This is a genomic window from Zhongshania sp., from assembly GCF_029212375.1.
Lineage (GTDB): Bacteria > Pseudomonadota > Gammaproteobacteria > Pseudomonadales > Spongiibacteraceae > Spongiibacter.
Map to the genome: position 1 here is coordinate 1 of NZ_JARGNU010000013.1, position 51,444 is coordinate 51,444.

The window sequence follows — 51,444 nt, forward strand, 5'->3', positions numbered from 1 at the left end:
GGTTCAGTATGAGAAATTAGCAAATTAATGTGTCCGGTTTTGTTGACCAGAACACCGGTATCTGGTGGGGTAACCGTGAACGGCTTAGGTGGTGTACTGAATTCTGAATCAAGTTCAGAGTGACTAAATAGGGGGTGCGGTAGAATGACGTAATTTTGCATTCACACCCCCGTAAAAACACAGTCATGCCAGACTTACAAAAGCCGCCATTCTACCCCAGCCCCAATTTAGGGAGTTATGCAAATTGAGTTACTCCCATTCTATTGTAAATAAGCAATTTTTTCTCTTTAATTTCATATAGTTATTTTTATACATTTATCCAATACCATGAAAAATACCATGCTCAGAAATTTCCTAATATTTTTCAATTCTTATTGCTGAGTGGCTCGATCAACGACTATCGACGCGCAATGAAGGCTCCCAAAATCATATCCAATTACTAAGTTTTATGCAGCAGTGGTGTCGGGTGATTAAACTCTGTCTACCAACTGATGTTACATACCAAGCACAAATAAATGGTTTATCTCTCGATCATTTTCTGTGGCCACCCTGAACTATTATTTTCTTGTCAGCATCGATTCAATATGAAGCTCCATCGCAATACGCCCACGCAGCCCTCTGTGTTTTTCGTCGTCAAGCTTTCTAGCGAGCTCCACCGTTAATTGACTTCTATCAATCCGACAAAATCCAAGCCGTTCATAGAACGGAGCATTCCAGGGAACATCGCTAAATGTTGTCAACGTCACTCGCGGCAAGCCTTCTTTCCGCGCCCAGCACACGACTCTTTGAATCAGTGCTCGTCCCAGGCCCCGAACTTGATGCTCAGGCAGCACGTCAACTTCCACAATAAACGCGGTGTCGGCCTCCCGCACAACAATGATAAAGCCGACCGGTTGCTGCTCCTGTGTCAGTGCGACCCAAAGACGCCCCTGTTGCATGGCTTCAACCAGTTGCCCCAGCGGCACCACACTCACCCTTTCTTCAGGTGTAATAACATGGTCGGGAAACAGCCTGGCGGCAGAACGCTCGATAGACGCCAACTTTACAAGGTCTTCTTCCCGCGCTTTTTCAATCGTGTATTGATTCATAAAACACTATTTCAGTATTTCTGGCTGCTCATTCAAAATCTGCCACACACCACCGGCACTACTGATTCAGACATTTTTTTGTTAAGCGCTTCAGTTCTGGCAGAACATCCCTCGCAAACCAGAGGTTACGCGCCAGCCAGGTATAATTGCGTGGCGAAGGATGCGGCAAGGCAAAATATTCAGGCAAATGCTTACGCCAATTCTTCACCGTATCGGTCAAGGTTCTGCTTCTGCTAGCCAAATAATATTGCTGTGCGTATTGACCGATCAGGAGCGTCAACTGGATCTCTGGCAGACAGGCCAGTAATTCGGCATGCCACCGGGGTGCGCATTCCGGGCGCGGCGGCAGGTCGCCCGAACGTCCCTTGCCCGGATAACAAAACCCCATGGGCACAATCGCCACTTGGCTTTCGTCGTAAAAAATCTCCTGGCTTACACCCAACCAATCTCTCAGCCGCTCACCACTGGGGTCATCCCAGGGGATTCCACTCGCATGCACCCGTGCTCCCGGGGCTTGACCGATAATCAACAGGCGCGCTCCCTCAGCTGCCCGGACAACAGGTCGAGGGGAATGCGGCAAATGCCTAGCACACAACTCGCAGTTTCGCGCGTCATTGAGGACGTCGACCAGCTGAAAGTCAGTCACCTGGGATTCCTGAGAGTCATTTCTTTAGTTCGGGAAGCATTGATCACAACCACATCGATCTCGTTATTAACTTGCTATTTTCAAACTCAGCGCGGTATTTTTATTCCGTAGAAAATTATACAGCCGAGCTGGATAGTCCGGCATGACGGCCATTCGCACTGACTCCCGTGCTGCCAAATGTCGCCTCCATTCAAGCACCTTTGGACAGTGCTCGAAAAAACCGAACTCATCGATCTGCTCGAATACATCGAAATAACGAAAAACCGGCGCGAAGAATGCGTCCACCATGGAAAACCTGTCACAGGAGAAATAAGGCGCGGAAGATAGTTCGCTTTCCAGGCGTTGAAACTGAAGGGCCAGCGCATCACGCTTTTGGCTCAACACCGCGTTATCGGGCGCCGAATAAAATCCCGCTATGTTGTTTAAAATACTGGAACTGAATTCCATCCAGGATCGATGCTGCGCCCTCGCCAATGGATCTTCCGGGTGCAGGGCGCGAGGGAAGGCTTCTTCCAGATACTCACAAATCACTGCGGATTCAAACAACGCCCGTCCTCCCACATCCAGGACCGGTGTTTTTCCCAGCGGGGAAATCTCCAAGAACCATAGCGGCTTATTGGCGAGATCGACATCCCTCCGCCGATGATCTATATGCTTCTCCTCCATGACTATCGCCACGCGCTGGACATAGGGACACAGCGCATGACTGACCAAGGTCAACGAATGGTTCATAGGATATACCTCTGCCATTGTGTGAATAGTTTTTGACTTGGCCCCATGAAAAACCTCTCACCCAATGCAAATATTGCCGTGAATCACGGGGCTTACGCTACGAAAACCACTTATTTTCAAGCGACTCGATCCGTTTCCGGACGAAAAAGGTATCCGGCAAAAAGTATCGCCACCGCCAATCCGAGATGCAGCCAGCGATCCGCCTGGTTGATATGGATTATCCCAAGCAACATATCGCCCCTGGTGAAAAATCCGATGATCGCGACCAGGAAATACAACCCACCGATGACTTTGATCACCCGGTCTTCACGGCCAGCAAATACCAGGGCACTGACGATAAAGCCCAACCCGGTTATCAGGTGAACCAGATTGTGCGCCAGGTTCACCGCAAACAGGCCATGGGGGGATACCAGGGGATTAGGTATAAAACCCAACACGGTAACTGCAATGAATGTGAAGCCCAATGCCAGGGCAACATTGCGACTATTGAACATACCAAAACTCCTTATTGAATGATTGGTGAATATGACGGGACATCGTCCCGCCATATTTATCGCCCGAGTAACGTGCTGACCGCTCGATTAAAGCGACGCTGGCGATTTGTCCTTGATTTTTTTCCAGGTTGTATTGGCCGTCTTGATACGCCCAGGCACGTCTTTCAACCACTCGTCCTGAATCCCTGCATCCAGATTGAGGTACAGCGTGCCATCGACTACACGCCAGACCTCCGGGTCACCAATAAACTTTTTACCCACCGATACGCCGAATGCGCAGTAGCCACCGAATGCCGGTACATATTTTTCCGGGTTCGCCATAAACTGCTGCTGATTGGCTTTGCTGGAGAACAGATAGGTTGCACCTGCATGCTCGGCAACAAAATTACCGTTGCCTCGCAGGGGCCGCTTGCCGGTATGGTAGGACACCACGTCGTAACCCTGTACGGCAGGCGCGCTGTGGAGATAATCGCCGGCCATCGCCCCAAAGGAGATACCCAGCAGAGCAATCACGGCGAGTAATGTGTGTTTGATTTTCATTGTCTTAAACCTCGTCTTAAATCTCAAAAATTAAACTAAACCGCCCGACTCAGGGAAGATGTCGAAACCAGTGGGAAATCGACCTCCGTATCGGCGATATGATTGAAGTAGTTGGTGAAAATATTCATGCAGGTAACGGCGATAATCTCGACGATCTGGCCATCGGAAAAACCGGCCTGCCTGACAGCCGCCAATTCACTATCGGCGACACGACCCCGCTGATCCACGATGGCAGCAGCAAAGGACAATGCCGCCTGGGTAGTGGTATCAGTCGATTGCGCCTTCAGGTTGTTGGCCAGCTCGGACTCCGCAACCCCCGCCCCCTTACCCAGAAGCGTATGGGCAGAAGCGCAGTAGTCGCACTGGTTTTTACCTGCTGCGACCAGGGCAATCTGCTCACGTAACTTCGGGTCAAGGTCACCGGAAGCCAGGGCCGACATCTGTTTCAGATAGGCATCAAGCACCGCCGGCGACTGGGCGAGCGTCTTGAAGATATTCGGGACAAGTCCCAGCTGGCGCTTAACTGCGTCCAGCAACTTTCGCGCAGCGTCACTGGCCTGTTCTGGTTGGACTGGTTGTATTCGTGCCATTTCAAAATTCCTCTCGTCATCTGATAAGGAGACCGATATTGATCTCCGGAAATATAATCACCTAACAGAGAGAGTTTATTAATATCGAAAAAACCTTATTAAATACTTATTCGTATTTTTTTATACACGATTAAATTTATTGCTGAGCAGCGGCGCCACATAGCGCTTCCATAACCGGGTGCACACACGCAGGCGGTTGGCCCGCGACAACAACTGCAATTCTTCGGCGCTCGGCGGATCTTGCGCGACCGCAAACTGCATGCGCAAACGAAGCACCTTTGCCCTGTCAGTCAATACCAGTTTGGAAAAAAGGAACTTGCCGAGAAGAGACAAAGGCCCTCTCCCCTTCGGCCTGAAATGGACCGATGCGTAGTCGATTAGATACAACTTGCCCCGGGTGTCTATTATTATATTGCGCAAGCGCAAGTCATTGTGGGTCACGCCGCGTTGATGTAACAGGGACACACTTCGTGCCAGCTGACTGTCGATGCCTGCCCACCCCCCAAGATCGCGCCGATCAGGGTGGCGGCCGTTTATGACCGCCATCGCCAAACCATACCTACCGTGGCGACCATAGAATTCAGGCACACCGGGCACGCCCTGCAACCGCTCCAGGGCCTTGATCTCCCTGCTCAGCAAAATACGGCACACCGTCGCGCGCAAAAGCGGATGAGCGTGGTCGTAGCTTTTGACGACCAGCACCACGTCCCCACAAACAAACCGTCCCACATGGGCCTTAAATGATGAGGGGGCCGACTGAAGCCGTCGGTCTTCGTAGCAACCCACCTAATAGGCTAGCTTGCTGGAGACCTGAAAATCCGACAGATGCATAAAATGTGGCACTCCTTTTTAACAACATCACCCGTACAAAATGGCAGACCACATTGCACACGGCATAAAAGAGTGTATGATTTCAGCAGTATCTCGCACGAACCATACTTAATAGCCCTTCAATCACACTAAATCGTATTTTATTTTAATGGACGCATTAACCGATATTCTCAATACCCTGCGCCTGAAAAGCAGCCTCTACTTCCGCACCGAACTGACGGCGCCCTGGGGAATTCAGGTTCCCCCCAAGGGTCGCGTGGCGCGATTCCATATCGCTATTCGTGGTCAATGCTGGCTGCGAATCGACGGGCAGGACGAGGACGTGTTTATGGCCAACGGCGACCTGGTGATTATTGCCCATGGTGCCAGCCATATCCTCGCGGATTCCCAGGAGACGCCCCCAACCGATCTGGCAGACGTGTTTGAGGCAATCGCCTATCCCGGCAGCGGGCCGTTGGTCTATGGCGGTGGCGGCGCCGGCTGCTGCCTGGTCTGCGGCGAATTTGCTTTCGATGACCGAGAAAATCATCCCCTGCTGGATAACCTGCCACTGCTACTCAAGGTTACCGGAGACCAAAGCTACAACTCCAAATGGCTGGACTGCGTCATCGGTTTTATCGCCCATGAAGCGGCCAACCTGGACCCCGGCGCCAATGCCATTATTGACCGCCTGTCGGAAATTATTTTTATCCAGGTCATTCGGGCCACTCTGGCCTCAGCCAGTAAGCCAATTCCTTTCCTTTCAGCCTTTACCGACCCGAGAGTCAGCCGGGTCCTTTCCGAGATCCACAGTGATCCGGCCGCGGACTGGAGTGTCGAATCCCTGGGCCGCATTGCCAACATGTCGCGCTCGGCCTTTTCCAATCGATTCACAGAGCTCGCGAATATGACACCCCTGCAATACGTTATTTTTGTCCGCATGCAGATAGCGGCTCGCCTCTTGGTCGACACCAATGACTCATTGCCGGCCATTGCGGAAAATGTTGGCTATAAATCCGAAGCTGCTTTCAGCCTCGCCTTCAAGCGGCAATTCGATGTCAGGCCCGGCGAGTATCGTCGCAAGCATAAGGCCGCTGCAGCCGCCTGACCCGGTGCCTGGTGGCACATGCGCCCAAACCAGATTCTGCCGACGTCGCTCACCTTGCTCAGGGTCTGATGAGAATGGCGGCGCTTACTTAAGTGATTGGGTGCTCGGAAAACCGGTCAGCACTACCGGTAAGACGGCTTACCGTGAACTCAACAACTGCTTCGCCATTTTCTTGGCGAGCAGCGCGGCATCGCGATCACCACGGGTATGCGCGCGCACAATGGCACCATCGACCAGCAGTGCCAGCTGCTCGGCCATTAACTGTCTTTGCCGCCGGCCAGAAATCTCCATCAGGCTGTTTTCGATCAAGTCCTGAATCGCGGCTTTATGTTCAGCGGCCAGCATGTAAATCGCATGTGTTTGTTCAGCATATTCAGCGCTGGCATTGATAAAATTGCAGCCAGAAAAGTGATCGCTGTGAAACCACGGGTCCAATACATCAAAGATCGCCAATGTCGATGACTTTCCAACGGTTCTGGCTTGTTCAATGGCCTCGCCAACTGCCTGTATCAATTGCTCATGCCGTTGTTGTAAGACCGCAACGACCAGCTCGTCCTTGGTACGAAAGTGTTTATACAGGGTCGCCTTTGAAACCCCGGATTCAGCCAGTATCCGGTCAATACCGGTAGCGTGGTAACCATATTCATTGAAAAGCCGATAGGCGGTATCCATCAAATGTTGTTTGCGCGGCTGCATGGTCGGTGTTTTCCTGGAGGATAAAAGCAACGACAGGATACAGAAAAAAGCTTGACATGAACAGATCTGTTCACCTAACCTGCGCCCAGAGTGAACAGAATTGTTCACCCTCTTGAACTTTATCATCGGAGGGATACCCATGCACCAAAGTACTCAAGGCATTCACCACCTGGGACTAACGGTAAAAGACATCCACGACACATGCGGATTCTTTTGCGATCGAGTAGGTTTTAAAGTCGTCGGCGAAAAGCCGGATTATCCGGCGATATTTGTCAGCGACGGCACAATCATGTTGACGCTCTGGCAGGCCAAGAGCGATAACCCGACGGTTTCTTTTGACCGTCACCACAATATTGGGCTGCATCATTTTGCACTCAGGGTCGCAGATCACAAGGCTCTGGAGGTACTGCACAACAGGCTTGAAGGTCTGGCTGGCGTTGATATTGAATTCAAACCTGAACCCCTGGGACAAACCGATATCATGCATATGATGTGCACCATACCGGGAGGCATCAGGGTCGAGTTTATTACCACCGGCTGAGACTGCACTTTGAATAGTCATACACAAGATACCTGGCACCCCGGTGAACTGAGCGTACAAACCCGTGCCGGTGTACAGGAAAAAATGTCCCGCCTCGGGCCGAGACTGATACGGAACTACATGCCGGAACAGCACCGGGAATTCTTCGCCAGCCTCCCCATGGTAATTCTCGGCAGTGAAGATAAAGACTGTCACGTCTGGGCCAGCCCGCTATTCGGCGATCCTGGTTTTATCCGGTCACCCTCCTCCCAACAACTCATTATTGATGCATCAAGCTATTATTCGGAGACGATTCTTCCGCACCTGCAAGTTAGCTGTCAGCTGGGATTGCTCGGTATTGACCTTGAAACGCGTCGCCGCAACCGACTGAACGGCATTGTTGTCAAAAAGGACCAGAATCAGGTCACTATCGATGTTCAACAGAGTTTCGGTAATTGCCCCCAGTATATTCAGCCACGTCGGCTACAAGCCCAACCGCGCGAGGGCAAAATCACTACCGAATGCTTCAACAACTGGAGTAGCGAGTTGCAAGACGTCATTACCAGGGCCGATACCTGCTTTATTGCCAGCGTCTATTCAAGCGAGCGCGCTGACAAAAGCTCCGGCATGGATGTTTCCCATCGCGGAGGCCAGCCCGGATTCCTTGGCTTTGACGATCATCATCGACTAATCATCCCCGATTATCCTGGCAATTCGTTTTTCAACACGATTGGCAACCTGACGGTTGACCCCCGGGCCGGTTTGCTCTTTCTAGATTTTCAAGGAGGAAACATCATCACCCTGACCATGACCGCCGAGGTAATCTGGGAAACGGAGGATCCAATCCTTTGCGGAGACCACGACAGAATGATTCGATTGTCACTAAAGGAGGGCTATGTTATCCACAATGCCCTTCCCTATCGCTGGGAATCAATGGGTAATGCGATATGAGCTCGATTGAATATAGAGTATTAAATCAGGTCAATCCCGACCCGTTATTATCCCTGTTAAACAAGAAAAGAATCCGGTCTCATTTGGTGAGTCACCAACGCTTTGACAGGGAATCGTTACAATTATGGATCAAGACAAAAATCGAAATGGATGCGACTCCCGGCTGTCGAGTGCGAGCCATTATGGTTGATGGTCACTGTATCGGCTGGTGCGGTATACAGCACGACAGTGGCGAATATGAAATCGCCGTTGTGTTGGATGACAGTCACTGGGGACTGGGACGAAGAATATTCCGTGACCTCATGACCTGGGCAAAAGAGCTGGGGCATAAAACGGTATCCATTCATTTCCTCCATACCCGACCGGAATATAAATTCCTCAAGAAAATTGCACAAAGCATGCACGAAAGCCAAATACTCGGGAACAGGTTTACGACATATACGCTGGCGGTGGAATAACTTTTTGCTCCAGGAATAAGCGGTATATTTATCGGGGGTTGAGCGACATTCTTTTTGCAATCGTCTTTTTACAATAGCCCCTGCTCGATGTGATCACCAATCAGCACAGCCCATTACGCAACTCTCCCAAAGCACTCTTCAATCGCCCCGCCAGTTGCCTGGTTAACTCTCCTGCCGAAACCTCTTTACACCCTGTCGTGTTTTGCCCTGCCCATAACGGTGAGAAATCGCCACTCGCGTGGCTCTCTGCTATGACGCGAAACGGCGCAATAGCAGATGGGCTATACCATGCAATTTTCATGGGATTCGACCAGCGTGGAAAAGGTAAAGCAAATTGAAGCTGTACTGGTATACCAGGTTTCCCGATTGTTCCAGACCGTGCGCAGTTCAGATTCCTTGATACCATGCCAGCATTAATATGCCTCTCATGGTGCAAACTCTTTCTGCCTTGCTACCCTCACTCATACCATGAGAAATGCAGTTGATGATACAGATTATATTATCAATTGGAGTTATTTTATTTCTATATTTCAATGGGTTACAAATTTCCGTCACTCCCACTCAATGGTCGCTGGTGGCTTGCTGCTTACATCATAGGCTACGCGTGAAACTTGTTTTATCTCGTTGATAATGCGGTTTGAAACTGTCTCTAGCAGCTCGTAAGGTAGGTGCGCCCAGCGCGCGGTCATGAAGTCGATGGTCTCTACAGCGCGCAGTGCAATCACGTATTCATAGCGGCGGGCGTCCCCTACTACACCAACCGATTTCACCGGCAGGAACACGGCAAAGGCTTGGCTGGTTTTGTGGTACCAGTCGGCGCGGTGCAGCTCTTCTAAGAAGATGGCGTCGGCTTCGCGAAGAATATCGGCATATTCTTTTTTCACTTCGCCTAAAATCCGCACACCCAAACCTGGACCAGGGAAAGGATGGCGATAGACCATATCGTAAGGCAGGCCTAGCTCTAAACCAATGCGGCGCACTTCGTCTTTAAAGAGTTCACGCAGTGGTTCTACCAAGTCCATCGCCATATCGTCTGGCAGGCCGCCGACATTGTGGTGAGATTTTATGACGTGGGCTTTGCCGGTTTTTGAGGCGGCAGATTCAATCACGTCGGGGTAAATTGTGCCCTGTGCAAGGAAGTTAACATCCTTGAGGGTGGTGGCTTCTTGATCGAAAATTTCGATAAAAGTATTGCCGATGGATTTACGTTTTTTCTCTGGGTCGGCTTCGCCGGCCAGCTTGCTTAGAAACGCTTCTTCGGCATCGACGCGAATCACTTTCACGCCCATGTTTTTGGCGAACATTTCCATCACCTGATCGCCTTCGTTTTTACGAAGCAGGCCGTTATCAACAAACACGCAAGTAAGCTGGGTGCCAATGGCCTTGTGCAATAAGGCTGCCACTACTGAACTGTCTACGCCGCCGGAAAGACCCAGCAATACTTTTTGATCGCCGACTTGGGCGCGCACTTTGGCAATGGCGTCTTCAACAATATTGGCGGGTGTCCACAGTGCTTCGCAGCCGCAGAGTTTCAGCACAAAATGTTCGAATATACGCTGGCCTTGCAGAGTGTGAGTCACTTCGGGGTGAAACTGCACACCATAGAATTTCTTGGCTTCGCACTGCATTGCCGCAATTGGGCACGATGGTGTAGAGGCCAAAACTTCAAAGCCTTCGGGCAGGCGAATAACCTTGTCACCGTGGCTCATCCACACATCAAGTAACGCCTTGCCGTCTTTACTGTCGATATGGTCAGCAATATCGGCGGTTAGCGCGCCAGCGGTTTCCAGTTTGATTTGGGCATAGCCAAATTCGTGAACTGGCGAGCCTTCGACTTTGCCGCCCATTTGCTCGGCCATGGTCTGCATGCCGTAGCAAATGCCCAATACCGGCACACCCAGTTCGAATACCAATTGTGGCGCTCGTGGCGAACCAGCTACCGTTACCGACTCAGGCCCACCCGCCAAAATAAAGCCTGAGGGTTTGAATTCTTGGATATCTGCATCGTCAATATCAAAGGCGCGGATTTCGCAATACACGCCAATTTCACGAATACGCCGTGCAATCAGCTGGGTGTACTGAGAGCCAAAATCTAGAATCAATATACGGTGGGCGTGGATATCTGGGATTGACACGGCAATTCTCTCAACAAGGTTCACGGCAAATGTGAACATAAATAAAACAGCAAACCCGCTGCGGTAGCGGGTTTGTTAATTCAAAAAAATAACGGCCATTAGCCCCTAGGTAGGGTAGTTAGGCGCTTCTTTGGTAATGCTCACGTCGTGTACATGGCTTTCATTCATACCCGCCGAGGTCACCCGTACAAACTCTGGGTTGTTACGCATAGCTTCAATATCGAGACTACCGGTATAACCCATTGCTGAACGCAAGCCGCCCATTAACTGGTGAACAATCGCGGCCAGCGGGCCTTTGTAGGCAACGCGGCCTTCAATGCCCTCGGGCACGAGTTTCTCTGCGCCGTCGTCGGCACTTTGGAAATAGCGATCGCTGGAACCTTGGGTTTTGGTCATTGCGCCCAATGAACCCATACCGCGATAGGATTTGTAGGTACGGCCTTGGAATAGCTCGACCTCACCTGGCGCCTCTTCGGTGCCAGCGAACATCGAGCCCATCATAATGCAGTTTGCACCGGCAACCACGGCCTTAGACAAATCACCAGAAAAGCGAATACCGCCATCGGCGATGAGCGGTACGCCGGTGCCTTTAAGGGCGGCTGCAACGTTAGCAATAGCGCTAATTTGCGGAACACCCACGCCAGTCACAATCCGAGTAGTACAAATTGAGCCAGGGCCGATGCCGACTTTTACCGCATCGGCGCCAGCTTCGAGTAACGCCAATGCCGCCGCGCCAGTCGCAATATTACCGCCGATCACGTCAACCTGAGGGTAGTTCTCTTTAATCCAGCGCACCCGATTTAATACATTCATGGAATGGCCGTGCGCAGTGTCAACCACCAATACATCTACACCAGCGGCAACCAGTGCGGCAACGCGGTCGTCGGTGTCGGCGCTAGTGCCAACTGAGGCGCCAACCCGCAATTGACCTGAGCTGTCTTTGCAGGCGTGGGGGTAAGTCTGGGCATTGTTCATGTCTTTAACGGTGATCATGCCGGTCAATTTAAATTCGTCATTGACCACCAAGACTTTTTCAATGCGGTGACGGTGCAGCAGCTCTCTTGCCACCGCCATATCTACGCCCTCTTTAACGGTGACCAGTTTTTCTTTGGGGGTCATCATGCTAGAGACAGGAACGTTTAGTTCTTCTTGAAAGCGCACGTCGCGGCTGGTGACAATACCAACTAGCTCGCCTTTATCGAGTACCGGAACGCCGGAGATTTTGTGACGGCGGCGCAGCTCAAACAATTCGCTGAGTGGCGCGCTGGCCTCTATGGTAATTGGGTCTTTAACAATGCCGCTTTCGTGCTTTTTAACCGCGCGCACTTCTTGGGCTTGCTGAGCAATGGTCATGCTCTTGTGAATAATGCCAATACCACCTTCCTGAGCGAGGGCAATGGCCAGCGCGCTTTCAGTGACGGTATCCATTGCGGCGGACACAAGGGGAATATTCAGCGAGATATTACGAGTCAGCTGAGTTTTTAGGCTAACGTCTTTAGCGGTAACCTCGGAGTAACCTGGGAGCAGAAGAACATCATCAAAGGTGAGTGCTTCTTGGGCAATACGTAGCATAAATAGATTCCAATGCCGGTGGCTAGAATCCTCGCAATTTTAAGCGATGGGCGGCGCTTAGTAAACCGATTCTTGGCGAACAAACCCCTATATCTTGCTACAATAGCGCCATGACTACACAAGAACCGCCACAACCCCTTACTGTCAGCCAATTAAACGGTTTGGCAAAACAATTACTCGAAGACTGCTTTGCACAGGTTAATGTAACCGGCGAACTGTCGACTTTGTCGCGCCCCAGCTCCGGCCACTGGTATTTCACCCTAAAAGACGACCGTGCCCAAATCCGCTGCGCCTTTTTTAAGGGTAAGAATATACGGGTCAATTTCACCCCCGAGCCAGGCCAGCAAGTGAGCGTGCGCGGCAAGGTTAGCCTTTATGAAGGCCGCGGCGACTACCAGCTTATTGTCGACAGCATGCAGCCCGCCGGCGCTGGTGCGCTAGCCTTGGCCTTTGAAAAGCTCAAGCAAGAACTGCTGGCCGCAGGCTGGTTCGACCCCGACCACAAAAAGCCGCTACCAACAATTATCAAACACGTTGCAGTGGTCACCTCCCCCACTGGCGCGGCTATTCACGATATTTTATCGGTGTTTAAACGCCGCTGGCCCGCTATGCAGATCAGTGTGTTGCCGGTGCTGGTACAGGGGAATAATGCTGCGGGACAAATCGCCAATGCCATTGCCCAAGCCAACCACTGGGCGCGCACCAAACAGCAAGACTTTGACGTGATTCTGGTTTCTCGCGGCGGTGGCTCATTAGAAGATTTATGGCCGTTTAATGAACACATTGTCGCCGCCGCCATTCACGACTCTGAACTCCCAGTAATTAGCGCCGTGGGCCACGAAGTCGATTTCAGCATTAGCGACTTTGTTGCCGATATTCGCGCCGCCACCCCGTCTGCGGCGGCCGAGCTGCTCAGCCCAGACCAAGCTGAGCTAGTATCTAAGCTCCATTTACTCAAAGGCCGGCTCACCAAAGCCCAGCAATTGCGGCTGCGACGCTGGCAGGAGCAGTTACTGTCTTTAAGCCGCCGCGTTCGCGACCCGCGCAGCCAGCTCCGCGAGCAAAGCCAGCGCCTAGACGATTTAGAGCTGCGCCTGCAACGCCAGTGGCAGCAAAGCCAGCGCCGCCGCCAGCAGCGCCTCACCGCTGCCAACCAACAGCTAGCACTGCTCAATCCTGAGCGTCAGCTAAAAAGTAAACACAGAGAACTCAATGCGCTGCGCAGCAGGATGCAACACGCCATAAAACTGCGACTGCAACAGCCGCGAATTGCCTTAAAAAACATGGAGCAGCAGCTCAGAGCCTTGGGCCCCGAGCAAACTTTAAATCGGGGCTATGCCATTATTAGCGATCAAAGTGGTGGTATCGTCCGCGACGCCGACACCCTGAACAATGGCGAGCAGCTAAACGCAAAATTCGCCAACGGCACCGCGGCGCTTATCGTTAGTAAATAACGCCTAAGCCAGTGTTTTACGAAAATGGCTTAACAAGGTATGGGTGCTAGTTTGCGCTGTTTTATTTGGGCTTAGCACGCCCATAATACTTGTTAGGTCTTCCCGTAATATTGCATTGCAGTAAAAGGAATAAACGCATTCTTGGGCGTCAACCTCTGGGCGGTAGGTCGATAATAAATCAACCGTATAATGAAACGGCTCAGCAAGCGCTTTGCGCGCAATTTCTTGAACCGTGCTACTCGTCGATTCCGTCACCAAGCGCAGCATTAAGCGCCGCAAGACTAAATCGCTGTGGATTAAATCGAGGAATTTCCCCAGATAGGAAAACAAGGCCTCTTCAGCACTAACCGTCTCCTCGCCATGCACCGGCTTTATTTTTTTCAGCGCGGTCTCCAAATACGTAGACGTGCTTTGCACGTAAACATCATCTTTACCCTTAAAATGATCATACAAAGCGCCCTTCGTAAGCTTTGCTGCTTTTGCCAACAAATCCATACTCACGCCGTTATAACCATGCTTTGCAAACTGCTGCGCACTGCACAGCAATATCATTGCCCGCGTTCGTTCGCGCTTGCCACCCACCTCACCTACTGCCATCTCACTATCTCTAATTCATTATTTGCACAGACTTTATACCCAAGCTAATTACGCAGGTAAATCATTGCAACAACATACCATCCGGTATATTATCGCAAAACATACCGATTGGTACATTATAAAAATAAGGAATTCCCTTGCGCACACCACTGAAAAGCCACATTACACACAATTTACGCTGTCGCGTTGTGGTCTTACTTGCCGCCACCTTACCCAGTCAAAGCTGGGCCGGCATAGGCGTTCTTCCGCTCGGCTTTGGCGCCGACTCCAATGCCATGGCCGGCACCGACATGGCTTTTTCCAACGACCCACTGAGCATAAACAACAATACTGCCGGCATCGCAAAATCAAAATCCGCGCAATTTAGCACGGCTATTGAAGGCTTTGGCATGAATGGCATCCGTCACGCAGACTCACTGGGCAACGACGATCGCTCCGGTATCGATCGCGGCTTACTCGTCAGTGGCGCGTGGTCTACCCCACTTGCAAGCCGCTCCGATATTACTGTTGGGCTAGGGCTTTTTGCCCAAGGTGGGGTTGGCTACGAATACAAAAACCTTAACACCGCCTTTGGAAATAGCGACGACCTTACTGCGCTATTTGGGGTATTTCGACTTGCACCAGCCATTGCGTGGAATATTAGCGACAAGTTGCGCGTGGGATTTAGTGGCTCAATAAACTACTCAGAAGCAGAGCAAGAGGTGTTTCCAAACACCTCTGATGCGAGCAGTGGTTTCCCCGGTCTCGATATTAAAAACATGAGCGGCGTCAGCTATGCTTGGCGCGCCGGCATACAGTACGACCTCAACGACCAATTGTGGCCTACGGCTCCGACACCGAGTTAGTGCTAGAGGACGGCAATGCGGTAGTAAACTTCGACGCTATGGGCCTAGGGCGGGTTAAATACACCTCTGCCAAAATTGACGGCTTATCACTACCTAGTGAATTAGGAATTGGTCTTGCATGGAAAATCACCCCGAAGCTTAGTTTGGGCGCCGACCTTAATTGGTATCGCTGGAGCAAAGCCCTTGGCACGGTCACAACCCAATTATCAGGAGCACAGACCAATGGCGCGCCAGACAAAATAAAAATTAATACTGATTTTGGCGGGCAAGATCAATACTCAAGTTCGGTCGGCAGCAAATACCAATTAAATGATAAAACTCAATTCTTAGCCGGTGTGAACCACGTCGGCAATGTTATAAAACATGGCCATGAATCACCGCTAAACAATCTAATTGCCAAATGGCACTTTAGTGCTGGCTTAAACCACGAGCTAGACCAACATTGGAAAACGTCATTGACCGGTACCTATATGGCAAAACTTAAACGCCAATATACCAATACTCAATTACCCTTAGGCAGAGAGGCGCAAGAGGCCTTTAGCGCTTATTCTGTAGCGGTAGGCGTGACGTATAACTGGTAGAATTTTTTAAAAGTACGGCGCTGTTGCCACGCGCCGCACTTAAAATACAACATAGCGAATACTAGCTATGTTGATGGAAGATTAATAACTTTCGGGGAGTTTGCGTTTAATAACAATGTGGCGACCATCAACATCGATGTACTCGCCAATAGTGAGGTCTTTAAGAATACGCGCTACCATTTCCCGCGATGACCCAACCCGATCCGCAATCTCTTGCTGAGTGAGTTTTTCTTCAATGCGCATACTGCCGTCGTCACCGGCAGGCTGAGCCAGATTTGTTAGCACTTTAACTACGCGGCCATACACGTCTTGCAGGGCCAAACTTTTCACATCGTTGGTGAGCTTACGAATACGGCGGGTTAAGTTTTTATTGAGAATACGGGTGATATTTGGATGCATATCCAGAATAGCTTTAAAATCTTCTTTATAAACAATACGTACCTTGGTGGCTTCCATCGCGCGTACCGAGGCCGAGCGCTTGTCGTCATCCAACAGGGCTAATTCGCCAAAATAGTCGCCATCTTCAAGGATATTCAGCACAAAGTCTTTGCCGCTTTTATCGCTGCAATACACTTTAACGCGGCCGGATTCCACTACGTACAGGGAGTCTGCGACATCGCCCTCGTGAATCAAAACCGTGTTTTTGGCGAAGTCCCGCAACACACTGGTGTCGCGCAAAATTTGAATTTCTTCCGGCATCAGGCCGTCAAATAAATCGACGTTTTCGATACTCATTACCACATTCCCCAAGGACGATAAAACGTGGAGGCCACTATAGCATAGTTGCGTAAGTGGCTGTCTAGGCGGGGTTTACGCTAGATGTCGGAAGTCGGATGTCTGACGCCTAAATACGCACTCTGCACACGTCCGACACCAGACTTCCGACATCAGACCTATTCAGGCCGCATATGCGGAAACAACAACACATCGCGAATCGAGGGCGAGTCGGTGAACAGCATCACCAGGCGGTCGATACCGATACCTTCACCCGCTGTTGGTGGTAGGCCGTATTCCAGCGCAGCGATGTAGTCGGCGTCGTAGTGCATGGCTTCGTCGTCGCCGCCGTCTTTCTCGGCAACTTGCGCCATAAAGCGCTCAGCCTGATCTTCTGGGTCATTAAGCTCGGAGAAGCCGTTAGCCAGTTCGCGGCCGCCGACAAAGAATTCAAAGCGGTCGGTCACAAAGGGATTGCCGTCGCTGCGGCGCGCCAGTGGCGAGACTTCGGTGGGGTATTCGGTGATAAAGGTCGGCTGATCAAGCTTGTGCTCAACAGTCTCTTCAAAAATTTCGATCTGGATTTTACCCAGGCCCCAAGTATCTTTAACTTTAACACCAAGTTTTACGGCAATCGCAGTGGCCTGGGCCATATCACTGAGCTGTTCAGCAGTGATTTCGGGGTTGTATTGCAGCACAGAATCAAACACTGACAAGCGGGTAAATGGCTTACCGAAATCGTATTCGCTGCCTTGGTAGTTAATAACCGTGGTGCCCAAAACTTCCTGCGCGGTATTGCGCAGCATGGCTTCGGTCAAGTCCATCATGTCTTTGTAATCGGCATAGGCTTGGTAGAATTCGATCATGGTGAATTCTGGATTGTGCCGAGTAGAAAGGCCCTCGTTGCGGAAGTTACGGTTAATTTCAAACACCCGCTCAATACCGCCAACAACCAAACGCTTCAGGTATAACTCAGGCGCGATACGCAAATACATATCCATACTCAAAGCATTGTGGTGAGTCACAAAGGGACGTGCGCTGGCTCCACCCGGAATGACCTGCATCATTGGGGTTTCAACTTCTACAAAATCTTTTTGCTGCAAGAAATTACGGATAGAGCTGATCATTTTTGAGCGAATCGCGAAGGTGCGACGCGAGGATTCATTCATGATCAAATCGACATAGCGCTGACGGTAGCGAATTTCCTGATCAGTTAGGCCGTGAAATTTATCCGGCAGTGGTCGCAATGATTTGGTCAGCAGCGAAGTCTCGGTCATGTTCACATACAGATCGCCTTTGCCCGACTTGTGCACTGGGCCAGTGGCAGAAATAATATCGCCAATGTCCCAAGTTTTAATCTCGTCAGCCAGTTCTTGGGGAAACTGCTTTTTATCGACATAAACCTGAATACGGCCGGTCATATCTTGCAGCACCATAAACGGCCCACGTTTGGCCATAATGCGGCCAGCGATACTCGCCTGACGCCCAAGGGCCTCAAGCTCTTCTTTGTCTTTAGCACCTAATTCATCTTGCAAACGCTGAGCGTAGTCTTCACGACGAAAGTGATTAGGGAAGGCATTGCGTTTTTCGCGAATCGCGCTCAACTTGGCGCGACGCTCGGCGATTAAGCGATTCTCTTCCTGGACCTGTTCTACTTCGTTGTGATTCTCAGACATTTTAAGTTCCTGGGTCGGGCGTCGGAGGTCTGACGTCGGACGTATTAAAAGCAGCGCGCTGCTTATTTGTATTTAAAAACTAGGCGCCGATCTCAGCGCCATACTTAACACTTGTGCGAACTACTCGTCAGACGTCAGACTTCCGACACCCGACTTGGCCTGCTAAAGGCCAAATTTAAGACTTGCTTCAATAAACTGATCCAAATCGCCATCTAACACCGCATTGCAATTACTGGTTTGCACATTGGTACGCAAATCTTTAATGCGCTGATCGTCTAATACGTAGGAACGAATTTGGCTGCCCCAGCCGATATCCGACTTACTGTCTTCCAGCTCTTGCGCGGCGCTATTGCGCTTTTGCATTTCCAGTTCGTAAAGTTTTGCTTTTAGCATTTTCCACGCGCTGTCACGGTTTTGATGTTGCGAGCGCTGGTTTTGGCACTGCACCACAATATTCGTCGGCACGTGGGTTAAACGTACCGCCGAGTCGGTTTTGTTAATGTGCTGCCCACCGGCGCCGCTGGCCCGATAAGTATCGGTACGCACGTCAGATGGATTGATATCAATTTCGATATCGTCGTCAATCTCTGGCGATATAAAGACCGAACAGAACGAGGTGTGACGACGATTTCCCGAATCGAAAGGCGATTTCCGTACTAGGCGATGCACACCTGTCTCGGTGCGCAGCCAACCGAAGGCATATTCGCCTTGAATATGAATAGTCGCGCTTTTAATGCCCGCCACTTCACCGTCTGACAGTTCCACCAATTCAGCTTTGAAGCCCTTGGCTTCTGCCCAGCGCAAATACATGCGCAACACCATATTGGCCCAGTCCTGCGCCTCGGTGCCGCCAGAACCAGACTGAATATCCAGATAGCAATTGTTTGGGTCCATCTCGCCAGAGAACATGCGGCGGAATTCAAGGGCACCTAGGGAGGCTTCTAAGCGGTCGACATCGACCTGCATACCGCTGATGGTGTCTTCGTCACCCTCTTCAACCGCCATGTCCAAAAGCTCTTTGCAATCGGACACGCCGCTGTCTAATTCATCGATGGTTGCCACCACCGCTTCGAGCGCGGCGCGCTCGCGCCCCAGCTCTTGGGCGCGCTTGGCGTCGTCCCATACTTTAGGGTCGCCCAGTTCCAGCTCTACCTCAAATAAACGCTCTTTCTTGTTAGCGTAGTCAAAGATACCCCCGAAGCACGTCGGTTCTTTCGCTCATGCTTTTTAGGGACTGACGTATCGCGTTGACTTCTAACATTGAAGATTATCCGGTATCACGTGGAAAGGGCGGCATTTTACCTGATGCGCCAGCTCCCGCAAAGCATCGTGGGGGCAATTACTCACAAGGGGCGATTAAGGAGCTCACAACGGGCGCAGATGCTCGACCATAAGCTGCAAAGACAGGCGCTCGCGAAACAGATTGCTGTCGAGCTTATACACTAGCTCGACGTATTCCGTATCGGGACTCGGCCACACATCGGTATCAATATTAAAGGCGATGGCATCAAAAATTTGCTCGCCGCCCTGCTCCGATGCCAACACCATTTTCAGATGCCGCGCGCCGACAATACGCTGCTGCACTAACCGAAAACGACCGTGAAACAGCGGCTCAGGAAAGTTCTGCCCCCAAGGGCCGGCGCCGCGCAGCAATTCAGCCCGCTCTAAAGACAAATCCTCAGCAGTCAATTCACCGTCGCTATACACCGCGGCAGTTAATTGCTCTGGGCTAGTTAGCTCCGCCACAATGGCGTCAAAGGCCTCAGCAAAACGACTGTAATCTGCCTTGGCCAAACTCATGCCCGCCGCCATGGCGTGGCCACCAAATTTATTGAGCAAACCGGGATTGCGCTTGGCGATTAAGTCCAGTGCGTCACGCATGTGCAGACCGGGAATCGAACGCGCCGAGCCTTTTATTTCATCACCATCGGCATCAGCAAAGGCAATTACCGGACGGTGGTAGCGGTCTTTAATACGCGAGGCGAGGATACCCACTACGCCTTGGTGCCATGTGGGATCGTAAAGACATATCCCGTTCGGCACCGCTGTGGGATCGAGCTGCAAATGCGCCAATACCCGCATCGCGTCGTCTTTCATGCTTTGCTCTATCGAGCGACGCTCGCGGTTTAAGTCGTCTAGCTCGGCGGCCAAACTCAGCGCGGTATCGGCATCTTCAGTAAGCAAGCAGCGAATACCCAAACTCATATCGTCTAAGCGGCCCGCCGCGTTTAAACGCGGGCCAATGGCAAAACCCATGTCTGAGGCGACCAAGCGGCCAGATTCTTTACCCGCAACCCGCAACAAAGCCTGTATGCCCAGACGACAGCGGCCCGCGCGAATACGGCGCAAGCCCTGTTCAACCAAAATGCGGTTTAGCTGCTCCAGCGGCACCACATCGGCCACAGTGCCGAGGGCGACCAAATCCAGGAACTCGGCCAAGTTAGGCTTTGCCCTTTCGGCGCTAAACCAGCCCCGCTGCTGCAATTCACTACGCAATGCCAGCAGCACATAGAACATCACCCCTACCCCAGCCAATGATTTACCAGCAAAGGGGCAGCCGTGCTGATTGGGATTCACAATCGCGGCGGCTTGGGGCAGTGAATCGCCAGGCAAGTGGTGATCGGTGACCAATACTGGAATGCCCAGCTTTGCCGCGGCGGCGACGCCGTCGATACTGGAAATGCCGTTATCCACGGTAATAATTAAATCTGGCTGGCGCTCAGCCGCTACCGCAACAATCTCAGGGGTAAGGCCATAGCCGTATTCAAAGCGGTTGGGCACTAAATAATCGACATTCGCCGCGCCCAAGGCGCGTAAACCCAATACCGCAAGACTGGTGCTAGTAGCGCCGTCGCAGTCAAAATCGCCAACAATCAATAAGCGATGTTGCTTTTCCAAAGCATTGGCGAGCAAGGTGCAAGCATCACTCATGCCTTTCATTTCTGGCTTGGGTAAATGCTCTAAGCCAGATTCCAGATCGGCATCGCGAGACAGGCCACGGCTGGCGTAGAGTCTTTGCAGAAGGGTCGGCACCGCCGCAGAAAATTCTGCGGCGGCGGGTTCACGAAGGATTATCTTGGGAAAATCGCTCACGTAATCGAGGAACAGATCATGCGCGAATATTCGCGGCAATCATTGCGTGCACGTCTTCCAGCTTATTGTCGACGACCTCATAGCGCTCGGCCAAATCAAAGAGATCGCTCATATGGTGTGGCAATGCTGGCGCCGAGGGGTAACCCGCTTTCATCACCGCTTCTGGGAATTTGGCCGGATGCGCCGTGGCCAAGGTAATCATTGGCGTAGAGGTATTGCGACGGCATTCGCGGGCAGCTTTAACACCAATCGCGGAATGAGGATCGAGCAGATACTCATTATTCTCGTAAACCGAGGCAATCATGGCCACGGTTTCTTCGTCGTTAACGCCGTAGCTGTCGAACAGGCCGCGCACTTTAGCGAAAGCGGCATCTGGAATCGAAACTGTCTCGGTGTTCATGCGCGTCATTAAGTCGTCAATGGCGGCGCCATCGCGATCGTAACAGTCGAACAACATACGCTCGAAGTTACTCGATACCACAATGTCCATGCTCGGCGACAAGGTGTGCTGCAGCTCGTGCTTCTCAAATTTATTGCCGCTGATAAAACGGTGCAGAATATCGTTTTGGTTGGTTGCTACCACCAACTGCTCGATGGGCAGGCCCATACACTTAGCCAAATAACCGGCATAGATGTCACCAAAGTTACCGGTAGGCACCGAGAAACTCACTGCGCGATCTGGCGCGCCAACGGCGTAGGCCGCGTAAAAATAGTAAACGATCTGGGCCATAATCCGCGCCCAGTTAATCGAGTTAACCGCAACCAACTGACGACCTTCCGGCAGGAAACTCTGATCAGCAAAGCTGGCCTTAACCATGGCTTGGCAGTGATCGAAATGGCCGCGCACCGCGATATTGTGGATGTTCTCGCCCACCACGGTGGTCATCTGGCGGCGCTGCACTTCTGATACCCGCTGATAAGGGTGCAGAATAAAAATGTCGATATTCGTGCAGCGCTTGCAGCCTTGAATCGCCGCAGAACCCGTGTCACCGGAGGTCGCGCCCATAATGACGACTTTCTGCTGACGACGCTCAAGCACGTAATCCAGCAAGCGACCCAGCATTTGCAGGGCAAAATCTTTAAAGGCCAAGGTCGGCCCTTGGAATAATTCCAACACCCACTCGTTGCGATCTAACTGCACCAGCGGCGCAATCGCGGGGTGGCGAAAATCCACATAGGTATCGTCAATAATCGCTTTAAGATCATCATCGGGAATACAGCCGCCAACAAAGGGCTGAATAATTTGAAAGGCTAAATCGGTATACGACAAGGACGCCCACGACGCAATCTGCGCTTTGCTGTACTTGGGCAAAGACTCGGGCACATACAAGCCGCCGTCTGGCGCGAGGCCTGTCAGCAGAACGTCTTCAAAATTCAGGGCGGGCGCTTTGCCGCGGGTGCTGATGTATTTCACGTGCTTTTAGCTCTCAATGTTCGTTAAATTATAGTAGTTAAACGCTTGATGGGAGACGGGAGACGCAAAAGCCGCACTGGCGTCTCCCGTCTCCCGTGCCGCGTAAAGCGGCCTTAACCCGCCAATGACTCCACTCTTATCCGAGTCACTTCGCCCACAATGCTTTCCAAACCTTCGATCTGGCTTACCGCTGCAGACAGTTTGGCTTCAATGGTGCGGTTGGTCAGGATAATCATCGGCACCAAGTTCGCGCCGTCAGCGGGTTCTTTCTGGATCAGGGCTTCAATGCTGATGCCGCCGTCGCTGAGGATCTGGGCGACTTTAGACAGTACACCGGGCTTGTCCACTGCCGCCATGCGCAGATAGTAAGCGGTTTCTACAGCGTCGATGGGCAGTATCGGATGGGCGCTGAGTGACTCAGTTTTGAATGACAAATACGGTACGCGGCTGCTTTGCGAAGAACTTAAAGTGCGCGCCACATCGATAATGTCTGCGACCACCGCAGAAGCGGTCGGCTCACCACCGGCGCCAGCGCCGTAATACAGGCTAGGGCCAACGGCATCTGACTGCACTAACACCGCGTTCATAACGCCGTTTACATTGGCGATCAGACGCTTTTCAGGAATTAAGGTCGGGTGAACCCGCAGCTCGATACCTTCGCTGGTGTCACGGGCGATACCCAAATGTTTGATGCGATAGCCAAGCTCTTCAGCATAGATCACGTCTTCTTGAGCAATACGGCTAATGCCTTCAGTGAAGACCTTGTCGAACTGTAATGGAATACCAAAGGCCAAGGAGGCAAGGATAACCAGCTTGTGAGCGGCGTCGATGCCCTCCACGTCAAAAGTGGGATCAGCTTCTGCGTAGCCCAGCTCCTGCGCTTCTGCCAACACATCGGCAAAGTCGCGGCCCTTCTCGCGCATTTCAGAAAGGATAAAGTTACCGGTGCCGTTGATGATCCCGGCCAGCCACTGAATTTTATTGCCCGCCAAACCTTCGCGCAGGGCCTTAATGATGGGGATACCACCAGCGACGGCAGCTTCAAAGGCAACAGTAACGCCCTTCTCGGCTGCGGCGGCGAAAATCTCATTGCCGTGCTCGGCGATCAGCGCTTTATTGGCGGTAACCACATGCTTGCCATTGGCAATGGCTTTTAAAACCAATTCTTTGGCAACGGTGGTGCCGCCAATCAATTCAACCAGAATATCGATTTCGGGGTTTTCAGCCACGGCAAACACGTCGCGGTTAATCGCCACGTCACCGGTGTCGCATTTGGGATTGTCGCGACGCGAACCAATTTGCGCCACCACGATGTCGGCGCCAACCCGAGCGGAGATTTCTGCCGCGTTGCGCTTCAATACCGCAAACGTACCGCTGCCCACGGTTCCTAAACCACATATTCCTACTTTGACCGAATCCACTATTGCTCCTTTAAAACATCAGGCAATATCTCGGGCGCTAAAAACCCGACAATACTGGGACTGGCACGGAAACTGTTAAATTCCAAGCCGAAAGGAGTGCATTTTAGTCAAGGTGGGGCGCTAAGGCTATGGTCTGGGGGGATTCAAATGAGTTTATTCGCGCCCAATATCGCTTTGACGCGACAATGCTGCCTTTAAAGGGTGTAAAAACAAAAAAGCCGCGTCTGCGGCCTTTCAAAACACTAAAAATCAAATCACGTAGTTTTAGCCTTCAATACGCTCAATAATAATCGCTGGCGCCATACCGCCGGCGGCACACATGGTCACTAACCCACGCTTTAAACCACGACGCTCTAGCTCATCCAGCAAGGTGCCAATCAAAATCGCACCAGTTGCGCCAATCGGGTGCCCCAAAGCCATTGCACCACCGTTGACGTTAACCTTGTCACGATCTAATTTTAGGTCGCGAATATACTTTTCGGCAACCACAGCAAAGGCTTCGTTAATTTCGAATAGATCGATATCGTCGATGGTCAAACCCGCCTTTTTCAGTACTTTCAGCGTTGCAGGCACTGGCGCATTTAGCATCAGGGTTGGTGAATCGCCCATATTCGCGGTAGCAAGAATTTTAGCGCGAGGCTTTAGGCCATGAGCTTTGGCGTATTCAGGCGATGTCAATAAAATAGCCGCTGCGCCGTCAACCACACCAGAGGAGTTGCCGCCGTGATGGACGCATTCAAACTCAAGATCTGGATATTCTTTTTTAATTAGGCCAGCGTAGGTTGTGCCCGCCTCATCCAAAGGCATATGCGCCAATTTGGTAAAGGCAGGATTCAACTGACCAAGGCTTTCAAGTGTTGTGCCTGGACGAGGAAACTCTTCTTTGTCTAAAGCTAGGCTGCCATCTTCACGGAACACTGGCACCAAGCTCTTATCAAAATGACCGTTGGCAATAGCGTGGGCTGCACGCTGCTGACTAACAACAGCCAATTGGTCTAAGGCTTCGCGGCTAATGCCCTCTAGCGATGCGATAGCATCGGCACAAATACCTTGATGCGGTTGCGGGTGAGCTTCGCGCAGCACCATATTGCCGTTATCGAGGAACATTGCTGGATCATTACCATTATGGCCGTAGTTAGACATCATCTCGGTGCCACCGGCAATGACCACGTCTTCCATACCCGACATGATGGATGCCGCAGCAAGATTTACTACGGTAATGCCAGAACCGCAAAAGCGATCAAGGGTAACGCCACTACTGCGCACATCATAGCCAGCGGTCAATGCAGCCATGCGCCCCAAATCTGCAGACTGCTCACCGCGCTGGGAGCTGGTGCCCCAAATAATATCGTCTACATCAGCGGTGTTTAACTTATTACGCTCGGCCAAGGCTTTAAGCACAGTGGCACCCAATTGCTGGGGATGAATACCAGCTAATGCGCCCTTACCGGCTTTACCAATACCGCGAGGCGTGCGGCAGGCGTCAATAATCCATGCTTCTTTCATTTTGCTATCCTCGTCTAAGCCCTTGGGGGCGATTAACAACCTTTCCAGTTGGGAGCGCGCTTCTCAGCGAACGCAGTGGCGCCTTCGATAGCGTCTTTACTACTAAATACCGGATTAACAATTTTGCCTTGATTGGCAAACATTTCGTTTTGCTGCCAATCTTGCGAATCAATCACCACCTGCTTACTCGCAATTACCGCCATTGGGCCATTGGCCGCAATGCTACGTGCTAAAGCTTTAGCACCCTCAAGGGCAGTGCCCGCTGCAACCACGCGGTTCACTAGGCCTAATTCATAGGCGCGCTGGGCGGTGATAAAGTCGCCCGTTAAAGCCATTTCCATGGCGATGCGCGATGGAATTTGGCGAGGTAGACGCATCAATCCGCCGGCAGCCGCCGCCAAGCCACGCTTAGCTTCGGGAATACCAAATTTTGCATTATCTGCAACAACCACAAGGTCACAGCTAATGGCGATTTCAAAACCGCCCGCCAGTGCGAAGCCTTCAACGGCCGCAATCAGCGGTTTCTTAGGCCCCTGCTCACACAAACCGGCAAAGCCGCGGCCTTTTACAACCGGCACTTCACCCGTCACAAATGCCTTTAAATCCATACCCGCGCAAAACGTGTTATCAGCGCCGGTAATAATTGCCGCGCGAATTGTGTCATTGCTATCGAGCTCTTCCATTGCCGCAGCAATGCCTTTGGCAACGGCAAGATTAACGGCATTTTTTGCTTTAGGGCGATTGATGGTGACAATCATCACGCCATCTTCAACACTGACTAATACTTCGTCGCTCATGTTTATTCTCCATTCATTAATCAGGCCTAGGGGAAACCCTGTGGAAAGCCAGTTACCAACACACATCAATGTGCATTTTATAAATTGGAAGTGGCGCAGTGCTTGAGACCGAGCGCGTCAACAACTCCCCACACCATTCATGTTAAGTAAATTTAATACGTTGCAGTTGGCATATTGACGCTGCGCCAACGGCGCAGCGTCGCTACTAACCGAATCAGCTAAATTAACGAGGCTGCATACGAATCGCGCCATCCAAACGGATGGATTCGCCATTCATGTACTCGTTTTCTGCAATCATGACCGACAAATGCGCAATTTCGTCTGGGCGACCGAGGCGCTGGGGGTTAACAACACTGTTTTCCAGTGACTTGTAAGCGGCTTCGGGCAAGGTGTCGAACAATGGCGTGTGAATCAGACCCGGCACAATGGTATTTACACGAATACCGTAAGACGCCAAATCCCGCGCCATTGGCAAAGTCATCCCCACTACACCACCTTTAGAGGCACTGTAAGCAACCTGACCAACTTGACCTTCATAAGCCGCGACTGACGCAGTATTAATGATAACGCCACGGGCGTTGGCACCGTCGTAGGGCTCGTTTTTAGCCATTTGCTCAGCCGCAAGACGGCAAACATTAAAGGTACCGATCAAGTTTACGTTGATAACGTGTTTATAGGCATCCAACGGAAAAGCGCCATTTTTGCCGAAGGTTTTAACGGCGTTGCCGATACCCGCGTAGTTATTGCAAATATGGATAGCGCCAAATTTCGCCACTACTTCGGCAATCGCCGTTGCTACAGAGACTTCGTCGGCCACGTTCACATTATGGAAACTGACGTTATCGGCGCCCAATTCAGCAACAATGGCAGCACCGCGATCGGCATTCATGTCAAAAATGGCAACTTTGCCACCTTTGGCAACATAGGCGCGCACTGTGCCCTCACCTAGTCCTGAGGCGCCGCCAGTAACAATGGCTACTTTACCGTTAATATCCATGAGTTTTCTCCTGCTTTAGTGAGCGTAAATTATTTGATTTCAGCGCTTTTCAAAAATTGAACGCGCTATGATTTCTTTCATGATTTCTGAGGTACCAGCTAAAATCCGGCTGATACGCGCGTTCGCATACAGATTACAAATTTCATATTCTTGCATATAACCCGCGCCACCGTGCAACTGAACGCCCTCGTCAACCATGCGGCCCTCAACCTCAGAACAATACAGTTTAGCCTTAGATGCAGAATCTGCTGTTAATCGACCAACATTATGTTGCGCTACGCACTGATCAACAAAAGCCTGTGCCACGTCGATCTCGGTGCGCATACTGGCCATTTTAAAACGGGTATTTTGCTGCTCAGACAGTGGTTTGCCAAAGGCCTTGCGGTCTTCAACGTAGTCTTTAGTCAGTTCAAAGGCGCTCGCCGCTGCCGCGAGCGAGCCGCAAGCGGTAATAAGACGCTCCTCGGCAAGCCCTTGCATAAGGTGATGCATGCCCCGCCCGACTTCACCTAGTACATTTGTTTTAGGGATTTTTACGTCGTTAAAAAATAGCTCGGCGGTATCTTGAGCCTTTAAGCCTAATTTATCTAGATTGCGGCCGCGCTCGAAACCTTCCATACCGGCTTCGATAATGAACAAGGTCATTTCACGGGGCTTTTCAGGGTTCGTTTTTGCCGCAACAATCACCACATCGGCAAGAATGCCGTTAGAAATATACACCTTAGAACCATTTAACAGCCAGTGATCGCCTTTGTCCTCGGCGCGGCTTTTCATGCCAGCGAGATCAGAACCCGCATCGGGCTCAGTCATTGCAATGGCTAATATGCATTCACCCGACACACATTTAGGAATAAATCGCTGCTTTTGCTCTGCGCTGCCAAAATGTTTAAAGTACGGCGCCACCAAGCGGCTGTGCAAGGTGTGAAACAAACCCGCCTCGCCATAACGGCCGTCTTCTTCGATCATAATTTGTTGGTAGCGAAAATCTTCAAGGTCTAGGCCGCCCAGCTCTTCTGGCGCCCAAGTAAGCAAATAGCCTTGTTCACCCATTTTTAGGTAGATATCTCGAGGAACAATACCCGCCTTTCGCCACGCTTCGCGATGGGGCACCACTTCTTGCTCTAGAAACCGACGATAGGCATCGCGGAACTGCTGCTGATCTTCTGTAAAACAATCTCTTTGCATATCCCCACCGTAAAAAAACACTGGTTTTAGCCAAATAGGCGCAAACCCTTAAATTTCGGCAGGCAAGCGCACGCCGAAAAATTCGAGACCTATTCTGTCGTATAAGCAGCGGCGGGAACCATGTCGATAGGCAACAAAAAAAATGACATTTTGTTACAAAAGCGGGGTTAAGCGCGCATTTTCGTGCGGCGCCTAATTCGAGGTGAAAAGAATTATTAGTGGCAAGCGGTAACTTTAGACACTCCCAGCGCAAACAGAGCGATTTGAGCCATTGCAGGGAATGTAAAGCAACCTCAGAAAGTAGGCCTCAATCTAATTGATCACCTCGGAACACTGACTGGGGCTAAGTTAAAACTTAGCTGGCGCGTAGCCAGTCACTGCACTAATACCCATTTCGCGGCCTAGCGCGGTAAGCGGGTGAACCACCACCAAGCCTTTCACTGTCTTTTTAAATTTACCCATATCCGCCTGTTCCGCTTTGGTCAACACGCGGTGAAACCCCAGCTCTTTTAAGGCGTCGGCCTTGCTATTATTTTGCGCTGTTTGCATGCCTTTAATGCTGGCTATTTTGCGATTGAGGGTGCTCAACTCTTTCTTAAAATGCAGTACGGATTTTTGATCGTCGCGGAGCTTGGCGGCTTCTAATTTGCGGCGAAACAAATCGATCTTGTTGTTAATTAGCTGAATATCTTGATTCAAATTCATATTGTAAATTTCTCTAAGGGATTGCAAACACGGCAAACCGTGGCCCCAGCCGGCTTCAGTGGCAGGCATATTGCGCGGCAGTATAACAATAACTGGCAAGCAAGATTCACAAAGCTGCCGCGCTTAGTAATATTACCCAACCCGAAATGCAAACGCACAAACCAAAAAACCACCCCGAAGGGTGGTAAAAAGAGGCCTAAATTTGAAACAGTTGAAACAGATTAGCCGTTTGCGGTAGCACCTACGTTACTGGTAGCTCGCGTTTTGGCCGCCACAGCGGCCTCGTCTGGTAAAAAAGATGCCGCAGCGCGAATTAACAGCACTGCTGAACCAAGGCTTAGCAGAGTAGCGATTGTGACCAATGCGGTTGATGGCTGGTCTAGGTGCAGAGCAATAATTACAAAAGAACCCGCGCCAAAGTTAGCTAAGTAGAATGTGCAAGGGAACAAGATAAACAGCCCCAGCAAGCCCATTGGACCACTAACCCGCTTGCGCAGCTCGGCTGCAGCAACACTAAAACAAATCACCTGCGCAGCTTCTAACACACCAATTACTAGCGGGTAGTTGAAAATACGGAAGACGTGCGGACCCCAATACTCGTAAGCGCCACCGTTGATACCGATCATTTCAAAAGTGCAGGACATTGCCAATTCAATCAAAGCCCAACCGTACAAGGCTTTCTTGGTTAACGTGCCAGCGTTGATTTGCTGACAAATGTAGATCGCTGCACTTGCGTACAAAACCACATAGCCGCTGTGAGTCCACAATGGCTGGGGAATATTAAATGCAGAAAAATGGGTCCAAATACCTGGTACATAAAACAACAGCATCAGGCCTTCGTCATACAAGGGCTCGGCAAAAGCACCAACCATTGCAGCCAAAATTATTAAAACATAGAAAGGCGTGCGCTCTTTCGCGCTCATGCGCAGCGCCAACACCAAAAACACCAAGGTCAACGCCCAACTTCCGTAGGTCAGGATTGCCTGCATCGTTAAATTCAGAGGGTGGTCATAGGGTGCTGTCATCGCTTATACCTTTTTTTTTATATTCACACGGTAAGCGCCAAGGCGCCTAACCCCAAAAAAATCTGTTAATGAAACAGTATCATTAAACTTGAAGTTATTGTGTCACAGGTCAATAAGCGATGCAATCCCAGATAAAAATTAACCTAAGCAGGACGATGACGATGGCGCGGCCTTAGCTAGCCGTGCCAGATACCGCTACCGGCGGCACTGTTTCAGGAGGTGCTTCCGGCTCACTCCTTTGCGAGCCCTTAGGCAGGTATTTAAGAACATAAGGTTTACGGAGCACCAAAAAGGCTGAAGGTACAAAAAACAACGACAAGATCGTGGTCAATACTGTGCCGCCAGCTAGAACAATGGCAAACGGTGGCCAAAACCCACCGCCGGCGAAAATAAGAGGGATTAGTCCGGCCACCGTGGTAATGGTGGTCGAGCTAATATGTTTAGTACAGGTTGCCACAGTTTCAACGATTTCGGCCTTATTTCCCGCCATCGCCAACGGCGAGGCCTTTAGCTCAGTTAAAATAACTATCGCCGCGTTAACCGCCAAGCCCATCAAACCCATCAAGCCGATAATGGCGGTAAAACCAAAGGGAAACTGGCCCAACCACAGACTTAACATGCCCATGCCCGCCGACTGAATTGCCACTGCAAATACCAATGCCGTTAAGCGGAAGGAGTCAAAAGCCATCAGCACGGTAACAAGGAGCAATACCGCAATAATACCGACGCTGCCCAATAACTTGCCGACCGCATTATTGCGCTCTTCGGCCTCACCACCTATTTGTAGGGTATAACCATCGGGAACATGAAAGTCCTCGGCTGCCAATTTAGCCTTAATCCGTCCTAAAACCACAGCTGGAAGCACGCCATTAGCCACAAAAACGTCAACGCTATTCATGCGTTGGCCGTCGCGCCGCGATATTCGCGCCAGCGCGGGCCGCAGATTCACGGATGCCAATGCTGATAGCGGCCTCGGCCCCGTCGGCAGTGCCAGCGGGAATGACATTAGCTTATCCACACTCAACTGCTTTACATTGGCGCCCGACACTCGCACTGGAATCTGTTGGGTGCGATCAAGCAGACTACTGCTGAGCACGCCGTCGACACTGGCTGCCAATAACTGTGATAAGTCTTTTAAGCCAACCTTGCTGCGCTGGGCTTCACTTTCATCAACGTCTAACCAGATTTTGGGTACGACTTCGCCAAGGGAATCCCGCACCTGAATAACGTCTTCCGTTTCTAAAGCAATACGCCGCAACTGATCGCCCATTGTTTTTAATTGGCTTAATTCACTCCCATACAAGCGCAGCTCTACTGGTGCGTTAGATGGCGGCCCCTGCGCCAAACGCTGAACAATAATTTGATAATGTGGGAAGGCTGCGTCCAGCTCGGTTTGTAGCTCACCAACAAGACGGTTAGCGGCGCTAAAGTCGACCATAGTAATCATGGCCTGTGCGTAGTTAGACGAGCCATCGCGGCTGTCTTTTAAATTATAATAAAACGAAGGCCCATTTCGGCCCACAAACCAATTAAGTGCCAATACTTCAGGATGCTGTTTAATACGAGCACTGACCTGCTCTGTGGCCTCTCGCGTCTCTTGAATACTGCTGCCCGCGGGTAAAAATAGTTCAAAATTAATCATGTCGCGATCGGAGACTGGAAAAAACTGCTCAGGCAGCGTTTTTATTACCAAGAAACCACACAGCGGTAAAATCGTTGACAATACAATGACTCGTCGCGGCCGCTCTAAAACCCACGCCAATAGCGATCTAAATTTACGGTCCAACTCGGGATGTGCTATACCGCGCCCCTGATCTTTGGCCAGCCAACGGCCAGCAATTGGCGCAATGATAAACAGCGAGATTAACCACGAGCCGGCAAGGGAAAATATCACTGCGCGGGCCAAAGCCCCCACAAACTCCCCCGCAGGACCTGGCATTAGCACAATCGGCATAAAGGTTAACACGGTGGTTAATGTTGAACCCAGCAAGGGCACCCACAGATGTTTTAAGGCCTTGGTGGCGGCGGCAATAGAGGAATCGCCCTGACGCCGATTACGCATCACAATGTCAACGACCACAATGGCGTTATCGACCATAATTCCCAGCGCAACGATCAAACCCGTAACCGACATCTGGTGGATGGGTAAGTCGAAAAAGCGCATACACGCCAGCGAAAACAGCATGGTCAACGGCAGCGACACCGCAACAATCACTGCCGACCGCCAGCCGAGGGTGTAGAGCAGAATTACAAATATAAAAATAAAGCCCAGTAAAATATTGGATATCAAATCACTGAGGCGAACATCGTTATAGCGCTCCTGCACAAATAATTCCTGCACCCCAATTTCGACGGGTAGCGTAGATGCAAAGGCGGCCACCTCAGCCTGCAAGGCTGTGGTCCAATGGTCGCCGCGCCGGTCTGGCAACATGCGCGAAGCCACGGCCACCCCACGCTGACCATCAATAATGGCAAAGTCTGAGGGGGAGTCGGGTTCACCGCGATAAATTTTTGCAATATCTTGAAGCTGTAAGGAACCACCGCTAGCGAGTGTTAATAGTGGCGTGCGCTTGATGCGTTCCAGCTCATCAAAGCCCCCTTCCAGCTCCAACGACAGACGTTGGCGGCCGTTATTCAACTCACCGGCGGCGGTTTTAGCATCGCTGTTATTTAGCAGCGCAGCAATTTGCGGCACATCTAAACCGACCGCGGCCGCTTTAACCACGTCGACCTTAACCTGTACTTCTTCACGAGGCGCGCCATAAATAGACACTAAATCGGTACCCGATAAGCTGCGCAGGCGGCTGGCCAATTCTTCGGCGTAGCGACCTAAACGCAACTCGTCGCCTGCGCCCTCGCCCTTCCAAACCAGCGCACCAATCCACGTAAAGGCGTGACCCCGCTCAGAATCTACAACCGGCGCTCCCGCACCGCTTGGCAATAAGTGCCGCGCCTGTTCAATTTTGTCGCGAATATCAGCCCACAGCATAACGTTTTCTTTGCCATACACTTCGTCGCTAAGCTGTACCACGATCACCGACACGCCGCCGCTGGAATGCGAGGTCACATGAACAACCTCAGGAACGCGGCGAATCACGTTTTCCAGCGGTTCAGAAATAAGCGTCTCCACTCGCTCAGCGCTAGCGCCTGGAAACATGGTGACGACCAGCGCGTGCCGATTCGTCATATGTGGGTCTTCCATGCGCGGTAAGCTGGCAATGGCGGCAAGCCCTGCAACCACAATCAGGGCGAAGGCCAAGGCCACCATACGCGGATTATTGAGTAGCTTTTGGTTCATCGCCGCTTACTCCTGTGCCAGGCTAACATGCAGCCCTGGCGCGAGGCGGTGAATGCCCCCACTCACAACACGGTCGCCGCTATTGAGCTCAGCGCTTAAGTAAACTTGGCCACCAAATTGATATACCGGCTGCACCGAGCGCTTTTGAAGTTGGTAGCTGCCCGCTATTTCTGGATTGGGAGCGAGGTGATAAACCGCCCATGTACCCCGCACATCTTCGAGCAAGGCCTGTAAGGGCAACCAAAAGCCCGCAACTGCGCGCGTTTCTGGGAGTTGTAAATACGCGGTGTTGCCGTCTACCGCTGGCGCTTGCGCTGGCAGCGATACTCGCACAGTGCGGGTCTGGGTGCGCCAATCAAGATTTTGCGAAACGGCGATTAAATTGCTCTGCCATTCACCAAAATCACCAAATACGGTCAGCGCTTGGCCTATCACTAAATTGCGACCAAGTTGATCCGAAATCCCAAAAACCGCCTCATTGCTATTGGTTTGCACCACTTGCATCAGTGCTTGGCCTGGCGCGACAAGAACACCAGCCTCTAATTGCATAGTGGCTACCTCGCCGGCGAAGGGCGCAATTAGCTGGGATTTTTTCAATTTTAAGGCGACACCCTTTAGCCTAGATTCAACCTGCGCCAATTGCGCGGCAGTGGCCTGGCGATTTGATCGCAAGCTTTCTAGCTGTCCATCTGAAACATAGGCCTTTTCGTGTAGCGCCTGAAAACGCTGAAGGTCTTTGTCTATTTGCTGCAATCGAGTGTTTACTTCGTGCTGCGCTGCCTCTAATTCAGTGCGCTCGATATGCAGCGCTCGCAAATCCAAGGTGGCAAGCAGCTGCCCCGCTTCAACGTGGTCGCCATCTTCCACATTAACACTGAGCACCTTGCCCGCCAGCTCAAAACCAATCTCAGCGCGCTGACTGCCAATAACCCGACCAGCAAACAAGCGTTTAGCCTCATAATTAGGCTGACGCTCAATAACAAGACTATTCACCACCCGCTTAGGCATGTCTGCCTGCGCCCACGCCGGCATAAAAATCACTAAACTTAGCATTGCCGCTAGGGTATAAACGCGTTTCATGGTCAAAATTCTCACAGGGAAGCAGATTGGCTCGAATATAGATAAATCATACTAGACTGTCCAGTCTATTTTGTTTAAGTTAACATGACAAAAAAGCAATGCGAGTTAAACAACGTGCAAGAAAAACGCGGTAGATCGAAAGACGAAGAAAAACGCGGGCAAATCATCGAGGCCGCGGGAATGCTCTTTGTTGAACACGGCTTTGAAAAAGTCAGCATGGAGGGTATTGCTAAATCCGCTGGCGTTTCCAAGCAAACGGTATATAGCCACTTTGGCAATAAGCAGCAATTATTCACCGCCGCCATTGACGCCAAATGCGAGGAATACAATCTAGTGCCGGAAAAACAAGGCGCTGAAATGGATTTTGAGACCTATTTAACTTACTTCTGTACCCACCTAACATCGCTATTAAACAGCGCCGAAGCCATTGGTATATTCCGTGTTTGTGTGCGTGAAGGCGGCAATAGTGAAGTCGGCGAACTGTTTTGGGCGGCGGGGCCGGGTAAAATTCGCCAGCGCCTACACGGCTATCTCAGCGAGCAATGTCGTCTCGGCCATTTGCAGATTAGCAATATTGAATTCGCTACCAGCCAATTGATTGCAATGATCCACAGCGAGACCCAATTTCGCAGCCTGCTCAGCCTTGCGGCAACTAAATCTGCCGCAGACTTAGACGACTATGCCCGCAGCTGTGTGCAAATGTTTTTAAAAGCCTACCGCGCCTAAAAATCACGATGAAGGGTTTGGGCGCAGTCGCTTAAATTTGATCATCCACTTCTTTATGCTGGGCTGGCGCCGCACCTAAATCAATAGCGGGTTTAGAGTTGCCAGGCTGCGGGTTTACTACCGCGTACGCAGGCAATTTGATTACCGCTTTTTGCAATATCATGCTGTTTGGGTAGACCACAGTAGTGCCATCGTCACGGCGTATTAGCACATGAAACAGGGCAATTTCGAGAATACGGCCGGTAATATCATCGTCTTTATCAACCACCTTAATGCGGTCGCCAATGCGATAGGGAAAAGCAAAAAAGATAATTACCCCAGCGGTTAAATGACTGAGCATCGACCATTGGGCGATTAAGGCAATACCCAGTACCGCCAAAAACGAAGACATAAAAATAAACACTTGGTGGTAGCCAAGACCGAGAAAAAAACACACTAGAACAAAACCCAACAGCAATGACCCAAAGTTTACGGTCTTGCGCACGTAGCCAACCCGCAGCGCTGAGTGCTGGTTCTTCTCGGCAAAATTAATTAGCATGCTATTCAGCATGCGGTTAACGTAAAACATAACCCCGCTAGCAAATAACAAAATAAAGAACTTACTCATTGGCGATCTACCCTATTTATTAATTTTCGTGGTTTGAGAGTGGCGCTCCATCCATTTTCGCGGACGGCGGGCGCGTTTCAAAAGTGCTAAATTCTGCTGATATCTGCGGCTGTCTTGGGGCAGGTAACTGCACTGGCTAAACAACTGGGTTTGCGATGCCAGCCAAGCGCCCCAACAAGGCTGTTCACGCTGAACCCGCTGGGCAAAATCATCAGGGGTTTCGCCACTGCGCCGCACAAGCCTCCGCCGCGCTAAGGCACTGCAACTGGCCAAATAATAGCGCGCCGCCAAATCCTCACCCGCAACCCGAGACTGCCGCAAGCTGAAAAATGCAGCCACCCCAAGAGGCACGCCGCCGGCCATTAATACCAGCAACATTAAACGCTGGGGGTTTATATCACCCAACACCTTCAAGAGAAAATTATTTTGAATACCAGAGTCGTAATTTAATACCCAGCGCGCCCACGCATAATTTATATTGTCGACAAAATAGCGCATCCGCTTAGCCCACTCGTATTTGCGCAGCGACATCGCATCGCCCGCCAAATAGCCGTCTTGGCCGCGAAACACCGCCTCGGCTCCCAAGCGCACCCGCGACGGCGCCACCGTTGCGGTGGGGTCTACTCGCTGCCAGCCCTGACCGTCAATATACACTTCGGCCCAGGCGTGAGCGTCGGACTGATGCACTAGCAAATAACCGTCGCGATCATTAAACTCGCCGCCCTGATAACCCACCACAATCCGCGCTGGCACACCCGCCGCGCGCATCAAAAACACAAAACTGCCGGCAAAATGTTCGCAAAAACCCTGGCGAGTGTTAAATAAAAATTCATCAACACTGTTCTGGCCCAATCGCGACGGTGTGAGGGTATAAATAAACGCGTTTTGCTTGAAATAGGCTATCGCCGCCGCCACCCGATCTGACTTGTCTGGCCACTGGAGCAGCCACTCAGCCGCCAGCGCGCGAGCACGGGGATTAGTGTTCCCCGCCAAGCGTAAATTATTAGCGCTAACGGCGGTGGCTTTAGCGTTAGCGTCGGGCAAATACCGAACTGGCTGACTGCTTACGGCGTATTGCAAACGGCCAGTTAAAGGCCGACTCGCCAACCATTGATGCTGATTACTATAATAAACGTCGTCGCGCTGCACTACCGCCAGTGGCAGCGCATACAGCCATTTATGCGCGCCAGCTTCCAAGGTAACCGTGTAATTAAGCAAGGGCCTCGTTAACGCTGGCGCTGCAATTTTATTCGACCACTGCGACCAACTGCTACGACGCCAGCGCCTGCCATCAAACTCATCTAGCACCAAGCCCCGCCAATACAAATCCTCCGGCGCGGGCTTGGCGCCATGGAAACGCACCCTAAATGCCAGCGCGCCCGATTGGCTGAGTTTGGCAATATCGCCAAATTCCAAAGAGTCAGACATGCCCGTCACGGCCTCGCCGCCCGGCAGCGGCATGGTCCACAGCGGGCCAATTCGGGGAAAAATCACAAATAGCATCAGCATCAGCGGCAACGATTGCAAGCCCATTACCGCCACTGCGCGCAGCATTGGCAGCGCCTTGGCGTCGCGGCGATATAGCGATTGCTGGGCCATTAACAACAGTGTTATTTGAATTAACGCCAACAACAGTGCGCCAATTTGCTGCGAAAACAATAAGCCGCAAGCAACCACAAAATAACTGAGCATTAACACCAGCCAGTGATCACGCGCGGTTTTTAATTCAAGTAATTTTAAGATGATCGCCAACACCAAAACCGCAATCATGGCTTCCAGTGAAAATAAGGAGGAAAAGCTAAAATACACCCCTGCAACTACCGCCAGTAGCAAGCAAGCTTTGACCCAGCGCGGCGGAAAAGACCACGCCCTGGTGACAATACGCCAGTACCAAACCGCGACAGCCGCCCACACTCCAATAATCCACACTGGCAAACTGCCCAACTGCGGCACTATTGCAACCAGCTGGGCAATTAATAGCCACATCACCGATTGCCGCTCTGCCACAAAATTGATTTTTGCGCTGTCCATCAATACACCGCCAGTTCGCGCAGCGCCTTGGCTAACTGCGCCGCACCGCTGCCCGCAGGCAAACTTCGATTTGGCAGTTTTAAGCCAAAAGCCACGCCGCGCTTGTCACAATCCAGTGCCCAGGCACACAGCGTGCTTAGGCGATCTTCCACCCCGAGGCCATCGAGGCTATCCCAATCTAAAATCAGCTCATCAGCTTGGGATTGCTCGTATTGTTTCGTAAGCAAGCCCTGGCCTTTGGCGTACGCTTTCCAAAAAATTCGGCGCGGCGACTGCCCAGCTTGATAGTGACTAAAACCGCTAAATTCATCGCTGTCGCTACTCCGGTCGGGAATATTACCCTGGCCATTATCGGCACTGTTAAACAGTGGCCGCAAATACCGCGGCCGCGGATAAACAAGACCGTGCCAGTCCAACGCGGGAGCGCTCCAACAGCGAATAATCCCAAGCGGGTAGCGCGAGCTCACCTCCATTCGCCCTGGTCGTAAGCGGCCCCGTTGCAGCGCTGGGTACCTAATAACCACATTGATTGCGCCGGTCTCTGCGTCTATATCGCAAATTTCTGCTTGTTGGTCTGGGAAGCCCAAACTCAGACGATGTCGATGCCGACTCGCAGCGGCTACATGCAAGTGAAAACGCGCTTGTTCACCAACAAACACCGGTTCGGCGGCGCCAGCACGTAATACTAGCCCCGCCAAATTTGCATAGGTGTGGAGAATGGCTACCAAAAAAATACTGAACAACCAAAAACACAGCGCAAAAATGAGGTTATTTTGATAATTAATCGCCAGCAACAAAAGGCCCAGCAACATAATGCCAAAGCCTAGGCCGGCACTAGAGGGAACGATGAAAATACGGCGTTGGTTGAGAGTAATTTCGCTGCAGCGCGGGCTGCGCTTGTCTAGCCACTTGTTGAATTGTCGACGAAACAGCGCTCGAATCCGGCTTGTCATCGCTATACCACTACCGGTACCTGCGACATCAGACGCTTAATCAAGTCGGGGCCATCACCCTGACTGTCGGCCGCAGCGCTAAGTCGATGCCCCGCCACCGGCTCTAGCACTAGCTGAATATCGTCGGGCAAAACGTAGTCGCGACCCTGTAGCATTGCCCACGCCTTGGCACACTGAATGAGCGCCAGCGCCGCCCGCGTAGACAAACCAAAAGCATAGTGTGAGTCTTGGCGGGTAAAACCAATCAGGCGCTGTACATAAGACAGCACGCTGTCGCGCACTTCAATTTTGTCGACGGCGTCTTGCAGGGCAATAATTTTCGCCGCGTTCAGTAGCGGTCGCAACTGGCCTAACAAGGCGCGAGGATCACCACCGGCGAGCAAACGCCGTTCGGAGCGCTCGTCGGGGTAGCCGAGCGAGATCCGCATTAAAAAGCGGTCGAGCTGAGATTCGGGCAGCGGAAAGGTACCCGACTGAAACAAGGGGTTTTGGGTTGCCATCACAAAATACGGCTTGGGCAGTACGCGGGTTTCACCCTCAATACTGACCTGCTGCTCCGCCATGGCTTCTAATAGCGCGCTCTGGGTTTTGGGGCTGGCGCGGTTAATTTCATCAACAAGTAAAAATTGGGTAAAAATCGGGCCTGGATGAAAATGAAAGCCATTGCTATTGCGGTCAAATATCGACACCCCGAGAATATCAGCAGGCAGTAAATCGCTAGTAAACTGCATGCGCTGATAATCTAGCCCCGTTACCTTGGCAAAGGCATGGGACAAGGTGGTTTTACCCACCCCAGGCACATCTTCAATTAACAGATGCCCCCGTGCCAGCAAGCAGCACAGCGCCTGCTGAATTTGGCGGTCTTTGCCCAGCACCACGCGGCCAATTTCGGCAACAACCTCTGCAAGAATAGCCACGCTATCAGACGGCATCGAGTCCGCGCTGTAAATCAGCTCGCAGATCGCTAATATCCTCTAGGCCCACTGCAACCCGAATAAGGTTGTCGCGAATCCCCGCGTCGGCGCGCTGTTCTGGCGTGAGGCGTCCGTGGGTGGTGGTTGCCGGATGCACTATGGTGGTTTTTGCATCGCCAAGATTGGCGGTAATCGACACCAAGCGAGTGGCATCAATAAAGCGCCACGCGGCGGCTTTATCACCGCGCACTTCAAAGGACATCACACCGCCAAAGGCTTTTTGCTGCGCCGCGGCCAGTGCGTGCTGGGGGTGATCTTCTAGCCCCGAGTAATATACTTTGTCGATATTCGGTTGCGCCTGCAGCCACTGCGCCAAGCTCAGAGCGCTGGCGCTGTGAGCCATCATGCGCAGCCGCAGGGTCTCTAGACCCTTGAGAAATACCCATGCATTAAAGGGGCTCATGCTCGGCCCCGCCGTGCGAATAAAGCCCAGCACCTCTTCCATTTGTTCGCGGCGACCAACTACGGCGCCACCAATACAGCGGCCCTGGCCGTCTAGGTATTTAGTCGCCGAATGCACAACGATATCGGCGCCCAAGGCGAGCGGCAGCTGTAAGGCTGGGGTGCAAAAACAGTTATCCACCACCAACCAACAGTTGTGCTCGTGAGCCAGATCGGCCAGGGCGCGAATGTCAGCGACTTCCGACAGAGGGTTAGATGGGGTTTCTAAAAACAATAAGCGCGTGTCAGCGCAAATCGCCGCCCGCCACGCCTCGGGATTAACCAAATCGACAAAGCTGGTGCGAATCCCGAGTTTGCCCAAAAACTTAGTCAGCAGCACGGTGGTGGTACCAAACACGCTGCGCGAGCACACAATGTGGTCCCCTGCTTTAAGCAAGGCCATGCAGGTGCTAAGTATTGCCGCCATGCCCGATGAAGTCGCCACCCCCATTTCGCCGCCTTCCAGCGCCGCTATGCGCTCTTCAAAGGTACGTACCGTGGGGTTGGTGTAGCGCGAGTAAACATTGCCTGGCTGTTCGCCAGAAAACCGCGCAGCCGCCTCTGCCGCCGAGCCAAAAACATAGCTCGAGGTGGTAAAAATAGGCTCGGAATGCTCGCCTTCGGCCGTGCGTCGCTGACCGCTGCGCACGGCTTGAGTATCGAGTTCAGCGGCCTGCAGTACGGCCACCCGCTGAGCCAAATATTCCTGTTCAGTCATGATGCTAATTCACTCCAGACCTAGCGCGTTTAGGATACGTCGTTATGCAAACCAATTAAGCCACCATCACCGGTAGCAGTATTACGTGAGCTTTGACTATCGTCATTGCGATCTGCCGCCAGCTTGTCTAAATACGCTTGATCGACATCGCCAGTCACATAATGGCCATTAAACACTGAGCACTCAAAATCATTGATTTTGGGATTACCTTCAGAAGAGCAGTTTACCAAATCGTCGAGATCTTGATATATCAGCCAATCGGCGCCAATTTCAAGGCGAATTTCTTCCACCGAGCGACCGTGGGCAATTAGCTCGTCTACCGACGGCATATCGATACCATACACATTTGGGTAGCGTACTGGAGGCGCTGCCGAGGCGAAATACACCTTGCGAGCGCCGGCATCTCTGGCCATTTCGATAATCTGCTGGCAGGTGGTGCCGCGCACAATCGAGTCGTCGACCAGCATTACGTTTTTGTCTTTAAACTCTAAGCCAATGGCGTTGAGCTTTTGCTTTACCGACTTTTTGCGCGCGCTTTGGCCAGGCATAATAAAGGTGCGGCCAATGTAGCGGTTCTTCACTAGGCCTTCGCGAAACTTCACGCCGAGCTTAGCGGCCATCGACTGGGCGGCAATACGGCTGGAATCGGGAATCGGCACAATCACGTCAATATCATGATCGGGATGGTCGCGCAGGATTTTTTCCGCGAGCCGTTCACCTTGGCGCAGGCGAGATTTATAAACGGAGATACCGTCCATAATTGAATCTGGGCGCGCAAAATACACATGTTCAAAAATGCAGGGCCGGTAATCAGCAGCCGCGGCGCATTTGCGCACATGAATTTCACCCGTGGTTTGAATATAGACCGCTTCACCAGGCGCTACATCGGCAATCAATTTAAAGCCTAAGGCGTCTAGTGCCACGCTCTCTGAGGCAAGCATATATTCTTTGCCGCCCGCAGACTCGCGCACCCCGTAGACCAAAGGGCGAATGCCGTTGGGATCGCGAAAGCCGATAACGCCGTAGTTAGCGATCATGGCAACCACCGCGTAGCCACCTTTGCAGCGATTGTGAACACCGCTAACCGCCGCAAAAACGTCTTCAGCGGCGGGGACTAATTTACCGAGCTTCTGCAATTCGTGAGCAAACACATTGAGCAGTACTTCAGAGTCGGAATCGGTGTTTAGGTGGCGTAAATCCGACTGAAATAGCTCTTGGGATAATTCCGCGGCATTGGTCAGATTGCCATTGTGGGCAAGGCTGATACCGTAGGGCGAATTAACGTAAAAAGGCTGGGCCAGCGCCGGGCTGGAGCTACCCGCAGTGGGGTAACGCACGTGGCCAATACCAATATGGCCCGTTAAGCGCTGCATATGGCGGGTGTGGAACACGTCCTTTACTAGGCCGTTGTCCTTGCGTTGATTCAGCTTGCCATCGGCAAAGGTCACAATACCGGCGGCATCCTGGCCTCGGTGTTGCAATACCGTTAAGGCATCATATAAATCTTGGTTTACGTTGGACTTGGCGACTATGCCTGCAATGCCACACATGCAGTACTACCTCAATTAGGGTGAAGATCAATGCTGTTTTTAAACTGGTTTATTCGACAATAGCGCCGAGCCCCAATTAACAACATCGTTAAAGCTCTGCTCTGACCAGTCCTTCATCAACAGAAACTCGGGTATCAGCTGTGAGTCCTTCCACCACTGATCATTTTCAATACCCGTTAATAGCGACGGGAGTATAACTAATCCGGCCAGCACCACGATCAAACCGCGAGCCGTGCCAAAAATCATGCCCAACAGGCGGTCGGTACCACTTAAACCGGTGCGTTTTACCACCATGGCTATTAAATGGGTAAGTAAGCTGCCCAACACCAAGGTGGCGGCAAAAAGTAAGACATACGCCAAAATTTCGCGCAAATAGACTTTATCAACTAGGTTTTCGAGCAAGGCAAGCGCTTGCACATGAAAGGCGACAGTGACAAAAAAGGCCATGGCCCACGACAGCAACGACAGGGCTTCTTTGACAAAACCACGAATTAAACTAATTAGTGCCGACATGGTGACTATGCCAATAATGGCCCAGTCTACCCAAACTAACGTGCTTAGCACCCTAAACAGCTCCCGTGGATTTTAGAGACGCGAATTCTAACAAGCCCGCGCCCTCAGCCCAAGTAGATTTCACTTAGGACGTTAATTAGGGTTCAAACCGATTGACGATCGACTTCACCTTAAAGCGCTTATTAATGGCCTGCTGCTGGGCAATTGCCTTGTCTTCGCTCAATACCGGCCCGACTAAAACCCGATGCAGCTGCTTTGAATTACGCTGAATTGAATCTATAAAGGTTTTATACCCTGCGCTTTGCAGTGATTTTTTTAGCGCCTGCGCGTTGGCACTATTGCCAAACACCCCTACCTGCACCACCCAGCCCCGCGGCAGGCCATTTTCATCGAGCCCTGGCTTTTGCGGCTCGGCAGCGGCAATAGACTTACTCGCCACGACGGGTTTTGTATTTGTGGGCTTTATATTTGCAGACGAAGAGCTGTCGGCCTGCGGCTCTGGGGGCGGTACAACAACTTTCGGCGGGACTGCCGCCGGCTCGTCGTCTACCTTTGCAATCGGCTGAGGCGGCACCAAGACCGTATCAGCGGGCAGAATACCTTGGGGCTTTTCCGGTGCCACGTCGATCAGCGGCTCATATTGCGGCGCGGCAGGAATCTGGCTATGGCGATCAAGTTTTGAGTTCGCCGGCCCAGTAAACAGTAGCGACCACAAAATCACCCCGCCACACAGCAGCACCAGCGCACCAATTAAACGTTGTCTCATCATAACGTGTTCTCACTGCAGTTACTGGGCTGCTTCGCGCTTGATTTCGCCCATGCTGACAAAACGCCCATCCCCTCTGCCACCGTAAAAAACGAACCAAAAACCACCAAACGATCACCTGCTCGCAATAGCGTCATCGCCCGCTGCATACTTGTTAGCACATCGCCACTGCATTCAATGTTATTAAGTTGCAGACTGCGCAACTCCGCCGCCACATCAACATCCTGCGCTGCGCGGGGATTATCGTGCAGGGTAGCCAATAACCACGTTTCAAAACAGCCCTGCAATATGGTGCACATCTGGGCAATAGCTTTGTCGGCCATCACCGCAAAAACACATATTGTCTTGCCCGCTACCGGCTGACTTTGCAAGTGTTGGCGCAGTGTAACAACTGCGGCGGGGTTATGCGCGACATCGAGTACAATATCGACCCCAGCAAGGTCTATATGCTGACAGCGTCCGGCTACTGAGGCCTGCTGCAAGCCTTGGTGAATCGCTTGCTCCGATACGGCTAAAGGCAAGCACGCCAAGGCCTGTAAAACGGTCGCTGCATTATCTATTAGGAGCTTGGGCAGCGGTAAGTTTTGATACACAAGGGCCTCGCCCCGTGCGTCTACACCCCGCCAGTCCCACGCTAATCGAATTGCGCTAAAGCTAAAGTCTCGATTCCGGCAATGTAGCTTCGCAGCAATATCACCGCCGTAATCGAGAAGCGATTGTGGCGGGTCTACATCACCAATCACTGCGGCGCGGCCAGCACGAAAAATGCCCGCTTTTTCGCGTCCTACCGCCTCGCGGTCACTACCTAACCAAGCTTCATGATCTAGGGCTATGGAGCTGACAATGGCGACATCGGCATCAATGATATTAACGGCATCTAAGCGCCCGCCTAGACCAACCTCAAGCACCACCACATCAAGCTCGGCACGCTCAAACAGCCACAGGGCAGCCAGAGTGCCAAACTCAAAATAACTTAAGGAGGTAGATCCCCGCGCACTATCGATCGCCGCGAAGGCGGCAAGTAATTCGCCGTCGGTCACCGTGCGACCAGCAAGGTTAATCCGCTCGTGATAGCGCAGGAGATGAGGCGAGGTATAAGTGCCAACGCGGTAGCCTGCGGCGCCGAAAATCGCCGACGCCAATGCCACGCAACTGCCTTTACCATTGGTACCAGCAACACTGAGCACTGGCATCGTTAAATTTATACCCAGCGTCTGCGCGACATGTGCCGTGCGCTCCAAGCCCATATCGATTGCGCGCGGATGGAGCGTTTCCAGCCAACGCAACCAGTCATCAAGCTGTGCAAAGCGCATGTCGTTAACAGAGCTTAATGCTGGTAATACGTCAAGCTAGAGAGCAGCCGACTCAATGTGTCGCGCATCTCTGCACGGCGCACAATCATATCGATAGCACCGTGAGCCAGCAAAAATTCACTGCGCTGGAAGCCCGGCGGCAATTTTTGGCGAATCGTTTGCTCAATAATATTTGGCCCTGCAAAACCCGCGCGCGCGCCTGGCTCAGCAATATTAATATCACCCAGCAGGGCCAAACTCGCCGACACACCGCCATAGATTGGATCAGTCATTACCGAGACATACGGCACGCTGTTTTGTTTCATGCGCTCTAACACCGCGCTGGTCTTGGCCATTTGCATCAAGGAAATAAGGGCTTCCTGCATGCGAGCGCCACCCGAGGCCGAGAAGCAAATCAGCGGCCAGCCTTCTTTCATAGCGACGTTGGCGGCCTGGGTGAATTTTTCGCCCACCGCCGAGCCCATCGAGCCGCCGTGGAAATTAAACTCAAAAGCCACCACGACCACGGGTAGGTCTTTCACCTTACCTTTAAAGGCAATTAGCGCGTCTTTTTCACCAGTGGATTTCTGGGCCGCGGTCAAACGGTCGCGGTATTTCTTTTTGTCTTTAAATTTGAGGCGGTCAACCGGCTCGATATGCGACAGGATTTCCTCGCGGCCAGCCTCATCAAGAAACAGCGCAATCCGGCGGCGAGCACCAATACGCATATGGTGGTCGCATTTTGGACACACATCCATATTGCTTTCGAGCTCAGGGCGATACAGTACTGCCTCGCACTTTACACACTTTTTCCACAAACCTTCGGGTACCACGCCCTTGGCGCTGCGCCCTTCCGACTCTACTCGGCGCACTCCCGAAGGAAGAATTTTATCTACCCAGCTCATAATCCATTCCTGTTAGTTATCTCAATTTATCTGCGCTTGCGCCTATTTCTGCGAACGGTCTACAAGCGCCAATTGTTAGGTATTATGGCGAATTAGCCACCAAAGGATGGACGCTACTTTAGCGTATTCAGCACAAGAATGGCACGCCCCGTATCACAGCGGGGCCGCGCCAATGCCTAAACACCTAAGCGTCGATTGCCTCACGCATTTCACCAATCAACGCCCCAACAGATTGCAGCCATTCACCCTCAGGCTGGCTGCGGTCGGCGTTCACCATACGTTCGATCAGCGCACTACCCACCACTACCCCAGCGCACAATGGCGCTAAGGCGGCGGCCGAAGCGCCGTCTTTAATACCAAAACCGACTGTCACGGGTAAATTGGTGTGCGCTTTAATTTTAGCGAGTAACTCGGTAACCGCGCCAATATCCAAATGGCCGGCGCCCGTTACCCCTTTTAGCGCTACGCAATAGAGATAACCACTGGCAAGTGCCGCAATTTTCTCTATTCGCGCAATATCGGTGGTTGGCGCCAGTAGGAAAATATTATCAATACCCGCCGCCTTCAATATCTCACTTAGCTCATGAGCCTCTTCAGGCGGCATATCAACTGTTAATAAGCCATCGACCCCAGCTGCAGCTGCGCGCTCGGCAAACACCTTATAACCCATCCGTTCAATGGGGTTTGCGTAGCCCATTAAAACGACGGCGGTTTTACTGTCGGTCTGCCGAAACTCGGCGACCATGGCGATCGCCATACTCAAACTTACTTTGTGGGCTAAAGCGCGCTCGTGCGCCAGCTGAATAACTGGGCCCTCGGCCATGGGATCTGAAAACGGAATACCCAGCTCGATGATATCGGCACCTTGGCGCACTAACTCATGCATCAGTCCTACGGTAACGCCAGGCTGCGGATCACCCGCAACAATATATGGCACCAGCGCTTTGCGCCCGGCAGTTTCTAAGCTTGTAAATAAAGCAGCTAAACGACTCAAAGTACTTCCCCGTTATTCAATGCCAATGCCGTCGAGTGTTGCGACGGTATGAATATCTTTATCACCACGGCCAGACAAATTCACCACAATGCACTGCTCTGGGCTCATGGTCTTTGCCAGTTTTTCGCCGTAGGCAACTGCGTGTGCAGACTCCAGCGCGGGCATGATTCCCTCAACCAAGGTGAGCTTGCGGAATGCCGCCAAGGCTTCATCATCGTTGATCGCCACGTAGTTCACGCGCCCCATGTCTTTCAGCCACGAATGCTCTGGGCCAACGCCAGGGTAATCCAAACCAGCTGAGACTGAATGGGTTTCAATAATTTGCCCAGCCTCATCCTGCATCAGGTAGGTGCGATTACCGTGCAATATACCGGGAATACCGTCGTTTAAGGGCGCTGCGTGCTCACCGGTTTCAACGCCGTGACCACCGGCCTCTACCCCGTACATCGCCACATCTTCGTCGTTAAGGAAGGGGTGGAATAAGCCAATGGCATTTGAACCACCGCCGACACAGGCAACGAGGGCGTCGGGCAGGCGACCGTTCTGTGCCAAACACTGTTCCCGCGCTTCGCGGCCAATCACCGACTGAAAATCGCGAACCAGCATTGGGTAGGGGTGCGGCCCTGCCGCGGTGCCAATGATGTAAAAAGTATCATCAACATTGGTTACCCAGTAGCGCATCGCTTCGTTCATGGCATCTTTCAGGGTGCGCGAACCCGACTTTACGGAAATAACCTCTGCCCCGAGTAATTTCATCCGGTAGACATTCAGCGCCTGACGATGAATATCGTCTTCGCCCATAAAGACCTTGCAGCTCATACCCAGGCGCGCCGCAACGGTCGCCGATGCCACGCCGTGCTGACCAGCGCCGGTTTCGGCGATAACGTGCTTTTTGCCCATGTATTTAGCGAGCAAGGCTTGGCCAATCGTATTGTTTACCTTGTGGGCGCCAGTGTGATTGAGATCTTCGCGTTTTAAGAAGATTCGCGCCCCGCCGACTTCTTCAGACCAGCGTTTGGCGTAATAAAGTGGCGAGGGTCGGCCAACATAGTGGGCCAAATCGTGATCGAACTCCGCTTGGAATTCGGGATCCTTGCGCAAGCGTTCATAGCCTGCAGAAAGCTCGTCAAGCGCGTGAATCAGGGTTTCAGAAACAAAGCGCCCACCATAGGGACCAAAGTGACCATTGGCATCTGGAAACTGACTAAAATCCGGTGTTTTTACCTTACTACTCACTCAATCCTCCCGTCGGTCAGCGGCGCTGACCGCATCAATAAATCGTGTCATGGCGTCGGCGCATTTAATACCTGGCGCACTTTCGACCCCACCACTGACATCCAGCGCATAAGGTCGGCAGGCGAGGATTGCGGCGCCAGCATTATTTGGACGCAAACCGCCGGCCAGCACTAAGGGCAACGACAATTCACTGGGAATACGCTCCCAATTAAAAACCTCACCCGTGCCGCCGGGTACACCCGCCTTATAACTGTCTAATAGTATTGCAGCCGCACTGCTGTACGCCGCCAATTGCGCTGTTAGATCAATGTCATCGCGCATGCGCAGGGCTTTCATATAGGGCTTAGCAAAAGACTCGCAATAGCCTGCAGTTTCATCGCCGTGAAATTGCAATAAATCCAAGCTACATGTCGCCAAAACCTCGCGCACATCATCGGCGTTGGCGTTCACAAACAATCCCACTTTGCTAACAAACGGCGGCAAGCGGGCAATAATTAGCGCCGCCTGCGCCGCAGTGAGCGCCCGAGGGCTTTTAGCGTAAAAAACAAAACCCAAGGCGTCGGCACCCGCACTAATGGCAGCCTCGGCATCTTCAGCACGGGTTATTCCACAGATTTTTACGCGGGTACGGGACACTCGGATGTACAACCAGACAATGAATTGGAGCGAATATTAACAAATAAGCGGGTGATCTGTCTGTAAAAGCCGCGCTTAGGGCACAACAAAATCTGGCCCTAAATACGTTTGTGGCAAATTAAAATGTTCTGGGTAAGTCACATCGACCAAATACAAGCCATCTGGCTTGGCGGTAACACCACCCTTGCTGCGATCTCGGCCCTCTAAAACTTGGCGGGTCCACCCAGCAGGCATCTCGCCACTGCCGACAGCGATGAGCACGCCAGCAATATTGCGAACCATATGATGTAAAAAGGCATTGCCGGCAATATCAATAACAACATAGCGCCCGCGCCGACTGACCTTGGCAAAATGGATATTGCGCATCGCAGTTTTAGATTGGCAAGATGCCGCCCGAAAGCCGCTAAAATCCTGTTCGCCCAGCAAAACCTGGGCCTCTTGATTCATTAGCTCTTCATCGAGCAAGGATTCAACCAAGGTCACCCCTTTGGCCAAGTGAGCAGAGCGACGAGCTTGATTGAGAATCACATAGCGATAGCGACGGGCGGTTGCCGAAAACCGCGCGTGAAAATCCTCAGGCACTTGCTGCGCCCACAGCACCGCAATATCACTGGGCAGCTTGGCATTAACCCCCGCCACCCACGCTTTAAGGGAGCGAGTCGCCGGTGCGTCAAAATGCACAATTTGGTGCGTTGCGTGCACCCCAGCGTCGGTCCGCCCTGCGCACATCACTACAACCGGCGCAGCGGCAACCGCAGAAATAGCGCCTTCCAGCGCTTCCTGTATTGTTGCCACTTGGGGCTTTAATTGACTCTGCCAACCGCGATAAGCACTGCCTTGATACTCAAAGGCCAGAGCTATGCGGCTGCCTACCGGTAAACGCTCATCGGCAAAGCGCTCAAAGATTGTCATGCCAACTGCCACATCGTATTTAGCCAATCAAATCCAGTAACGCCTGAGCGTCGCTTTGCTGCTGAATGTCACCTTCGATGAGGACTTCTTCGAGCATTTCTTTTGCACCTTCGCTGTCACCCATGTCCACATAGGCTCTGGCGAGGTCTAGCTTGGTTGCAACTGACTCGTCGTCGAGTAGGTTATCAAAATTCTCGTCGCCCTCGCCCGCATCAAACTCGTCAAATACAAGATCTTCAACCGCAATCGCTTCGCCATCGCTGAGCGGATTTAGCGGCGGAGTCGACTCAATATCGTCGCCCTCAACAAAAAAGGCGTCGTCCAGTGCCGACGCTTCTGTCGCACTTGCCTCGCCTACGCTGGAGCTCAATTCAGTAAAGGGCGTAGACGTGACCGGAATAGCCGGCATATCGAAATCGCTTAAATCGACATCTAGCTCTGACTGGTCGATTTCAGCGGTATCGTGCTCGGCGGGATCGAGCTCATCACCTAAATCGAAGTCCAGATCGTCTAAGCTAAGCTCGTCCGCTAGGTCATTTGATAATGGCGCTGTGCTGCGCAAATCCTCGTCAGCGCTGACTACTTCCGCATTGCCATCATCTTGTTCGCCATCTGGGACGTCACCTGCGCGTTCAGCGAGAAACGCCTGGTCGCCGACACTAGGACGATCATTACTCATGTCAACGTTATCTGCCTCTACCGCACTAACTCCAGTGTCAATTTCGGCGTTGTTTTCTCTAAATTCAGGGCTGCTACTATCAAAAGACGAGAAATCCAAATCCAACTCTTCGTCACTATCATCACCAATAGTCGCTAAGTTGCTGAGCTCTGCGGGGTCGGCAGCCGCACCGGATAAACCGGTATCCAGCTCGCTGTCTTGCAAATCGCCAAATTCAAAATCTAGCTCGTCTCCAGCGTCAGCGCTTACATCGAGAGGGGCGACACTATCACTGGTAACAATCGACAATGGCGCCTCATCAAGCGCTAAATCACTCTCAGGCAAGCTACCGGCTTCAGCGCTTGGCTCGTCATCGCTACCCGCCTCGATCATGGGCAGGGAATCATCATCAAAATCAAAATCGAGGTCGGCTAAATCTACATCGAGCGACGCGAGTGTATCAGCCTCGGCGCTGCGCAAAGATTGCACATCATCAACTTCGGCATCGCTTTCATTTTCACTTTCACCAAAGTCTGCGCCCAATTCCAACGATGATAAGCCTTGGCCCTCAGATTCTTCTTCTGCCCCGCTGCCAGTGCTCTCACTTGGCTCACCAGTCAAAATCGTAGCGTCGAGGCTTTCTAGCGCATTATCGTTTAAGCTATTAGAGGCACTATCCGCAATGTCGGCGTTAACACCTTCGGCAAACGGGCTGTCATCATCCAGTTCAAAATCGAGATCATCGCCTAAGTCAAAATCGCCATCAAGTTCCAAATCCACAGTATTGACCGCGGGCTTATCGTC

At 51.8% G+C, this 51,444-nt stretch carries 48 protein-coding genes; 8 read left to right on the forward strand and 40 right to left on the reverse strand.

Annotated features, from left to right (window positions below):
* Positions 1-557 precede the first annotated feature (557 nt).
* From P1U47_RS13205 to P1U47_RS13235, 7 genes are all read right to left on the reverse strand, one after another.
* Entirely contained in the window at positions 558-1,088 is a 531-nt protein-coding gene (locus P1U47_RS13205; RefSeq protein ID WP_301029509.1) for a GNAT family N-acetyltransferase, read from the reverse strand.
* A gap of 58 nt (positions 1,089-1,146) precedes the next feature.
* Positions 1,147-1,734 (reverse strand): uracil-DNA glycosylase family protein, encoded by a 588-nt coding sequence (locus P1U47_RS13210; protein WP_301029511.1) that lies wholly within the window; start codon positions 1,732-1,734, stop codon positions 1,147-1,149.
* A 66-nt stretch (positions 1,735-1,800) separates the two neighbouring features.
* A complete protein-coding gene (locus tag P1U47_RS13215) occupies positions 1,801-2,466 on the reverse strand; it encodes a glutathione S-transferase family protein (protein WP_301029512.1) in 666 nt (221 codons plus the stop codon).
* A 116-nt stretch (positions 2,467-2,582) separates the two neighbouring features.
* On the reverse strand, positions 2,583-2,960 hold the full coding sequence (locus P1U47_RS13220; protein WP_301029514.1) for a DUF4383 domain-containing protein: 378 nt from the start codon (positions 2,958-2,960) through the stop codon (positions 2,583-2,585).
* A gap of 87 nt (positions 2,961-3,047) precedes the next feature.
* On the reverse strand, positions 3,048-3,500 hold the full coding sequence (locus P1U47_RS13225; protein WP_301029516.1) for a YHS domain-containing (seleno)protein: 453 nt from the start codon (positions 3,498-3,500) through the stop codon (positions 3,048-3,050).
* Between the two features lie 35 nt (positions 3,501-3,535).
* Positions 3,536-4,090: a carboxymuconolactone decarboxylase family protein gene (locus P1U47_RS13230; protein WP_301029517.1), complete on the reverse strand. Its 555-nt coding sequence runs from the start codon at positions 4,088-4,090 to the stop codon at positions 3,536-3,538.
* A gap of 120 nt (positions 4,091-4,210) precedes the next feature.
* The gene (locus P1U47_RS13235) at positions 4,211-4,792 is read right to left on the reverse strand and encodes a hypothetical protein (protein ID WP_301029518.1); all 582 of its coding nucleotides are present in this window, start codon (positions 4,790-4,792) and stop codon (positions 4,211-4,213) included.
* A gap of 277 nt (positions 4,793-5,069) precedes the next feature.
* Between P1U47_RS13235 and P1U47_RS13240 the strand changes: the two genes are divergently transcribed.
* Positions 5,070-6,008, forward strand: coding sequence for an AraC family transcriptional regulator (locus P1U47_RS13240; RefSeq protein ID WP_301029520.1), 939 nt, complete (start codon positions 5,070-5,072; stop codon positions 6,006-6,008).
* 138 nt (positions 6,009-6,146) lie between these two features.
* Here the strand turns inward: P1U47_RS13240 and P1U47_RS13245 are convergent, their stop codons facing one another.
* Positions 6,147-6,830 (reverse strand): TetR/AcrR family transcriptional regulator, encoded by a 684-nt coding sequence (locus P1U47_RS13245; RefSeq protein WP_301029521.1) that lies wholly within the window; start codon positions 6,828-6,830, stop codon positions 6,147-6,149.
* Positions 6,831-6,843: 13 nt separating this feature from the next.
* Here P1U47_RS13245 and P1U47_RS13250 point away from each other — a divergent pair, with 13 nt between their 5' ends.
* The 3 genes from P1U47_RS13250 to P1U47_RS13260 all read left to right on the forward strand — a co-directional run bounded on the left by P1U47_RS13250 (position 6,844) and on the right by P1U47_RS13260 (position 8,633).
* On the forward strand, positions 6,844-7,245 hold the full coding sequence (locus P1U47_RS13250; RefSeq protein WP_301029523.1) for a VOC family protein: 402 nt from the start codon (positions 6,844-6,846) through the stop codon (positions 7,243-7,245).
* 120 nt (positions 7,246-7,365) lie between these two features.
* Positions 7,366-8,175, forward strand: a complete 810-nt coding sequence (locus tag P1U47_RS13255; RefSeq protein WP_301029524.1) for a pyridoxamine 5'-phosphate oxidase family protein — start codon at positions 7,366-7,368, stop codon at positions 8,173-8,175.
* Positions 8,172-8,633, forward strand: a complete 462-nt coding sequence (locus tag P1U47_RS13260) for a GNAT family N-acetyltransferase (RefSeq protein ID WP_301029526.1) — start codon at positions 8,172-8,174, stop codon at positions 8,631-8,633. The genes P1U47_RS13255 and P1U47_RS13260 overlap by 4 nt, the downstream gene beginning before the upstream one ends.
* Positions 8,634-9,184: 551 nt before the next feature.
* Here P1U47_RS13260 and guaA read toward each other — a convergent pair.
* Positions 9,185-10,768: a glutamine-hydrolyzing GMP synthase gene (guaA, locus tag P1U47_RS13265; protein ID WP_301029527.1), complete on the reverse strand. Its 1,584-nt coding sequence runs from the start codon at positions 10,766-10,768 to the stop codon at positions 9,185-9,187.
* A gap of 105 nt (positions 10,769-10,873) precedes the next feature.
* Positions 10,874-12,340: an IMP dehydrogenase gene (guaB, locus tag P1U47_RS13270; protein ID WP_301029529.1), complete on the reverse strand. Its 1,467-nt coding sequence runs from the start codon at positions 12,338-12,340 to the stop codon at positions 10,874-10,876.
* Between the two features lie 110 nt (positions 12,341-12,450).
* Between guaB and xseA the strand changes: the two genes are divergently transcribed.
* Positions 12,451-13,794 (forward strand): exodeoxyribonuclease VII large subunit, encoded by a 1,344-nt coding sequence (xseA, locus tag P1U47_RS13275; protein WP_301029530.1) that lies wholly within the window; start codon positions 12,451-12,453, stop codon positions 13,792-13,794.
* A 3-nt stretch (positions 13,795-13,797) separates the two neighbouring features.
* On the opposite strand, the gene P1U47_RS13280 is transcribed toward xseA, so the two are convergent.
* Positions 13,798-14,391, reverse strand: a complete 594-nt coding sequence (locus P1U47_RS13280) for a TetR/AcrR family transcriptional regulator (protein WP_301029532.1) — start codon at positions 14,389-14,391, stop codon at positions 13,798-13,800.
* A 137-nt stretch (positions 14,392-14,528) separates the two neighbouring features.
* On the opposite strand from P1U47_RS13280, the gene P1U47_RS13285 reads away from it, so the two are divergent.
* Positions 14,529-15,236 carry a hypothetical protein gene (locus tag P1U47_RS13285; protein ID WP_301029533.1) on the forward strand — a complete coding sequence of 236 codons (708 nt, stop codon included), beginning with the start codon at positions 14,529-14,531 and terminating at the stop codon, positions 15,234-15,236.
* Positions 15,209-15,817 carry an outer membrane protein transport protein gene (locus P1U47_RS13290; protein ID WP_301029534.1) on the forward strand — a complete coding sequence of 203 codons (609 nt, stop codon included), beginning with the start codon at positions 15,209-15,211 and terminating at the stop codon, positions 15,815-15,817. The genes P1U47_RS13285 and P1U47_RS13290 overlap by 28 nt, the downstream gene beginning before the upstream one ends.
* A gap of 81 nt (positions 15,818-15,898) precedes the next feature.
* Here the strand turns inward: P1U47_RS13290 and P1U47_RS13295 are convergent, their stop codons facing one another.
* The 14 genes from P1U47_RS13295 to P1U47_RS13360 all read right to left on the reverse strand — a co-directional run bounded on the left by P1U47_RS13295 (position 15,899) and on the right by P1U47_RS13360 (position 34,728).
* Positions 15,899-16,552 (reverse strand): Crp/Fnr family transcriptional regulator, encoded by a 654-nt coding sequence (locus tag P1U47_RS13295; protein ID WP_301029536.1) that lies wholly within the window; start codon positions 16,550-16,552, stop codon positions 15,899-15,901.
* Between the two features lie 158 nt (positions 16,553-16,710).
* Positions 16,711-18,207 (reverse strand): lysine--tRNA ligase, encoded by a 1,497-nt coding sequence (gene lysS / locus P1U47_RS13300; RefSeq protein WP_301029537.1) that lies wholly within the window; start codon positions 18,205-18,207, stop codon positions 16,711-16,713.
* Positions 18,208-18,369: 162 nt separating this feature from the next.
* Positions 18,370-19,468 (reverse strand): peptide chain release factor 2 gene (gene prfB, locus P1U47_RS13305; RefSeq protein ID WP_143829386.1). Its coding sequence is split into 2 segments (ribosomal slippage): positions 18,370-19,392 and positions 19,394-19,468, totalling 1,098 coding nucleotides; the frame shifts between segments, so codons are not numbered across the junction.
* 104 nt (positions 19,469-19,572) lie between these two features.
* Positions 19,573-21,300, reverse strand: coding sequence for a single-stranded-DNA-specific exonuclease RecJ (recJ, locus tag P1U47_RS13310; RefSeq protein WP_301029540.1), 1,728 nt, complete (start codon positions 21,298-21,300; stop codon positions 19,573-19,575).
* 16 nt (positions 21,301-21,316) lie between these two features.
* The gene (gene thrC / locus P1U47_RS13315; RefSeq protein ID WP_301029541.1) at positions 21,317-22,714 is read right to left on the reverse strand and encodes a threonine synthase; all 1,398 of its coding nucleotides are present in this window, start codon (positions 22,712-22,714) and stop codon (positions 21,317-21,319) included.
* 113 nt (positions 22,715-22,827) lie between these two features.
* Positions 22,828-24,135: a homoserine dehydrogenase gene (locus P1U47_RS13320; RefSeq protein ID WP_301029543.1), complete on the reverse strand. Its 1,308-nt coding sequence runs from the start codon at positions 24,133-24,135 to the stop codon at positions 22,828-22,830.
* 264 nt (positions 24,136-24,399) lie between these two features.
* Complete coding sequence (locus P1U47_RS13325; protein ID WP_301029545.1) at positions 24,400-25,641, reverse strand: acetyl-CoA C-acetyltransferase; 1,242 nt, start codon at positions 25,639-25,641, stop codon at positions 24,400-24,402.
* A 32-nt stretch (positions 25,642-25,673) separates the two neighbouring features.
* A complete protein-coding gene (locus tag P1U47_RS13330; RefSeq protein ID WP_301029547.1) occupies positions 25,674-26,438 on the reverse strand; it encodes a crotonase/enoyl-CoA hydratase family protein in 765 nt (254 codons plus the stop codon).
* Between the two features lie 223 nt (positions 26,439-26,661).
* Entirely contained in the window at positions 26,662-27,435 is a 774-nt protein-coding gene (locus tag P1U47_RS13335; RefSeq protein ID WP_301029549.1) for an SDR family NAD(P)-dependent oxidoreductase, read from the reverse strand.
* Positions 27,436-27,474: 39 nt separating this feature from the next.
* Positions 27,475-28,620, reverse strand: a complete 1,146-nt coding sequence (locus tag P1U47_RS13340) for an acyl-CoA dehydrogenase family protein (protein ID WP_301029550.1) — start codon at positions 28,618-28,620, stop codon at positions 27,475-27,477.
* Between the two features lie 348 nt (positions 28,621-28,968).
* Positions 28,969-29,325, reverse strand: a complete 357-nt coding sequence (locus P1U47_RS13345; RefSeq protein WP_301029551.1) for a YibL family ribosome-associated protein — start codon at positions 29,323-29,325, stop codon at positions 28,969-28,971.
* A 221-nt stretch (positions 29,326-29,546) separates the two neighbouring features.
* Entirely contained in the window at positions 29,547-30,350 is an 804-nt protein-coding gene (locus tag P1U47_RS13350) for a hypothetical protein (protein ID WP_301029553.1), read from the reverse strand.
* Positions 30,351-30,522: 172 nt separating this feature from the next.
* The gene (locus P1U47_RS13355) at positions 30,523-33,648 is read right to left on the reverse strand and encodes an efflux RND transporter permease subunit (protein WP_301029555.1); all 3,126 of its coding nucleotides are present in this window, start codon (positions 33,646-33,648) and stop codon (positions 30,523-30,525) included.
* Between the two features lie 6 nt (positions 33,649-33,654).
* Positions 33,655-34,728, reverse strand: a complete 1,074-nt coding sequence (locus P1U47_RS13360; RefSeq protein ID WP_301029556.1) for an efflux RND transporter periplasmic adaptor subunit — start codon at positions 34,726-34,728, stop codon at positions 33,655-33,657.
* Between the two features lie 84 nt (positions 34,729-34,812).
* On the opposite strand from P1U47_RS13360, the gene P1U47_RS13365 reads away from it, so the two are divergent.
* Positions 34,813-35,454 carry a TetR/AcrR family transcriptional regulator gene (locus P1U47_RS13365; protein WP_301029557.1) on the forward strand — a complete coding sequence of 214 codons (642 nt, stop codon included), beginning with the start codon at positions 34,813-34,815 and terminating at the stop codon, positions 35,452-35,454.
* Between the two features lie 31 nt (positions 35,455-35,485).
* Here P1U47_RS13365 and P1U47_RS13370 read toward each other — a convergent pair whose 3' ends face one another.
* The 15 genes from P1U47_RS13370 to P1U47_RS13440 form a co-directional block, all read right to left on the reverse strand.
* Positions 35,486-36,061 (reverse strand): mechanosensitive ion channel domain-containing protein, encoded by a 576-nt coding sequence (locus P1U47_RS13370; RefSeq protein ID WP_301029558.1) that lies wholly within the window; start codon positions 36,059-36,061, stop codon positions 35,486-35,488.
* Between the two features lie 12 nt (positions 36,062-36,073).
* The gene (locus P1U47_RS13375; protein WP_301029559.1) at positions 36,074-38,092 is read right to left on the reverse strand and encodes a DUF3488 and transglutaminase-like domain-containing protein; all 2,019 of its coding nucleotides are present in this window, start codon (positions 38,090-38,092) and stop codon (positions 36,074-36,076) included.
* Positions 38,092-39,045: a DUF58 domain-containing protein gene (locus tag P1U47_RS13380; RefSeq protein WP_301029560.1), complete on the reverse strand. Its 954-nt coding sequence runs from the start codon at positions 39,043-39,045 to the stop codon at positions 38,092-38,094. Before P1U47_RS13380 ends, P1U47_RS13375 begins: the two co-directional genes overlap by 1 nt.
* Before the next feature lie 2 nt (positions 39,046-39,047).
* Positions 39,048-39,977, reverse strand: a complete 930-nt coding sequence (locus P1U47_RS13385) for a MoxR family ATPase (RefSeq protein ID WP_301029561.1) — start codon at positions 39,975-39,977, stop codon at positions 39,048-39,050.
* Positions 39,967-41,178 carry an O-succinylhomoserine sulfhydrylase gene (locus P1U47_RS13390; RefSeq protein WP_301029563.1) on the reverse strand — a complete coding sequence of 404 codons (1,212 nt, stop codon included), beginning with the start codon at positions 41,176-41,178 and terminating at the stop codon, positions 39,967-39,969. The genes P1U47_RS13385 and P1U47_RS13390 overlap by 11 nt, the downstream gene beginning before the upstream one ends.
* Before the next feature lie 29 nt (positions 41,179-41,207).
* Complete coding sequence (gene purF / locus P1U47_RS13395; protein ID WP_301029565.1) at positions 41,208-42,728, reverse strand: amidophosphoribosyltransferase; 1,521 nt, start codon at positions 42,726-42,728, stop codon at positions 41,208-41,210.
* Between the two features lie 39 nt (positions 42,729-42,767).
* On the reverse strand, positions 42,768-43,292 hold the full coding sequence (locus P1U47_RS13400; protein ID WP_301029566.1) for a CvpA family protein: 525 nt from the start codon (positions 43,290-43,292) through the stop codon (positions 42,768-42,770).
* Between the two features lie 85 nt (positions 43,293-43,377).
* Positions 43,378-44,010, reverse strand: a complete 633-nt coding sequence (locus P1U47_RS13405) for an SPOR domain-containing protein (protein WP_301029568.1) — start codon at positions 44,008-44,010, stop codon at positions 43,378-43,380.
* Positions 44,007-45,320: a bifunctional tetrahydrofolate synthase/dihydrofolate synthase gene (gene folC / locus P1U47_RS13410; RefSeq protein ID WP_301029569.1), complete on the reverse strand. Its 1,314-nt coding sequence runs from the start codon at positions 45,318-45,320 to the stop codon at positions 44,007-44,009. Before folC ends, P1U47_RS13405 begins: the two co-directional genes overlap by 4 nt.
* 14 nt (positions 45,321-45,334) lie before the next feature.
* Positions 45,335-46,204 carry an acetyl-CoA carboxylase, carboxyltransferase subunit beta gene (accD, locus tag P1U47_RS13415; protein WP_301029570.1) on the reverse strand — a complete coding sequence of 290 codons (870 nt, stop codon included), beginning with the start codon at positions 46,202-46,204 and terminating at the stop codon, positions 45,335-45,337.
* Between the two features lie 184 nt (positions 46,205-46,388).
* A complete protein-coding gene (trpA, locus tag P1U47_RS13420; protein WP_301029571.1) occupies positions 46,389-47,198 on the reverse strand; it encodes a tryptophan synthase subunit alpha in 810 nt (269 codons plus the stop codon).
* Positions 47,199-47,210: 12 nt separating this feature from the next.
* Entirely contained in the window at positions 47,211-48,434 is a 1,224-nt protein-coding gene (gene trpB, locus P1U47_RS13425; RefSeq protein WP_301029572.1) for a tryptophan synthase subunit beta, read from the reverse strand.
* Positions 48,435-49,070 (reverse strand): phosphoribosylanthranilate isomerase, encoded by a 636-nt coding sequence (locus P1U47_RS13430; RefSeq protein ID WP_301029574.1) that lies wholly within the window; start codon positions 49,068-49,070, stop codon positions 48,435-48,437. It lies immediately after the preceding gene.
* Positions 49,071-49,145: 75 nt separating this feature from the next.
* Positions 49,146-50,009, reverse strand: coding sequence for a tRNA pseudouridine(38-40) synthase TruA (gene truA, locus P1U47_RS13435; RefSeq protein ID WP_366943178.1), 864 nt, complete (start codon positions 50,007-50,009; stop codon positions 49,146-49,148).
* A partial coding sequence (locus P1U47_RS13440) for a FimV/HubP family polar landmark protein (RefSeq protein ID WP_301029575.1) occupies positions 50,002-51,444 on the reverse strand: 1,443 nt, incomplete at its 5' end. The genes truA and P1U47_RS13440, both read right to left, overlap by 8 nt.

Coding starts and splice junctions, on each gene's coding strand:
- P1U47_RS13205 (WP_301029509.1), bottom strand. CDS start 1,088: ATGAATCAATACACGATTGAAAAAGCGCGGGAAGAAGACCTTGTAAAG.
- P1U47_RS13215 (WP_301029512.1), bottom strand. CDS start 2,466: ATGAACCATTCGTTGACCTTGGTCAGTCATGCGCTGTGTCCCTATGTC.
- P1U47_RS13220 (WP_301029514.1), bottom strand. CDS start 2,960: ATGTTCAATAGTCGCAATGTTGCCCTGGCATTGGGCTTCACATTCATT.
- P1U47_RS13225 (WP_301029516.1), bottom strand. CDS start 3,500: ATGAAAATCAAACACACATTACTCGCCGTGATTGCTCTGCTGGGTATC.
- P1U47_RS13230 (WP_301029517.1), bottom strand. CDS start 4,090: ATGGCACGAATACAACCAGTCCAACCAGAACAGGCCAGTGACGCTGCG.
- P1U47_RS13240 (WP_301029520.1), top strand. CDS start 5,070: ATGGACGCATTAACCGATATTCTCAATACCCTGCGCCTGAAAAGCAGC.
- P1U47_RS13245 (WP_301029521.1), bottom strand. CDS start 6,830: ATGATAAAGTTCAAGAGGGTGAACAATTCTGTTCACTCTGGGCGCAGG.
- P1U47_RS13250 (WP_301029523.1), top strand. CDS start 6,844: ATGCACCAAAGTACTCAAGGCATTCACCACCTGGGACTAACGGTAAAA.
- P1U47_RS13255 (WP_301029524.1), top strand. CDS start 7,366: ATGCCGGAACAGCACCGGGAATTCTTCGCCAGCCTCCCCATGGTAATT.
- P1U47_RS13260 (WP_301029526.1), top strand. CDS start 8,172: ATGAGCTCGATTGAATATAGAGTATTAAATCAGGTCAATCCCGACCCG.
- guaB (WP_301029529.1), bottom strand. CDS start 12,340: ATGCTACGTATTGCCCAAGAAGCACTCACCTTTGATGATGTTCTTCTG.
- xseA (WP_301029530.1), top strand. CDS start 12,451: ATGACTACACAAGAACCGCCACAACCCCTTACTGTCAGCCAATTAAAC.
- P1U47_RS13280 (WP_301029532.1), bottom strand. CDS start 14,391: ATGGCAGTAGGTGAGGTGGGTGGCAAGCGCGAACGAACGCGGGCAATG.
- P1U47_RS13295 (WP_301029536.1), bottom strand. CDS start 16,552: ATGAGTATCGAAAACGTCGATTTATTTGACGGCCTGATGCCGGAAGAA.
- lysS (WP_301029537.1), bottom strand. CDS start 18,207: ATGTCTGAGAATCACAACGAAGTAGAACAGGTCCAGGAAGAGAATCGC.
- P1U47_RS13325 (WP_301029545.1), bottom strand. CDS start 25,641: ATGAAAGAAGCATGGATTATTGACGCCTGCCGCACGCCTCGCGGTATT.
- P1U47_RS13330 (WP_301029547.1), bottom strand. CDS start 26,438: ATGAGCGACGAAGTATTAGTCAGTGTTGAAGATGGCGTGATGATTGTC.
- P1U47_RS13335 (WP_301029549.1), bottom strand. CDS start 27,435: ATGGATATTAACGGTAAAGTAGCCATTGTTACTGGCGGCGCCTCAGGA.
- P1U47_RS13340 (WP_301029550.1), bottom strand. CDS start 28,620: ATGCAAAGAGATTGTTTTACAGAAGATCAGCAGCAGTTCCGCGATGCC.
- P1U47_RS13345 (WP_301029551.1), bottom strand. CDS start 29,325: ATGAATTTGAATCAAGATATTCAGCTAATTAACAACAAGATCGATTTG.
- P1U47_RS13350 (WP_301029553.1), bottom strand. CDS start 30,350: ATGACAGCACCCTATGACCACCCTCTGAATTTAACGATGCAGGCAATC.
- P1U47_RS13355 (WP_301029555.1), bottom strand. CDS start 33,648: ATGAACCAAAAGCTACTCAATAATCCGCGTATGGTGGCCTTGGCCTTC.
- P1U47_RS13360 (WP_301029556.1), bottom strand. CDS start 34,728: ATGAAACGCGTTTATACCCTAGCGGCAATGCTAAGTTTAGTGATTTTT.
- P1U47_RS13365 (WP_301029557.1), top strand. CDS start 34,813: ATGACAAAAAAGCAATGCGAGTTAAACAACGTGCAAGAAAAACGCGGT.
- P1U47_RS13370 (WP_301029558.1), bottom strand. CDS start 36,061: ATGAGTAAGTTCTTTATTTTGTTATTTGCTAGCGGGGTTATGTTTTAC.
- P1U47_RS13375 (WP_301029559.1), bottom strand. CDS start 38,092: ATGGACAGCGCAAAAATCAATTTTGTGGCAGAGCGGCAATCGGTGATG.
- P1U47_RS13380 (WP_301029560.1), bottom strand. CDS start 39,045: ATGACAAGCCGGATTCGAGCGCTGTTTCGTCGACAATTCAACAAGTGG.
- P1U47_RS13385 (WP_301029561.1), bottom strand. CDS start 39,977: ATGCCGTCTGATAGCGTGGCTATTCTTGCAGAGGTTGTTGCCGAAATT.
- P1U47_RS13390 (WP_301029563.1), bottom strand. CDS start 41,178: ATGACTGAACAGGAATATTTGGCTCAGCGGGTGGCCGTACTGCAGGCC.
- purF (WP_301029565.1), bottom strand. CDS start 42,728: ATGTGTGGCATTGCAGGCATAGTCGCCAAGTCCAACGTAAACCAAGAT.
- P1U47_RS13405 (WP_301029568.1), bottom strand. CDS start 44,010: ATGATGAGACAACGTTTAATTGGTGCGCTGGTGCTGCTGTGTGGCGGG.
- folC (WP_301029569.1), bottom strand. CDS start 45,320: ATGCGCTTTGCACAGCTTGATGACTGGTTGCGTTGGCTGGAAACGCTC.
- accD (WP_301029570.1), bottom strand. CDS start 46,204: ATGAGCTGGGTAGATAAAATTCTTCCTTCGGGAGTGCGCCGAGTAGAG.